58 protein-coding genes and 1 pseudogene are annotated in these 46,278 nt (G+C 69.4%); 18 read left to right on the plus strand and 41 right to left on the minus strand.

Annotation, left to right across the window (positions count from 1 at the left end):
* The 25 genes from ACOJSF_RS14310 to ACOJSF_RS14430 all read right to left on the minus strand — a co-directional run.
* The coding region (locus ACOJSF_RS14310; RefSeq protein WP_420142873.1) for a non-contractile tail sheath protein at window positions 1–396 on the minus strand (396 nt) is incomplete at its 3' end.
* Window positions 397–400: 4 nt separating this feature from the next.
* The gene (locus ACOJSF_RS14315; protein ID WP_420142874.1) at window positions 401–964 is read right to left on the minus strand and encodes a tail tape measure protein; all 564 of its coding nucleotides are present in this window, start codon (window positions 962–964) and stop codon (window positions 401–403) included.
* Window positions 957–1,154, minus strand: a complete 198-nt coding sequence (locus tag ACOJSF_RS14320; RefSeq protein WP_420142875.1) for a phage tail assembly chaperone — start codon at window positions 1,152–1,154, stop codon at window positions 957–959. Before ACOJSF_RS14320 ends, ACOJSF_RS14315 begins: the two co-directional genes overlap by 8 nt.
* Window positions 1,151–1,459 (minus strand): gene transfer agent family protein, encoded by a 309-nt coding sequence (locus tag ACOJSF_RS14325; RefSeq protein WP_420142876.1) that lies wholly within the window; start codon window positions 1,457–1,459, stop codon window positions 1,151–1,153. The genes ACOJSF_RS14320 and ACOJSF_RS14325 overlap by 4 nt, the downstream gene beginning before the upstream one ends.
* A complete protein-coding gene (locus ACOJSF_RS14330; protein ID WP_420142877.1) occupies window positions 1,456–1,863 on the minus strand; it encodes a phage major tail protein, TP901-1 family in 408 nt (135 codons plus the stop codon). The genes ACOJSF_RS14325 and ACOJSF_RS14330 overlap by 4 nt, the downstream gene beginning before the upstream one ends.
* A 27-nt stretch (window positions 1,864–1,890) precedes the next feature.
* Window positions 1,891–2,286, minus strand: a complete 396-nt coding sequence (locus tag ACOJSF_RS14335) for a DUF3168 domain-containing protein (protein ID WP_420142878.1) — start codon at window positions 2,284–2,286, stop codon at window positions 1,891–1,893.
* Complete coding sequence (locus ACOJSF_RS14340; RefSeq protein WP_420142879.1) at window positions 2,283–2,459, minus strand: hypothetical protein; 177 nt, start codon at window positions 2,457–2,459, stop codon at window positions 2,283–2,285. Before ACOJSF_RS14340 ends, ACOJSF_RS14335 begins: the two co-directional genes overlap by 4 nt.
* Entirely contained in the window at window positions 2,456–2,776 is a 321-nt protein-coding gene (locus ACOJSF_RS14345) for a head-tail adaptor protein (protein WP_420142880.1), read from the minus strand. The genes ACOJSF_RS14340 and ACOJSF_RS14345 overlap by 4 nt, the downstream gene beginning before the upstream one ends.
* Complete coding sequence (locus ACOJSF_RS14350) at window positions 2,773–3,372, minus strand: head-tail connector protein (protein ID WP_420142881.1); 600 nt, start codon at window positions 3,370–3,372, stop codon at window positions 2,773–2,775. The genes ACOJSF_RS14345 and ACOJSF_RS14350 overlap by 4 nt, the downstream gene beginning before the upstream one ends.
* Before the next feature lie 22 nt (window positions 3,373–3,394).
* Complete coding sequence (locus ACOJSF_RS14355; RefSeq protein WP_420142882.1) at window positions 3,395–3,532, minus strand: hypothetical protein; 138 nt, start codon at window positions 3,530–3,532, stop codon at window positions 3,395–3,397.
* 13 nt (window positions 3,533–3,545) lie between these two features.
* Window positions 3,546–4,250 (minus strand): hypothetical protein, encoded by a 705-nt coding sequence (locus ACOJSF_RS14360; protein ID WP_420142883.1) that lies wholly within the window; start codon window positions 4,248–4,250, stop codon window positions 3,546–3,548.
* 4 nt (window positions 4,251–4,254) lie between these two features.
* The gene (locus ACOJSF_RS14365; RefSeq protein ID WP_420142884.1) at window positions 4,255–4,386 is read right to left on the minus strand and encodes a hypothetical protein; all 132 of its coding nucleotides are present in this window, start codon (window positions 4,384–4,386) and stop codon (window positions 4,255–4,257) included.
* Between the two features lie 2 nt (window positions 4,387–4,388).
* A complete protein-coding gene (locus ACOJSF_RS14370; protein WP_420142885.1) occupies window positions 4,389–4,655 on the minus strand; it encodes a spike base protein, RCAP_Rcc01079 family in 267 nt (88 codons plus the stop codon).
* Between the two features lie 62 nt (window positions 4,656–4,717).
* Window positions 4,718–5,857: a phage major capsid protein gene (locus ACOJSF_RS14375; protein ID WP_420142886.1), complete on the minus strand. Its 1,140-nt coding sequence runs from the start codon at window positions 5,855–5,857 to the stop codon at window positions 4,718–4,720.
* Window positions 5,858–5,941: 84 nt separating this feature from the next.
* On the minus strand, window positions 5,942–6,496 hold the full coding sequence (locus ACOJSF_RS14380; protein WP_420142887.1) for a hypothetical protein: 555 nt from the start codon (window positions 6,494–6,496) through the stop codon (window positions 5,942–5,944).
* Window positions 6,497–6,500: 4 nt separating this feature from the next.
* Window positions 6,501–6,914, minus strand: coding sequence for an HK97 family phage prohead protease (locus tag ACOJSF_RS14385; protein WP_420142888.1), 414 nt, complete (start codon window positions 6,912–6,914; stop codon window positions 6,501–6,503).
* Window positions 6,911–7,228: a DUF6127 family protein gene (locus ACOJSF_RS14390; RefSeq protein ID WP_420142926.1), complete on the minus strand. Its 318-nt coding sequence runs from the start codon at window positions 7,226–7,228 to the stop codon at window positions 6,911–6,913. Before ACOJSF_RS14390 ends, ACOJSF_RS14385 begins: the two co-directional genes overlap by 4 nt.
* Complete coding sequence (locus tag ACOJSF_RS14395; protein WP_420142889.1) at window positions 7,228–8,337, minus strand: phage portal protein; 1,110 nt, start codon at window positions 8,335–8,337, stop codon at window positions 7,228–7,230. The genes ACOJSF_RS14390 and ACOJSF_RS14395 overlap by 1 nt, the downstream gene beginning before the upstream one ends.
* A 98-nt stretch (window positions 8,338–8,435) precedes the next feature.
* Entirely contained in the window at window positions 8,436–9,707 is a 1,272-nt protein-coding gene (locus ACOJSF_RS14400; RefSeq protein ID WP_420142927.1) for a DNA-packaging protein, read from the minus strand.
* A gap of 254 nt (window positions 9,708–9,961) precedes the next feature.
* Window positions 9,962–10,327, minus strand: a complete 366-nt coding sequence (locus ACOJSF_RS14405) for a hypothetical protein (RefSeq protein WP_420142890.1) — start codon at window positions 10,325–10,327, stop codon at window positions 9,962–9,964.
* Window positions 10,320–10,535 (minus strand): hypothetical protein, encoded by a 216-nt coding sequence (locus tag ACOJSF_RS14410; protein ID WP_420142891.1) that lies wholly within the window; start codon window positions 10,533–10,535, stop codon window positions 10,320–10,322. The genes ACOJSF_RS14405 and ACOJSF_RS14410 overlap by 8 nt, the downstream gene beginning before the upstream one ends.
* Window positions 10,536–10,860: 325 nt before the next feature.
* Window positions 10,861–11,553 (minus strand): hypothetical protein, encoded by a 693-nt coding sequence (locus tag ACOJSF_RS14415; RefSeq protein ID WP_420142892.1) that lies wholly within the window; start codon window positions 11,551–11,553, stop codon window positions 10,861–10,863.
* 165 nt (window positions 11,554–11,718) lie between these two features.
* Window positions 11,719–12,900 (minus strand): cystathionine beta-lyase, encoded by a 1,182-nt coding sequence (gene metC / locus ACOJSF_RS14420; RefSeq protein ID WP_420142893.1) that lies wholly within the window; start codon window positions 12,898–12,900, stop codon window positions 11,719–11,721.
* 10 nt (window positions 12,901–12,910) lie between these two features.
* On the minus strand, window positions 12,911–14,455 hold the full coding sequence (locus ACOJSF_RS14425; protein ID WP_420142928.1) for a cryptochrome/photolyase family protein: 1,545 nt from the start codon (window positions 14,453–14,455) through the stop codon (window positions 12,911–12,913).
* 54 nt (window positions 14,456–14,509) lie between these two features.
* Window positions 14,510–14,812, minus strand: a complete 303-nt coding sequence (locus ACOJSF_RS14430; protein ID WP_420142894.1) for a hypothetical protein — start codon at window positions 14,810–14,812, stop codon at window positions 14,510–14,512.
* A gap of 84 nt (window positions 14,813–14,896) precedes the next feature.
* Between ACOJSF_RS14430 and queF the strand changes: the two genes are divergently transcribed.
* The 5 genes from queF to ACOJSF_RS14455 all read left to right on the plus strand — a co-directional run bounded on the left by queF (window position 14,897) and on the right by ACOJSF_RS14455 (window position 17,988).
* On the plus strand, window positions 14,897–15,343 hold the full coding sequence (gene queF, locus ACOJSF_RS14435) for a preQ(1) synthase (protein ID WP_420142929.1): 447 nt from the start codon (window positions 14,897–14,899) through the stop codon (window positions 15,341–15,343).
* A 24-nt stretch (window positions 15,344–15,367) separates the two neighbouring features.
* A complete protein-coding gene (locus tag ACOJSF_RS14440; RefSeq protein WP_420142895.1) occupies window positions 15,368–15,727 on the plus strand; it encodes a hypothetical protein in 360 nt (119 codons plus the stop codon).
* Between the two features lie 52 nt (window positions 15,728–15,779).
* Window positions 15,780–16,325 carry a (2Fe-2S)-binding protein gene (locus ACOJSF_RS14445; RefSeq protein ID WP_420142896.1) on the plus strand — a complete coding sequence of 182 codons (546 nt, stop codon included), beginning with the start codon at window positions 15,780–15,782 and terminating at the stop codon, window positions 16,323–16,325.
* Window positions 16,326–16,424: 99 nt separating this feature from the next.
* On the plus strand, window positions 16,425–17,360 hold the full coding sequence (locus ACOJSF_RS14450; protein ID WP_420142897.1) for an RcnB family protein: 936 nt from the start codon (window positions 16,425–16,427) through the stop codon (window positions 17,358–17,360).
* A 154-nt stretch (window positions 17,361–17,514) separates the two neighbouring features.
* Window positions 17,515–17,988: an RcnB family protein gene (locus tag ACOJSF_RS14455; RefSeq protein ID WP_420142930.1), complete on the plus strand. Its 474-nt coding sequence runs from the start codon at window positions 17,515–17,517 to the stop codon at window positions 17,986–17,988.
* Between the two features lie 94 nt (window positions 17,989–18,082).
* Here the strand turns inward: ACOJSF_RS14455 and ACOJSF_RS14460 are convergent, their stop codons facing one another.
* Entirely contained in the window at window positions 18,083–18,751 is a 669-nt protein-coding gene (locus ACOJSF_RS14460; RefSeq protein WP_420142898.1) for a hypothetical protein, read from the minus strand.
* Between the two features lie 36 nt (window positions 18,752–18,787).
* The gene (locus tag ACOJSF_RS14465; protein WP_420142899.1) at window positions 18,788–20,356 is read right to left on the minus strand and encodes a lysine--tRNA ligase; all 1,569 of its coding nucleotides are present in this window, start codon (window positions 20,354–20,356) and stop codon (window positions 18,788–18,790) included.
* An 88-nt stretch (window positions 20,357–20,444) separates the two neighbouring features.
* Here ACOJSF_RS14465 and ACOJSF_RS14470 point away from each other — a divergent pair, with 88 nt between their 5' ends.
* From ACOJSF_RS14470 to ACOJSF_RS14485, 4 genes and pseudogenes are all read left to right on the plus strand, one after another.
* Window positions 20,445–21,011, plus strand: a complete 567-nt coding sequence (locus tag ACOJSF_RS14470; RefSeq protein ID WP_420142900.1) for a hypothetical protein — start codon at window positions 20,445–20,447, stop codon at window positions 21,009–21,011.
* A gap of 21 nt (window positions 21,012–21,032) precedes the next feature.
* Window positions 21,033–23,756 (plus strand): annotated as a pseudogene (locus ACOJSF_RS14475) (ATP-dependent DNA helicase).
* A 2-nt stretch (window positions 23,757–23,758) separates the two neighbouring features.
* The gene (locus ACOJSF_RS14480) at window positions 23,759–24,298 is read left to right on the plus strand and encodes a SixA phosphatase family protein (RefSeq protein ID WP_420142901.1); all 540 of its coding nucleotides are present in this window, start codon (window positions 23,759–23,761) and stop codon (window positions 24,296–24,298) included.
* A gap of 11 nt (window positions 24,299–24,309) precedes the next feature.
* On the plus strand, window positions 24,310–24,816 hold the full coding sequence (locus tag ACOJSF_RS14485) for a GNAT family N-acetyltransferase (protein ID WP_420142902.1): 507 nt from the start codon (window positions 24,310–24,312) through the stop codon (window positions 24,814–24,816).
* A 33-nt stretch (window positions 24,817–24,849) separates the two neighbouring features.
* On the opposite strand, the gene ACOJSF_RS14490 is transcribed toward ACOJSF_RS14485, so the two are convergent.
* From ACOJSF_RS14490 to ACOJSF_RS14510, 5 genes are all read right to left on the minus strand, one after another.
* On the minus strand, window positions 24,850–25,257 hold the full coding sequence (locus ACOJSF_RS14490) for a hypothetical protein (protein ID WP_420142903.1): 408 nt from the start codon (window positions 25,255–25,257) through the stop codon (window positions 24,850–24,852).
* 103 nt (window positions 25,258–25,360) lie between these two features.
* On the minus strand, window positions 25,361–26,191 hold the full coding sequence (locus ACOJSF_RS14495) for an alpha/beta fold hydrolase (protein ID WP_420142904.1): 831 nt from the start codon (window positions 26,189–26,191) through the stop codon (window positions 25,361–25,363).
* A 203-nt stretch (window positions 26,192–26,394) separates the two neighbouring features.
* A complete protein-coding gene (glnA, locus tag ACOJSF_RS14500) occupies window positions 26,395–27,807 on the minus strand; it encodes a type I glutamate--ammonia ligase (RefSeq protein WP_420142905.1) in 1,413 nt (470 codons plus the stop codon).
* Between the two features lie 77 nt (window positions 27,808–27,884).
* Entirely contained in the window at window positions 27,885–28,223 is a 339-nt protein-coding gene (locus ACOJSF_RS14505) for a P-II family nitrogen regulator (RefSeq protein WP_420142906.1), read from the minus strand.
* A gap of 188 nt (window positions 28,224–28,411) precedes the next feature.
* A complete protein-coding gene (locus ACOJSF_RS14510; RefSeq protein WP_420142907.1) occupies window positions 28,412–28,948 on the minus strand; it encodes an OmpA family protein in 537 nt (178 codons plus the stop codon).
* Between the two features lie 138 nt (window positions 28,949–29,086).
* Here ACOJSF_RS14510 and ACOJSF_RS14515 point away from each other — a divergent pair, with 138 nt between their 5' ends.
* Together ACOJSF_RS14515 and ACOJSF_RS14520 are read left to right on the plus strand one after the other, a co-directional pair.
* Complete coding sequence (locus tag ACOJSF_RS14515; protein WP_420142908.1) at window positions 29,087–30,973, plus strand: M3 family oligoendopeptidase; 1,887 nt, start codon at window positions 29,087–29,089, stop codon at window positions 30,971–30,973.
* Window positions 30,974–31,041: 68 nt separating this feature from the next.
* Window positions 31,042–31,581 (plus strand): type 1 glutamine amidotransferase domain-containing protein, encoded by a 540-nt coding sequence (locus tag ACOJSF_RS14520; RefSeq protein ID WP_420142909.1) that lies wholly within the window; start codon window positions 31,042–31,044, stop codon window positions 31,579–31,581.
* Window positions 31,582–31,587: 6 nt separating this feature from the next.
* Here the strand turns inward: ACOJSF_RS14520 and ACOJSF_RS14525 are convergent, their stop codons facing one another.
* From ACOJSF_RS14525 to ACOJSF_RS14540, 4 genes are all read right to left on the minus strand, one after another.
* Window positions 31,588–32,436, minus strand: coding sequence for a dienelactone hydrolase family protein (locus ACOJSF_RS14525; RefSeq protein WP_420142910.1), 849 nt, complete (start codon window positions 32,434–32,436; stop codon window positions 31,588–31,590).
* Between the two features lie 73 nt (window positions 32,437–32,509).
* The gene (map, locus tag ACOJSF_RS14530) at window positions 32,510–33,340 is read right to left on the minus strand and encodes a type I methionyl aminopeptidase (RefSeq protein WP_420142911.1); all 831 of its coding nucleotides are present in this window, start codon (window positions 33,338–33,340) and stop codon (window positions 32,510–32,512) included.
* 59 nt (window positions 33,341–33,399) lie between these two features.
* Complete coding sequence (locus ACOJSF_RS14535; protein WP_420142912.1) at window positions 33,400–34,191, minus strand: arginyltransferase; 792 nt, start codon at window positions 34,189–34,191, stop codon at window positions 33,400–33,402.
* Between the two features lie 121 nt (window positions 34,192–34,312).
* On the minus strand, window positions 34,313–35,554 hold the full coding sequence (locus tag ACOJSF_RS14540) for a threonine ammonia-lyase (protein ID WP_420142913.1): 1,242 nt from the start codon (window positions 35,552–35,554) through the stop codon (window positions 34,313–34,315).
* A gap of 83 nt (window positions 35,555–35,637) precedes the next feature.
* On the opposite strand from ACOJSF_RS14540, the gene ACOJSF_RS14545 reads away from it, so the two are divergent.
* Complete coding sequence (locus ACOJSF_RS14545) at window positions 35,638–36,504, plus strand: NAD(P)-dependent oxidoreductase (RefSeq protein WP_420142914.1); 867 nt, start codon at window positions 35,638–35,640, stop codon at window positions 36,502–36,504.
* Window positions 36,501–38,210 carry an amidohydrolase gene (locus ACOJSF_RS14550; RefSeq protein ID WP_420142915.1) on the plus strand — a complete coding sequence of 570 codons (1,710 nt, stop codon included), beginning with the start codon at window positions 36,501–36,503 and terminating at the stop codon, window positions 38,208–38,210. Before ACOJSF_RS14545 ends, ACOJSF_RS14550 begins: the two co-directional genes overlap by 4 nt.
* Window positions 38,211–38,213: 3 nt before the next feature.
* On the opposite strand, the gene ACOJSF_RS14555 is transcribed toward ACOJSF_RS14550, so the two are convergent.
* Window positions 38,214–38,813: a redoxin domain-containing protein gene (locus ACOJSF_RS14555; RefSeq protein ID WP_420142916.1), complete on the minus strand. Its 600-nt coding sequence runs from the start codon at window positions 38,811–38,813 to the stop codon at window positions 38,214–38,216.
* 178 nt (window positions 38,814–38,991) lie between these two features.
* On the opposite strand from ACOJSF_RS14555, the gene ACOJSF_RS14560 reads away from it, so the two are divergent.
* Window positions 38,992–39,741, plus strand: a complete 750-nt coding sequence (locus ACOJSF_RS14560; protein WP_420142917.1) for an SDR family NAD(P)-dependent oxidoreductase — start codon at window positions 38,992–38,994, stop codon at window positions 39,739–39,741.
* Window positions 39,742–39,745: 4 nt separating this feature from the next.
* Here ACOJSF_RS14560 and ACOJSF_RS14565 read toward each other — a convergent pair whose 3' ends face one another.
* Together ACOJSF_RS14565 and ACOJSF_RS14570 are read right to left on the minus strand one after the other, a co-directional pair.
* Window positions 39,746–41,770 (minus strand): protein-disulfide reductase DsbD family protein, encoded by a 2,025-nt coding sequence (locus tag ACOJSF_RS14565; RefSeq protein WP_420142918.1) that lies wholly within the window; start codon window positions 41,768–41,770, stop codon window positions 39,746–39,748.
* Window positions 41,767–42,723 (minus strand): ArsR/SmtB family transcription factor, encoded by a 957-nt coding sequence (locus tag ACOJSF_RS14570; protein ID WP_420142919.1) that lies wholly within the window; start codon window positions 42,721–42,723, stop codon window positions 41,767–41,769. Before ACOJSF_RS14570 ends, ACOJSF_RS14565 begins: the two co-directional genes overlap by 4 nt.
* Before the next feature lie 81 nt (window positions 42,724–42,804).
* On the opposite strand from ACOJSF_RS14570, the gene ACOJSF_RS14575 reads away from it, so the two are divergent.
* The 4 genes from ACOJSF_RS14575 to ACOJSF_RS14590 all read left to right on the plus strand — a co-directional run bounded on the left by ACOJSF_RS14575 (window position 42,805) and on the right by ACOJSF_RS14590 (window position 44,951).
* Window positions 42,805–43,794 carry an MlaA family lipoprotein gene (locus ACOJSF_RS14575; protein WP_420142920.1) on the plus strand — a complete coding sequence of 330 codons (990 nt, stop codon included), beginning with the start codon at window positions 42,805–42,807 and terminating at the stop codon, window positions 43,792–43,794.
* A complete protein-coding gene (locus tag ACOJSF_RS14580) occupies window positions 43,791–44,075 on the plus strand; it encodes a hypothetical protein (RefSeq protein ID WP_420142921.1) in 285 nt (94 codons plus the stop codon). The genes ACOJSF_RS14575 and ACOJSF_RS14580 overlap by 4 nt, the downstream gene beginning before the upstream one ends.
* Window positions 44,076–44,133: 58 nt before the next feature.
* Window positions 44,134–44,571, plus strand: coding sequence for a GreA/GreB family elongation factor (locus tag ACOJSF_RS14585; protein ID WP_420142922.1), 438 nt, complete (start codon window positions 44,134–44,136; stop codon window positions 44,569–44,571).
* A gap of 68 nt (window positions 44,572–44,639) precedes the next feature.
* Window positions 44,640–44,951 (plus strand): hypothetical protein, encoded by a 312-nt coding sequence (locus ACOJSF_RS14590; protein ID WP_420142923.1) that lies wholly within the window; start codon window positions 44,640–44,642, stop codon window positions 44,949–44,951.
* 35 nt (window positions 44,952–44,986) lie between these two features.
* Here ACOJSF_RS14590 and ACOJSF_RS14595 read toward each other — a convergent pair whose 3' ends face one another.
* Together ACOJSF_RS14595 and ACOJSF_RS14600 are read right to left on the minus strand one after the other, a co-directional pair.
* The gene (locus ACOJSF_RS14595) at window positions 44,987–45,538 is read right to left on the minus strand and encodes a DNA-3-methyladenine glycosylase I (protein WP_420142924.1); all 552 of its coding nucleotides are present in this window, start codon (window positions 45,536–45,538) and stop codon (window positions 44,987–44,989) included.
* Between the two features lie 136 nt (window positions 45,539–45,674).
* Window positions 45,675–46,278 (minus strand): TCP-1/cpn60 chaperonin family protein (locus ACOJSF_RS14600; protein ID WP_420142925.1); only part of this gene is annotated, 604 nt, incomplete at its 5' end.

Below are 46,278 nucleotides of genomic sequence, written 5' to 3' on the forward strand. Positions count from 1 at the left end.
GGGCGCGCCCTCGGAATTGTACAACAGCGGTACTTCCCCGGCGCGCGGCGCGCCGCCCGCAGCGCGTCCCTCGTTCGTCAGCGTCGGCCCGTCGACCGCATCGAGCGGCTTGATCCCGCTCGATCGCCAGCGGAAGCGCAGGCGGCATCCCCGGAAATCGCGATCCGTCTCATAAGCGAGCAGCGGATGGTCGTGCCGGTCCTCCGCCTCCCAGATCAGGCCCGCCAGGTCGTCGCGCCGGTAGAATGTCGCGTCGGCCGTCAGCGTGCCCGCGTCCCCCGTCGTCGCGGCCGCCATCATCGGACGCGGAAAGTCGACCGTCCAGAAGCGCGGGTCGAACCTCTTGATAAAGCTTTCGGTCGGGCGCGTGCCAGCCGGCGCCAGTCTCCACCCCATCGCCTCAGCCCTCCGCCGCCTGCAGCGCGCGCGCCACAGCTTGCGCCACCTGCCGGCCCGATCGGGCAAGCGCGCGCGGGGCCTCGCCCTGCGTTGCGTTGACCGTGATCGACACTCGAACATCGCGTGCGGCTCCGCGCTCCGCCGCCGGCAGCACCGCGCCGCTGCTGGTCGGCACGAACACTTCCGGGCCGCGCTCGCCCACGACATAGGCGGCGCCCGGCGTGACCGGGCCGCCGGTCGCGCGTCCGGGCAGGCCCAGCACCGCCGTCAGCAGCGTGCCGGCGAGCCCCGTCAACCCGCCGCCGCCCGTCGCGCCGATCCCGCTGCGCAGCGCCGCGCTGGCAATCTCGTTCAGGCCGCGCAGCGCCACCGCGCGCAGATCGTCGAACTCCAGCTTGCCGCCACGCACGGCGCGCGCCAGCGCGGTCTCGATCGATCGCCCGGCGCGGTCCGCCCCGCTCCCCAATCCGTCGGTCAGCGTCGCGCGCATTTCCGCCACGTCGCGCGCGAAGCCGCCTGTGCCGGCGCGCACGCCGATCACCAGGCTGTCGATTTCCTCATCCATCCGGAAACATCTCCTTCAGCCGCGCGATCGCGTCGGCTGGCGGCGGCGCGGGCCGCTCGCCCGCCAGCGCCGCGATCACCGCATGCAATTCGCTCGGCGTCGCCGCCCAGAACTCGGCTGGCCGCCAGCCGAGCAGCGCGCCCGCCACCCCCGCCAGCCGCGCCGCCGACGCCGCGATCCGCGCGCTCATCGCCCTTTCAGGATCTCGCCGATCAGCGTGCGCAGCGCCGGGGCGGTCGCCGCCAGCCCGCTCTCGACGATCGCCTCGCCCAGCCGGACGCGCGTCAGCGCCTCGGGCCTTTCGTGGGCGCAGTGCCAGAACAGCGCCGCCACCTCGGCCAGCCGCAGCGACCCCGCCGCCGCGCGCTCGACCAGCGCGAACAGCGGCCCCAGTTCCTCCTCCGCCGCAACCAGCGCCGCGAAGCTCGGGCGGAGCACCAGCACCGCACCGTCGATCGCGAGGGCCGCCTCGCCGCGCGCCGGATTGGCGCTCACAGGCTCGTCACCGCGCCCGAGCTTTCCAGCGCGAGCGTGTAGCTACGTTCCCCGTTGAAATCGCCGGCATAATCGAGCCGCGTGAGCAGGAAGCGCCCGCGCATCCGCTCGCCCCCCTCGAACGACAATTCATAATCGTCGAGCGTGCCGGCCAGCGCATTGCCCTTCAGCCGCGCTTCGGCCGCCGATCCGGTGAAGACCCCCGCGCCCGCCACCGACACGCTGCGCGTGCCCGCGCCGGACAGCAGTTCGCGCCATCCGCCCGAACCCTTGTTGGTGATCGCGACACTTTCGCCGTTGATCGAAAGCTGCGTGGTGCGCAGACCCGCCACGGTCGCGTAGGTCGGCGTCGCCGCCCCGTCGCCGACCTTGAGCAGGAACGCGCTGCCTCTTTCCGCCGCCATGTCCGTCTCCTTCATGAACTGCGCGCGTCACGCTTCCAGCGTGCGCGCGCGATATTCGACCATGCCCGTCCACGGCCCGCCCGCCGGGCGCAGCACGCGGCTGCGGATCAGCATCAGGCTCGCGATGCGGTGATGCGGCAGGTTCGCCGGCAGCGCCTCGATCGCCGCCTCGACCGCGCCGACCAGCCCGTGGAGCCGCGCCGCGCGGCCCGCTTCGTCCCAGATCGCGATCGTCAGCCGGTGCTCGCGCCCGCGCCCGGTCTTGTGGCTCCAGTCGGTCGTGAACCCGTCGCCGATCGTGAGGTAGGGATAGGCAGCACGCACCGGTGGCCCGTCGAATACCCCGCTCGCGATCTCGCTCACCCCCTCCGCCCCGGCCAGCGCCGCCACCAGCGCGGCCTGCATTTCCGCAGCCGCGCTCATCGCATCCTCCGCGCCGCATCCGCGACCAGATGGTGTAGCCGGGGATCCGCCGCCCATCGCCGCAGCAGGCCCGGCCCCGTCAGGCGGATGCCCTCGGGCAGGCGCTCGATCGTCACGTCGGGCGGCGCCTCGCTTGCCGCCGCCGTCAGCGCATCGACCGCGCGCCCGATCATCGCACCTCCTCCCCGATCGCGACGACGCGGTCGGGCAGCGCCGGGTCGGCGATCACCCGCGTCACGTCGACCGAGTGGGTCAGCCGCTCGATCCGGTCGCCCACGCGCACGTCGCACGGGCGCAGGCTCACCCGCCACAGCGGCCGCGCGTCCAGAGCCTGTCCGACATGTGCGTCGCCATGGCCGACCGGGCGCGCGCTCGCCCACACCACGTCGATCACCGTCCAATCGTCGCCCAGTGCGCCGAGCGCATCGCGGCTCTCGCTCCGCCGCTGGAGCACCACCCGCTCGCGCAGGATTCCCGCAAAGCCGCTCATGCCAGCCGCATCCTGCGCCACGGGCGCCACAGCGCGGCGACTGCCGCCGGCGGCGCGCCCTCGTCGGCCGCGTCGCGATGCGCATAGAGATGGCTTGCCAGCCGGATCACGCCCTGCTGGATCGGTTCGGGCAGGGCCTCCCACGCCTCCGCCAGGCCCGCGACGTAGCGCACCTGCGCCCGTCCACCCGTGATCGGCGCGGTCAGGCGCACCCAGCCGTCACCGCCGGCATCGATGCCGAACGCATGGCTGTCGACCGGCAACGGCTCTGCGTCGGCGTCCGGTGTCTCGATCGCGGTGATCGCCCTCACCGGCGTCCGCGCCAGCCGCCGCCACGCGGGCGATGCGGGCAGCAGCTCCACGACGTCACGCGCGATCAGCATCTGGCCGGTAAAGGCCTCGCCATGGCCGATCGCCGCCGCCACCAATGTCGCCAGCGTCGCGTCGTCGGCGTCGCCATCGATGCGCAGATAGGCTTTGGCCGTGGCGACGGCGGGGACGGGCGGGACGATCGCGTCGGCGCGCGTCAGCCCCGCCCCGCACGCAGGCGGAACGGCCGGCGCCGCGCATGCGACGCCTGCGGAAAGGATCATCATTGTCCTCCGTTGATGGGGGGTGTCAGGCGGCGGCGAAGAAGGCCGCGGCCGCCGCGTCGAGCGTGGCCGGCGTCCAGCCGGCGGGCACGCGCAGCACCGCATCGCCCAGGGTCAGCAGCACACTGCCGTCACGCTCGTACAGGATGGCGGGTTCGTCCATGGCGCGTCTCTCCTCAGGCGATGGTGACGGACAGCAGGGGGACACGCCCGGCCGGCGACCAGGCGCCGAACGCGTTGGGCAACCCGGCGGAAAATGGCACCGCCGCATTGGCCGTCACGCCCCCGATCACATTGTTGATCGATCCGTATGGCCCGGTCGCGCCGACCAGCCAGGTCAGCCCGCGCTCGGTCGCCGCATTGGCCTGCAGTGCGACGGGCGCATTCGCGTGGATCGCGAGCCAGTAGATTCCGGGGGCCAGCGCTACCGGCTCGGTCAGCGCCACCTCGATCGACGCGGCCGATCCCGTGCTCGGCGCGCTCGCGCCCTCGGCGACCTTGACGCCCGGGCCGCGATCGTCGGCATACAGGCCGACCCGCGCGCTCCCGCTCGCGCCCATCGTGACGCGCAGCCCGATCGACGCGATCGCGCAGGCCTGCGTGATCGGGATCGGCACCGCATACAGCGTGTCCGCCGCCACCGTCATTGGCGCAGGCGTAATCGTGAAGGGCGGGCAATAGCTCAACCCGGACACATAGCCGGGGTGGGTCAGCGCGACCGCGCCGCCGATCGCCTCGTGCATCGCGGGCTGGCTGAGCGCGTAGGTCAGGATCTGCGCCGGGGTCAGGTGGACGGTGGCGCCCCCCTGGACGGCGGGCACCGCTTCGCCGCCCGCCAGCGCCGAAGCGGGGGCGAGCGCCGAAATCTTCGTATCGGGCATGATGTTACTCCAGCAGCAGCGCGCCGCCCGCTTCGTTCTGCAGGCGGCCGCCATCCTCGCGCAGCAGTCGCGCGGCCGGTCCCGCCCCGCCGCCGTCCGGGCGGCGTGACAGGATCGCGATCAGGATTCCGATCATCGTCAATAGAGCGCGAGCAGGTCGGCGGCGGTGGTCCCGCTCGCCCGCACATACTGCGCGCGGAACGGCAGGATCGTGCCCGACGGCACGTTGCGCCAGGCTTCGTCCGCGCCGCCGCGCGCGCCCCGCATCACGATCGTGCCGCCCGTGCCGACGAACAATCCCTTGGGAATGTCGGGCAGCGGGGCGGTGTCGTGCGGCGTGATCGCAACCGCGCGCGTCGCGGGCGCGAACGGCGCGTCCGCGACATTGGAAAAGGGATCGGCCATGTCTGTCTCCCGGAAATGGGGCCGGCGGCGATCGCGCCGCCGGCCGGGTCGGGCGCGCGCCGTCAGGCGGCGGCGAACTTCATCAGCTTGATCGCTTCCGAATTGATCACCGCGCCGCCCACGCGCTTGACCGCGTAGAAGTGGACGAACGGCTTATGGCTGAACGGATCGCGCAGGATCGCGGTCTCGGCCCGCTCGGCGATCAGGTACCCCGCCTTGAAGTTGCCGAACGCGATCGCCAGCGCGTTGGCGGCGATGTCGGGCATGTCCTCGCTCTCGACCACCGGATAGCCGAGCAACGTGTCCGCCCGCCCCTCGGCCAGCCCCGGCTGCCACAGGAACGCGCCGTCGGCGGTCTTGAACTTGCGGATCGCCGACAAGGTGGCCGAATTCATCACGAACGCCGCCCCCTGCCGGTACGGCGCGCGCAGCGACTGGGCCAGGTCGACCAGCCGGTCCTGCGGGTTCGCCGCCGCGAAGCCGCCCGCCGCCCCGCTCGCCACATATTGCAGCGTTCCGAACGCGCGCGTCGCGTCACTGTCGGTGCTGGTCGGATAGGTCAGGAAGCCCTTGGGCTTGCTCGTCCCGTTGCCCGCGACGAACGCCTGTCCTTCGGCCCGCGCGAATTCGGTCGCGATCTCGCCCGCCAGCCAGCCTTCGACGTCGAACCCCGCATCGTCCAGCATCGCCTGGCTCGCCGCCGGATTGGCGTAGAGCTCGCCCATCGGCGGCGCGACCTCGCGGAACACCGGCGTCGCGGTCTCGGTCCGCGCGTCGGTCTCGGCGACCCAGCCCGACGGCGTGCCGCCGGTCGTGACGAGCTTGCGATAGCCCGCGCTCCCGACCGTCACCACGTTGGCGATCGCCCGGATCGGGGAAATCGCGGTCAGCGTGCGATCGATCGCCTCGTCGATCTCGCGCGGCACGGCATAGCCGCCCTCGCCCCCGCTCGCGCCGCTCATGCTCTTCAGCTCGACGCCGCCCTCGATCCCCTTGCGCAGATAGGTGTCGACGAATGCCTTGGCCCCGCTCTCGCCGCCGGCGCTCGCCCCGCTCAGCGCCGGCCGCGCGCCCGCCACCGCGGCCGCGTCCATCCGCGCCTTCAGCTGCGCCATCTCCGCGCGCAGCTCGCCCACCGCCTCGCCGGCCGCGACCGCGTCGAACGACGCCTCCAGCGGATCGACCGATTTCGTCTCGTACATCCCATTCTCCTCGGACAAAAAGAAAGGGCGCCCCGCTCATGTGCGGGACGCCCTGGAAAACTCGCTGCGACAACGACGTCGGTCTCAGATCTCGTCGTCTAGATAATTACCCTTAGCTCGGTAGATTACCCTGGCCGACAGCACCTTATCGACCAACACCTCGCTCCTAGAGCCTCCCCCATGACCATAGCTTCCGGGAACAGCGGTTCTTCGACCGACGAAGTCGATCAGAACCATCCGACTGCGTGGGGGCGTTTCCGGCTCTCGCGCCTTGCCCCATCCAAGCCACTCGCCAAACGGCCAGAGCTTTGCGTCACGTTCGTGCCGTAAGGCTGCGATCACTTGATCGGGATGGTCCACGTCCTCGAAGAAGCGCGACCCCTCGAACTCGTCGAGCCATACTCCCCGCATCCGCTTTGCCGGAAGCATTTTATAGCATTGGTCGAAGGGGATCCCCTCGATGACGGTTTTACCGTTCGCCGTGCGCTCCTTCGCGCAGGAATGGATACCGAGGACTTCCAGCGGAAGGATTCTGGCGTACCCGTCGATCGGGTTAACGTAGGCCGCGATCGGCGGCGCGTGGCGATCGCACCCCGCGAGAATTATCGCCACAAGAAGAACCGCGCGTCGCATCGCCATCGTCTTAATCTATCTGCGCCATGGGCTCCACCGCATGCACCCGCGCCGCCGGCTGCATCGGCAGGGTGACGAGGCTCACCTCGACCAGGTCGAGATCGGTCAGTTCGCGTTGCGCGCCCTCGCGCTTGCCCCGCACGCGGTAGCCGAAGCTCAGGCCCCCGACCGCGCCGTCCTTCAGCAGCGCCGCCGCCTCGCGCCCCGCCGCCGATCCCTCGCTCACCCGCCCGATCACGCGGAGGCCACGCGCATCCTCGGCCAGTCGCTCGATCCGCCCGATCGGCGTCCCCGGCCGGTGCTGCCACAGCAGGGGCACGCCCGCCGGCCCGGCCGCGACCGCGCGCGCGAACGCGCCCCGGCGCACCACGTCGCCGCCGCGATCGACCCGGTCGAACAGCGCCGCATAGCCCGCGAACCTCATGCCCCGCGCACCATCGCGACGAGCCCCAATTTTACCGCCAGCCCCATCAGCAGGAGCGCGAGGCTGATCCGCACCAGCCAGTTGACCACCTCGTTGCGCGCGGAGCGCTTGGCGTCGCGCCATGCGCCCAGCAGCTGGCGCAGCTCGCCCAGGTCGCCGCGCGCGCCCTCGTCGCTTAAGCCCAGCCGGCCGAGCGCGCGTTCCGCCCCCGCCTCGCTCGCCTCCTCGGCCAGCGCGCGCAAAGTCACCAGGCTCGCGCCCTCGCTCTCCGCCTGCGCGACCAGCCGCGCCAGCATCGCCTCCGTGTCGAGCATCATCCTCCCTTTCCGAAGCCGAGCATCGCGCGCTTCTCGTCGATGCTCAGGAAGTCCGCCGCCGTGACCTGCGCCCACAAGGCGGCGCGGTCGGCCGCCAGCGCGGGCACCGCGTCGAGATCGATCGCGAGGGTCAGCCCCGGCCACCATGCGCCAAGCGCCGCCGCCAGCCCGCTCACGATCTTGCCCGCCAGCGGCACGATCGTCAGGCGATACAGCGCGCGGTTCGCCTCCGAGTAATTGGCATAGGTATTGTCGCCCGGCAGGCCGAGCAGCATCGGCGGCACACCGAAGGCGAGCGCGATCTCGCGCGCCGCCGCCGCCTTCAGCCCGACGAAATCCATGTCGGCGGGCGTCAGGCTCATCGCCTGCCACTTCAGCCCGCCTTCGAGCAGCATCGGCCGCCCGGCATTGGCCGCGCCCGAAAATTCCGCGTCCATCTGCCCGCGCAGCCGATCGAACTGCTCGGCCGACAGCGCCGCGCCTTCGCCCGCCTCATAGACCAGCGCCCCCGACGGCCGCGCCGCATTGTCGAGCAAGGCCTTGTTCCAGCGCGCCGCCGCATTGTGGACCGCGACCGCGCCCGCCGCCGCGCCCAGCGCGCCCACGCCATAATGGTCGTCGGCCGGGTTCAGCGCGCGGATGTGCGCCAGCGCCGGCCGCCCCGCGCCGTCGTGCGCGGGCAGTCGCATCGCCGCCTCGCCCGCGCGGTAGAGATAGGCGGCGGGCCAGCCGCGCGCGTCGGGCTCGATCGTCACCCGCTCGGGCCGCAGCGCGAACAGTTCGGCCGGCACCCCGTCGGCATCGCCCGCAATCTGCACGAACGCGTTGCCGTGGAGCAGGAGCTGTGCCGCGATCGTTTCGATCAAGTCCGGCTGGCGCAGCAAAACCGCCGCCGCGTCGTGCGCATCGTCCTGCGCATAGACCGGCAATGCGCCCGCCCCCTCCGCCACGATCCGGACCGCGCGCTGCGCGATCGGGTTGGCGAGATAGGCGTCGCGCAGCTGGCCGTCATAGGATCGCGGCCAGTCGCCGCGCACCGCCCCGCCCGCCGGACGCACCAGGGCCGGCCGCGCTGGTACGGCCGGCCGCTTCCCGAACAATCGCATAATCTCTCCTCGAATTTGGTGTCCGGCCAGGCGTACACCGCCCGCGCCACCCCCCGTTCGGGCTGAGCCTGTCGAAGCCCCGACCTCGTCTCCGCACGTCAGATTCGCCGAATCGCGGGCTCGACCCTCTTCTTGTCCAGCATCAGCGCGGTCAGCGCCCACACCAACGCATCCGCCCGGTCGGGCGATCGTCCCGGCCCCTCATAGCCGCCGCCGATCATCAGCCCGGCCAGCTCGTCCTCCAGCGCTGGGAACGCGCCCACATGGAACACCCGCTTGCACTGGTAGAGCATCATCACCGGCTCGGCGCGTGCCACCTTGCCCTGGCTGGCATGGACCAACGTCACCGGCAGCGTATCGTCCGCCGCGCGCAGCACGCTTTCGACCATCGCCCCGCCATTGTTCGCCTCGGCCACGATCCGGTCGGCGCGCCAGCGGTGCGCGGCCGCCGCGACCGCCGCCGCCCATCCTTCGGGCGAAGCGCCCTGCACGCTCGCATCGTCGATCACATGACCACAACCTGCCGGGTCGAGCGCGACCGTGACGATCCCGCACGCATCGCTTCCCGCGCCCGCGCCGGCCGGCGGGTCGACCCCGATCACCACGCGCCGCATCTCGGTCGGCCCGGCGTTACGCCGCTGCCGCTCGATCAGGTCGCGGCTCCACAAGGCGCCCTCGATCTCCTCCAGCAGCTCGCCGTCCAGTTCCTGCCGGCCGAGCTGCGTGCCCGCGTAGGTTTCCGTCATCCGTGCGATGAAATCGGGCGACAGGTGCGCGCGATTCTCGCGCATCCTTCCGCGCGTCACCACGCTGTCGTTGGCCGCGATCAGGCGGCGGACCAGGTTCACCGGGCGCGGCGTGGTGGTCGCCACCGTGCGCGGCCGCTCGCCCAGCCGCAGCCCCATCGCCAGATTGTCCCAGGTCGCGTCCGCCGCCGGCCATTTCCCGATCTCGTCGCACCAGGCGAGATGGTGCTGCGCCCCACGCAGCGCCTCGGGCTCGCTCGCCGCGAACAACTGGGCGCGCGCGCCGTTGGGCCAGGTCAGCCGGCGCAGCGACGGTTCGAACTTGGGCCGCGCGTCGGGCGGCGCGATCGTCGACAGGCCGCTATCGCCCTCGACCATCACCGCGCGCGCCTCGGCCAAGGTCGCCGCCACCAGCGCGATGCGCAGCGATCCGTCCGCCTCGGCTTGGCCGCGCACCCATTCCGCCCCCGCCCTCGTCTTGCCGAAGCCGCGCCCCGCCAGGATCAGCCACGTCCGCCAGTCGCCCCCGGGCGGCAGCTGTTCCGCGCGCGCCCATTGCGTCCAGTCGTGGGCAAAGGCGCGGAAAAAGGCCGCGTCATGCGCCCTGGTCCACGCCTCGCCCATCTGTCCCCAGTCGAGCGCCAGCCGCTCCACCGGCGACAGGCCGGCGGTGTGTTCGATCCTCTCCATCCGCCCCCGCATGTTTTCGTGTGATAGGCTCTGGCAGAATGCGGACTGGCGCCACGCCGCCCCATCCCAATCCGTTCGTGCTGAGCCTGTCGAAGCACCGCTTTTCACCTTGGCGACGCGGATGCCGAACGCATGGCGCCACCCCGACAGGCGCAATGCGAACGGAAGATCCGGCCGCCGATTTGAGGCTAGCCTTCGACTGCCGCCAGCTTGGCGACGACCCGCGCCGCGAGCGCATCGTTTGCGGCCGCCAGCCGCTGGTCGCCCTCGCCCTGCGCGACGCCGCTTGCCATTACCGCCGCGCGCCCGGCCATCAGGGCCGCATGGCCGCGCAGCAGGTCGGCGGCGGCACGCGCGGCGGCGCTTCGCGTCATCAGCTTATTGTCCACCGCCGTCTCCGCCGCGCCCGCCGCCGCCGCGAAGGCCAGCTCGGCCGCGCGCAGCCCGCCGGCAATCACCGCGCCGGAGGTCGGGGTCGGCAGGCCGCCCGGCGCACGGCATCCGCCCGCCAGCAACGCCGTCGCCGCGAGCATCGCGAATCCCCGCTTAGCCATCGCGGCCGATCCGCGTGGTGGCGCGCAACCGCCCGACGATCGCGACCATCGCGAGCACGGCGGACAGCAGTTGCACCGCTCCGTCCATCGCCTGTCCCGCCACCGCCGGATCGACCGCCACGCCCAGCGCCGCCAACAGGCTGACCAGCGCCGACAGCCCCGCCGACACCACCGTCAGCGACCGTATCGCAGGCTTGCTTCCGTCCATCCTCTGTCTCCCGCATGAAAAAGCCCGGCGGGATGGATGGTCCCGCCGGGCACGATTCTCCCCGGCATGGGGGAGGTGGCAGGCCACCGGCCTGACGAGGGGCGCCCGACCGGACGCCCCTTCTGGAATTGTCGGTATTGGCCCTGACCGACGCCTTTCCGAGCGACCGGCAGGCATCCGGAGGACCACGCGACGGCCCGGAGCCGGTCGATCCTCAGCTGACCGCGCCGACCGTTCGTGCTGAGCTTGTCGAAGCACGGTCTTCGCCGTGGCGACGCCCGTGCGAGCGAGGCCGATCATCGATCTGCCCCCCCTCGGCCGACCGCTATTCCTCCAGACCCATCCGCCGGCGCATGCCTTTGAAGCGCCTGTCCCAATGCGCGCGCCATTCGTCCGTCGACATGTCGTGCGCCGGCACGCCCGCATCGCGCACCGCGCCGCGATGCTGGGCGAGGAGGGCAAGCGCGGTCCGGTCCGAATATTCGGTCATCGTCCCCACCCGCTTGCCGCCATACCAGACCGACTTGCGCACCCCGTTGAGCGCGCGGTCGAGCATCATCGCCTCCAGTCGCTCGAACCCTTCGGCGAGCGCCGCCGCCCAGCGGCCGCGGAACCCCTCGTCGCACTGGCGATGGCGATAGACGTTGCTGTCCGACAGGCCCGATGCGCGTACCGCCGCCGCGACCTTGGCGGTCTGCGCCAGCGTCTCCAGGAAGATCCGCTCGCGCCGCGCGCTCCATGCGATCCGCTTGGGCTTGCGCTTGCGCGCCGCCTTCTTGGGCTTTGCGCTTTTCCTACCCTCCTTCGGCCCGGCTCCGGTCGCCATCCCCTCGCCGATCTCCGCGCCGACGACATCCTCGATCCCCGCTCCGGTTTCGCCCCCGCTTACCGCATCCGCCTCGGGCGCAATCCCGGTCCCCGCTTGAGCCTCCGCCCAAGCGCCGACGCTGCCCGCCGTCTCGCCATTCGCCTCGTCTCGGCGCACGGCCTTGGCCGACGCATCCGCCTCCTGTGTCATTCCGCCGCCTCGCTCGATCCGCCGAGGACACGAAAAAGGCCGGCGATCTCGCGATCGTCCGGCCCGGTGCCGATCCCGTCGGCTACACTTCCTCAGCGTTCCTGCCTTATGCACGAACAGCGGCGCGATGTCAAGCTTTGTTTTTGTTTTGATCTTATTATGTTCTCATTCCATCGCTGCCTCCAGCGCCTTTGCCAGATCGGCGATCAGGTCGTCCGTGTCCTCCAGCCCGATCTGCAGGCGGATCATCGGCCCCGGCGACGCCCACGGCACCGCCGTCCGCGCGCGTTCGGGGTCGATCGGCAGCGCGAGGCTCTCATAACCGCCCCACGAAAAGCCGATCCCGAAATGGGTCAGCGCGTCGACCAGCCGGACCCGCGCCGCATCGTCGCCGCGTATCGCGAAGGCGAACAGCCCGGCGCTCCCCGCAAAATCGCGCGCCCACAGTTCGTGGCCCGGACAGCCGGGCAGCGCAGGGTGCAGCACCATCGCCACCAGCGGCTGCGCCTCCAGCCAGCGCGCGATCGCGACCGAACTCTCGCCATGCTGCTTCAGCCGCACGCCCATCGTCCTGAGGCCGCGCGCCGCCAGAAAGGCGTCGTCGGGCGCGACATGCTGGCCCAGCGCCTGCCCCATCCGCCGGATGCGTTCGAACACGCCCGGCACCGCGGTCGCCGATCCCAGCATCACGTCCGAATGGCCGACGACATATTTGGTGCAGGCGAGGATCGACACGTCGCAGCCATGCGCGATCGCCGGGAACAGCAACGGCGTCGCCCAGGTATTGTCGATCAGCGTCGTCACGCCGCGCGCCTTCGCCGCCGCGCAGATCGCGGGCACGTCCTGCACCTCGAACGTCAGGCTGCCGGGGCTTTCGAGGAAAATGGCGCGCGTCCGTTCGGAGAACAGCGCGTCGATCGCGGCACCCCGCACGCCCGGATCGTAATAGCGGGTCGTGACGCCGATCCGCGCGAGCATCCCGTCGCAGAAGACGCGCGTCGGCTCGTATGCCGTATCGACCATCAGCAATTCGTCACCCGGCTCCAGGAGCGCGAGCAGGGCGGTGGTGATCGCCGCCACGCCGGACGGATGGAGCGTGGTGCCCGCCGCCCCCGGTTCCAGTTCGGTCAGCGCGTCGGCCAGCGCCCATTGGGTCGGCGTGCCGCGCCGGCCGTAATACAGCCCCGCGTCGGGCTGGCGGATCGCCGCGCGCAAGGCCGCGACATCGTCGAACAGGATGGTCGATGCGCGCCATACCGGCGGGTTGACGATGCCCTGCGTCCACGCCTTGCGCCGCCCCGCCTCGACCAGCCGGGTGCCCGGCCTTTTGCCCTCATGCTCGCTCATGGCATGGGGCCTAATATCCGCCGGCCTCCGCGTCGAGGTGCGCGAGGAAGCCGGCCGCCTGAGCGCGGATCGCCGCCTGCGTCGCGTCGTCGAACCGGTCCCAGTTTCGATACGGCCCGCGCATTCGCTGATTGCCCGCGAACCGCTCGCGATGCCGCGCGAGAAAATCCCAGTAGAGCGCGTTGAACGGGCAGGCATCGGGCCCGGTCCGCTGTTTCACGTCGTAGCGGCACTGCCCGCAATAATCCGACATCCGGTCGATATAGGCCCCTGACGAGATATACGGCTTCGACGCGATGATCCCGCCGTCGCCAAACTGGCTCATGCCGAGCGTGTTGGGCAGCTCGACCCACTCATAGGCGTCGAGGTAGATTTCCAGATACCAGCGATGCACCTCGGCCGGATCGGCGCCGATCAGCAGCGCGAAATTGCCCGTTACCATCAGCCGCTGGATGTGGTGCGCGTGCGCGGTCGCCAGCGTCTGCCCGATCGTCTCGCGCAGGCAGAACAGGTCGGTCTCCCCGCTCCAGTAGAAAGCGGGCAGCGCGCGCCGATGGTCGAGCGCGTTGCGCGCGACGTAATCCGGCCCCTCGCGCCAGTAGATGCCGCGCATATATTCGCGCCAGCCGAGGATCTGGCGGATATAGCCCTCGGCCGAATTGAGCGGCGCGCGCCCGGCGCGATACTCCGCCTCCGCGCGCCGGCACAGATCGAGCGGATCGAGCAGTCCCGAATTGAGGTAGGGCGACAGGATCGAGTGCCACAAATGGCGCTCGCCGGTCAGCATCGCATCCTCGTACGGCCCGAATTCGGGCAAAGCGTGCGCGAAGAAGGCGTCGGCTTGGCGTTCGGCGTCGGCGCGGGTCACCGCATAGACGAAGCCGTCGAGGCTGCCCGGATGATCGGCGAAGCGCGCCGCGACCAGCGCCAGCACCTCCTCCGTCACCACATCGGGCGTGAACGACAGCGGGCGCGGCATCAGCAGGTCGGCCTTGGCCGGCTTGCGATTCTCCGTATCGTAATTCCACCGCCCGCCTTCGGGCTCGCCCTCGGGTGTCATCAACAGCCCGGTCCTGACGCGCATCGAGCGGTAGAAATATTCCATCCGCAGCTCGCGGCGTCCCTCTGCCCAGGCGTCGAACTCGGCGTGACGGGCGAGGAACCGGTCGTCGGGGCAGATCTCGACCGGCAGCCCGAACAATGTCTCCCAGCTTTCGAGCATCGCCTGCACGCGCCACTCGCCTGCCTCGGTCGCGACGATCCGGTCGGGCGCATGCCGCGCGACCGCGCGCGCCACCTCCCCGGTGAAGCTGCCTTGATTGTCGGGATCGTCCAGCGGGACATAATCGACCCGCCACCCTTCGGCCCGCAGCGCTTCGGCATGATGCCGCATGGCCGACAGGATATAGGCGATCTTCGCCTTGTGGTGGCGGGCATAGCCCGTCTCTTCCGCCACCTCCATCATCAGGATGACCGTGGAACCCGGATCGGCCCCGGCCAGCGATGACAGGCCGAGCGAGAGTTGGTCGCCGAGGACAGGCGCGAGCGTAATCACGCCAGACACCTGATCCCGATTTGTTCCCGTGTCGAGTCCGCGCCGATCCGGGACTTAACCGCTTCTCTTTTGTCCGAGCAGCTTGCGGCGAAGGAAATAGCCCAGGGTGACAAAGAGCAGGCCGCCGCCACCCAACAAAGATGTGGTCAGCAAAACCTCGTCGGTGGTGGCCGGCAGGCCCGTATCGTTGTTTTCGATCGCAACGCCGTATCCGAAATGCGCGACGGACATGGCAAGGCCGAGCAACGCGATCAGCGAACCCGCGACCATCCATGTGCGCGCAATCCGCAACCCCACGGTCGGATTTCTGGAGAATATGTTGAAAACCCCGCGGGGTTTAACGGGCGGCGCGTTCATGCATGCCCTGTGCCCCGCCGCGGCGACGTCCGCAACCGCCCCTTGCCGGATGACGAACGCCGCCTGCTCGCCTACATGGCGGCCATGTCTATCACGCATCTCGGCCAGACGTCGCCGCTGCCCGCCTCGCCCGAGGCGGCGGTGCTCGATTACGTCCCCAACCCGCGCCCCGGCCGGCCCTATCTGGTCCGCTTCACCGCGCCCGAAGTCACCTCGCTCTGCCCGGTCACCGGCCAGCCCGATTTCGCGCATCTCGTGATCGATTACGCGCCCGCCGCGACGATTGTCGAATCGAAATCACTCAAGCTGTTCCTGGGATCGTTCCGCAACCATGCCGCGTTCCACGAGGATTGCACGGTCGGCATCGCCGAGCGTCTAGTGGCCGAAATGCAGCCGGTCTGGCTGCGGATCGGCGGCTATTGGTATCCGCGCGGCGGCATCCCGATCGATGTCTTCTGGCAGTCGGGCGCCCCGCCCGAGGGGCTGTGGCTGCCGGATCAGGGCGTTCCCGGCTATCGCGGACGCGGCTGACCTGATGGAGGGATGAAGGAGATCATGATGCGCGCTTGCCTGCCCCTGCTCGTTGCCGCGCTGGCATCCGGCCCGCTCGCCGCGATCACCATCGCCAATCCGGCGAGCGACCAGCTCGCCGCCTTGCCCGACATTCCACGCCGCGCCGCGTTGCGCGGCTCGATCCTCGATTCGGGCCTGCAATGCACCCGGGTCGAGGCCGCCGCGCGCCAGGGACCGTGGGGCAACCTGATGATGTGGCGCGCCAAGTGCGACCTGAAGGATCCGCGCTTCGATTATGGCGTCTTCATCGGCCCCGACGGATCGGTCCAGGCGCGCCGCTGCGGCGACATGAAGGTGCTGGGCCTCCCCCCCTGCCGCCCCCTCGTCCGCCGCGCGCGCTGAGCGGGCGACGGCGCTTTCCAAGGCACGGCGTGGTTTCTAAGACGGGCGAAGCATGACCAGCTTCACCGTGAACGGCGAGCCCATCCATTACCGGATGGACCCGGAGACGCCCCTCCTGTGGGCGCTCCGTGACGCATCCAATCTGACGGGGACCAAATATGGCTGCGGCGCGGGCCAGTGCGGCGCGTGCACGGTCCATGTCGATGGCGTGCCGCGCCGCTCGTGCCAGGTGCCGATCGGCGCGATCGAGGGCGCGTTCGTGACCACGATCGAAGGCCTGTCGAACGACCGGGGCCATCCGCTCCAGCAGGCGTGGGTGGCCGAGGGCGTGCCGCAATGCGGCTATTGCCAGTCGGGAATGATCATGGCCGCCGCGGCATTGCTCGCCCGCACGCAGTCGCCGAGCGACGCGCAGATCGACGAGGCGATCACCAACCTCTGCCGCTGCGGCACCTATCCGCGCATCCGCCGCGCGATTCAGCGCGCGGCGGGCGCGATGCGAACCGGCGGCGCGCTGACCGCCGCCCCGCCGCCGCATATCGATCCCGAGGATGCCGCCGCCGCCGTCCCTGCTCTCTCCCCGCCGCCACGCCGCTAACTTTCTGGATGCTGACAAGCGAGTTCAGCGTTCGATCAGCGCCAGCGGACCACAAAGCGCCATGCCGGGGCGAGTCCGCACCCGGCGAGGAGACAAGACATGGAGAGGTTGCGTCGCAGTCTGCTGGCCACCGCCACCCTGATCGCCTGCATTCCGGCGGTCCTTCCCGCCCAGAATCCCGACGCGCGCCCGGAGCGGGGCCGTTCGACGCAGACGGAGGCCTATTCACGCGGCGGGCCTGACCGCTGGCAACGCGCGCAATCGCGGCCCACGCCGACGGCGGAGCGGCCCGAACGCCGCTGGCAGCCCGAAGCGGGCCGCGGAATGGCGCCACCCGACCGCCCGCGCGGGCCGGATGCACGTCCCGCATCGCCCGCCGCCGGCGCGCCCACGGCGCAAATGGCACCCGACTTTCGCCAGCCGCGCCCCGATCGCGGTGACGCCGCGCGCTGGAACCGGGACCGGTCCGACGACCGGCGGCGCTGGGACGGCGACGGGCGCCGCGATCAGACACGCCGCCCCGACCGGCCCGACGGCCGCCCCGGATGGGACAATGACCGCCGCGTCGACCGCCGCGATTGGCGCGGCGATGAGCAGCGCCGCTGGGCCGATGCGCGACGCGGGGACAATGACCGGCGTTGGCAGGATGGCCGCCGCTGGGACGGGGACCGTCGCTGGAACGGCGATCGGGATTGGGACCGGGGCCGCAATGGCTGGAACCGCCCGGGGTACCGCGCCGACTGGCGCAACGACCGCCGCTATGACTGGCGTTCGTGGCGCAACACGCACGGATCGATCTACCGCTTCCGCTACGCCGCGCCGCGCCAGTGGGGCTATGGCTATCGCCCCTTCTATCGGGGCGCGTTCCTCCAGCCGTTCTTCTACACGTCCAGCTACTGGCTGGCCGATCCGTGGGACTATCGCCTGCCGCCCGTCTCGGGCCCCTATCGGTGGGTCCGCTATTATGACGACGTGCTGCTGGTCGACATCAACACCGGCGAAGTGATCGACACGATCCAGGATTTCTTCTGGTAATCGCTGGCGCGGCGTTTCGGCCAAGAAACGCCGCGCCAATCCTTTCCGGTTGCTGACCAACAGATTCCAAATCGGTTCACCGAATCAGCAATAGATAAGTATTCGACGGAGCCGCCCCCCGGTGTCCGCCGACATGAGGTCCGAGGAGAAGATGATGCGTACAGCAATTCTCGCCACGCTGCTGGCCGCCGCCACTGTCATGCCGACCGTCGCCCAGGCCCAGACGTCCGAACTACGCCATGACCGCCGAGAGATCCGCGACGAGCGGCGCGATTACCAGCAAGCGCTTCGTCATGGGGATCGACGCGACGTTCGCGAGGCGCGGCGCGACTATCAGGACGCCCGCCGCGAATATCGCGACGACTGGCGCGATTATCGCCGCCGCAACCCCGCGCTCTACCGGGCCGGCCGCTATTATGGCCCGTCGGGCTATCGCTATCGCCCGGTTGCCGCCGGTTATCGCTTCCAGCCCGCTTATTACGGCCAGCGTTACTGGGTCGATCCCTATCGCTACCACCTGCCGCGTCCCGCCGCCGCCCAGCGCTGGGTGCGCTACGGCAACGACGTGGTGCTGGTGAACGTCCGCAGCGGCCTGGTCGTCCGCAGCTATTCGGGCTTCTTCTACTAAAGCTTCGGTTTGTCAGTAGCGTAGCGTACGGGGCCGGGCGGCGACGCCCGGCCCTTGGCGCGTGACTCTGCGGCAGCCGATGGGCCGGTCGTGCCTAGTCGATCCGGCCGAAGGGCATGAGCGTCCGCGCAAGCTGGGCGGCGGCACGCCCATCGCCGTTGCGAAGGGGGATCAGCACCGCCTCCGCATTGCGCCGTGCGATCCGGTCGATCGGGGTGGGCGCCGCGCCCGCGACCGCACGCTCGGCAAGCTGGCGCGCCTTGGCCACGTCCTTGGGGTCGTGCCGGATCGTGAGCAGGGCTGCGAAGCCATTGAAGAAGGCGCGGCTGCCGCCCAACGCGACCGACCGGTTGAGCGCCTCCAGCCCCGTTTCCTTGCGTGCCTTGAGCAGGGTCGACGCGAGAAAGCCCATGTCGACCGTGTCGAGATGCCAGGCCGCCAGCGCAAGCTGCCCTTCGGGGTCACGCGGGAAGGCGGCGGCGAATTGTTCGAACACGTGGCGCGCGGCGCGCGCGTCGCCTGGCGAACGGGCGAGCCTTGCGCGATAGCCGAGCGCCACCCCCCGCTGCAGCACCGCCTCGCGATCCCTGGGATCGGCGCGCAGTTCGGCCTCCGCCTGCGCCAGCGCCTGATCAACGAGCTTGCGCGCGACGCCCTTGTCGGTGGTGGCGAAGGCGGCCTGCGTCAGCAGCTCGCGCGGCGTCGCGGCACAGACGGGCGCCGCGACGAGCATCACGGCCGCGATCGGGGTAGGCATCCTCATGAAAGGATCAACCGATCGCGCCCGTGAAACGATCCATCACGCAGCCCTGGCAAGCGCTTCGGCGATCAGCGCGCGGCTGTTGGCGAGCCCGTAAAGCGCGATGAAGCTGCCCATGCGCGGTCCCTGTTCCGACCCAAGCAGCGTTTCGTACAGCACCTTGAACCAGTCGCGCAGCCGTTCCTGCCCGTAATGACGCTTGCCGACTTCGTAGACCTCGTTCTGCGCCGTCGCGGCCAGATCGTCGGGCCCGAGCGTGGCGAGCCGGGCGTCGAGATCGCCGAGCGCGACCGCCTCCTCCGCCGTCGGCGCGCGCCGCCGGAGCGTGGGCGCGATCACGTCGCGATGATAGGCAAGCGCGTGGCCGATCAGCGCGTCGAGCGCGGGATGCTCCACGCCCGGATGATAAGCGCGCAGATAGTCCCACACCACGCTGGGATCGGCATCGCCGATCACGCCGACGAGGTTGAGCAGCAGCCCGAACGTCACGGGCAACGGCGCGGCCGGCACGGCGCCATCATGGATGTGGTGGACGGGATTGCCGAGCTTCTGCGGCAGCCCCTGCCCCGGATAATCGGCGACCGATTTCCAGTAATCGTCCACCGCGCGCGGGATCACGCCGAGATGGAGCTGCTTGGCGCGCTTGGGCTCGCGATAGATGAAGTAAGCGAGGCTTTCGGGCGGGCCGTAGGTCAGCCATTGTTCGATCGACAGGCCGTTGCCCTTCGACTTGGAGATCTTCTCGCCGCGCTCGTCGAGGAACAGCTCGTAGACCAACGTCTCGGGCTTGCGCCCGCCGAGGATCTGGCAGATCCGCCCGCCAAGCTGCGCGCTGTCGATCAGGTCCTTGCCATGCATCTCGTAATCGACGCCGAGCGCGGCCCAGCGCATGCCCCAGTCGGGCTTCCACTGGAGCTTGGCGCGCCCGCCGAGTACTGACTGCTCGATCCGTTCGCCCTCGTCGACGAAGGCGACGATCCCCGCTTCCGCATCGACCACCTCGACCGGCACCTGCAGCACCACCCCGCTCTTGGGGCTGATCGGCAGCACGGGCGAATAGGTCGCGCGCCGTTCCGCACCCAAAGTGGGCAGCATGACGCCCATGATCGCTTCGTAATGGCGCAGCACGCCGCGCAGGGCTTCGTCGAAGCGGCCGCCCTGATAATATTCGGTCGAGGACGCGAACTCGTAGTCAAAGCCGAAGCGGTCGAGGAAGTCGCGCAGCATCGCGTTGTTGTGGTGCGCGAAGCTTTCATACTTGCCGAACGGATCGGGGATGCGGGTCAGCGGCTTGCCCAGATGTTCGGCCAGCATCTCCCGGTTGGGCACGTTGTCGGGCACCTTGCGCAGCCCGTCCATGTCGTCCGAGAAAGCGAGCAGGCGGGTCGGGATGTCCGACAGCGCGGCGAAGGCGCGGCGCACCATCGTCGTCCGCAAGACTTCCTGAAAGGTGCCGATATGCGGCAGGCCCGAAGGCCCGTAGCCGGTTTCGAACAGGATGTGCCCCTTGGCCGGCGTGCCGTCGGGATAGCGCGCGAGCAGCTTGCGTGCCTCCTCATACGGCCACGCCTTGGAGGCGAGCGCGGCCTCGCGAAGCTCGTTTGTCATTTGTTCCATAATCTAATAGCCTTGGCATCCAGCCCTTATGGAAGGCGCCGGCCGGTGCAAAGCGCTTTCCGAGAAGGAGAGGTGGACGATGGAGATCCTGCCCCCGGGCCACGCCTTGCCCGCGCTGCGCGTGATCCGGCCCGAGCGGATGGCGGAACGAACCGCCTACGAGGCGCGACCAGGCCTGCGCGCGCTGCCGTCGGGCACGCTTGCCGTGGGCACGTTCGCGGGGCTGCAGGTGTGGACGCTTACCATCCTGTTGTGGGCGATCTGGTGGCCGCATCCGATCAGCACGGGCGACTATCTCTTTTCGATCGGCGCGAGCGCGCTGCTCGGCGGGCTGGTGATCGGCGTCGTGCTGCTCCTGCTGCGTCGTTATCCCGGCTTCCTGCTGGCGGTGCTGCGCGCGCCGTTCGTGCGGCTGACCGTCACCGACCGCCGCATCCTGTGGAGCCTGCCCTGGTCGCGCCGCCCGTTGATGGAAATCGGGCTTGAGCGGGTGATGGGCGGCATTCTGGGGCAGGTCGATCCGCGCGGATACGGCAATGCGGCGGTGGTGCTGGTGCCGGGCGATCCCTCGGCCGACATTGACGGCAACATCCATTTCGATCGGCTGCCCGACGTGCAGACGTTCGTCGCCGCGCTTCGCGGCTGAAGCGGTGCCAGTTTACGCTTCGTGATAAACCCCGCGATCGATCTGCCCGCGCTGCACGCCACGCATGGCGGCATCTGGCTCGCGACGCCGGACGGCGACACGCGCGCGATCGGGCGCGGCGCCGCGACCGCGTTCGCGGCCGAGACGCCGACCATCCTGCTCAACGCTCCGCTGGTCGCGGCGCGGCTGGGCTTGAGCGAGCTGTCGGGACTCGACCTGCTTGAATTGTTCGCCTTCGTTCACCCGGCGCGCTTCGCCGTTCCCACCCCGGCTGGCCTGGCGCGCGCGCTGGGCCTTGCCCCCCCGGCCGACGATGCGGACGCCCCTGCATTTCTCCGATGCGCGGCCAACACCTTGCTCGCGACGCTCGCACAGGCCGACTGGCCCGAGCGCGAAGGCGCGTGGACCGCCGCGCAGGGCCTCGGCCGCTTACGCTGGCCGTGGGCGGCGCTGGCAGCGACGCGCATTCCCCGGCCGGCCGAAGCCGAGCGCTGGCTGTTCTCCAAATTGCCGCAGTGGGAGGAAAGCGCCCCGCGCCCCGACCCGCGCCCGCACCGGCTGGACGAGGAAGAAACGCTCGACCATCTCGCCGGCCTCGTCGGGCAGGGCGCCGAGCCGCGCGAGGGCCAGCGCGACTATGCCGCCGCCGCCGCCCGCGCATTCGATCCGCGCGAGGACGAAGGACGCCCGCACCTGCTGCTGGCCGAGGCCGGGACGGGCATCGGCAAGACGCTCGGCTATCTGGCGCCGGCCTCGCTCCATGCCGCGCGCGCCGGCGGCACCGTCTGGATCTCGACCTATACCAAGGCGCTTCAGCGTCAGCTCGCGGCGGAGACCGTGCGGCTTTTTCCCGACCCGGCGGAGCGGCGGCGCAAGGTCGTGGTGCGCAAGGGGCGCGAAAATTATCTCTGCCTGCTTAATCTGGAGGATGCCCTGCAGGGTGGGTTCCAGAATCGCGCGGCGGTGCTGGCGCAGCTTGTCGCGCGCTGGGCCGCCTATACGCGCGACGGCGACATGGTCGGCGGCGACCTGCCCGGCTGGCTCCCGACCTTGTTCCGCCGCGCCGGATCGACCGCGCTGACCGACCGGCGCGGCGAGTGCGTCTATGCCGGCTGCCCGCATTACCGGAAATGCTTCATCGAACGCGCGGCGCGCGCCTCCGACGAGGCGGACATCGTCATCGCCAACCACGCGCTGGTGATGATCGTCGCCGAGCGCCGCCGGCTGGAGGGACGCGCGCTCCAGCGGATCGTGTTCGACGAGGGGCATCACCTGTTCGATGCCGCCGATTCGACCTTTTCGACCGCGCTCACCGGACAGGAAGCGATCGAGCTGCGGCGCTGGATCATGGGCCCGGAGGCGAAGGCGCGCGGCCGGCGGCGGGGGCTGGCGGCACGTCTGCTCGACGTCGCCTCCTATGACGAGGAAGGCGCGCGCGCGATCGAACAGGCGGTGGCAGCGGCGCGCGAACTGCCGGGCGACGGCTGGCTCGGCCGGCTGGCGGAAGGGCTGCCGCTCGGCCCGGTCGAGACGCTGCTCGCGGCGGCGCGCGCGACCACCTACGCCCGCGCGAGTGCCGCCGATGCTGGCTAGGCGATCGAGACGCCGGCGGCCGAGCTCGACCCGGCGCTGATCGAGGCGGCGGCACCGGCCGCCGAGGCGCTGGAGGCGCTGGTCCGCCCGATGGCACGGCTGCGCGCGCGCCTGCAGGCGGTGCTGGAGGACGCGACCGACTGGCTCGACAGCGCGGCGCGCGCGCGGGTCGATGGCGCGATTTACGGGCTGGGCCATCGCGCGGCGATGCTCGGCGGGTGGATCGCGCTGCTGACCCGGATCGGCGGCCCGGTCGATCCCGACTTCGTCGACTGGCTGGTGGTCGACCGGGTCGAGGGGCGCGAATATGATATCGGCCTCCACCGTCATTGGCTCGACCCGACCCGCCCGCTCGCGGAAACGGTGCTGAAGCCCGCGCACGGCCTGCTCGTCACTTCCGCCACCCTGCGGGGCGGCGAGACGTGGGACGCCGCCGACGCGCGCAGCGGAGCATTGCATCTCGATCGTCAGCCGATGCGCTTCGCGGTCGACTCGCCGTTCGATTATGCGGGCCAGGCCGAGGTGTTGATCGTCACCGACATCAAGCGCGGCGACACGGCCGCGTTGGCCGGGGCCTATGCCCGGCTGATCGAGGCGGCGGGTGGCGGGGCGCTGGGCCTGTTCACCGCGATCCAGCGGCTGCGTGCGGTCCATGCCCGCATCGCCGACCGGTTGGCGCGCGAGGGGCTCCCGCTCTACGCGCAGCATGTCGACCCGATCGACACGGGCACGTTGATCGATATCTTCCGCGACGATCCGCATGCCAGCCTGCTCGGCACCGACGCGCTGCGCGACGGCGTCGACGTGCCCGGCGAGTCGCTCCGGCTGGTGGTGATGGAAGGCGTGCCATGGCCGCGCCCGACCACGCTTCACGCCGCGCGACGCGCCGTGGGCGGCGGAACCGCGCATGACGACCGGATCGTGCGCGCGCGGCTGGCGCAGGCATTCGGCCGGCTGATCCGCCGGGCCGACGATCGCGGCATGTTCGTGCTGCTGTCGGCCGCGACCCCGTCGCGCCTGCTCGATGCCTTCCCACGCGGCGTCCCCATCACGCGCGTCACGATGGAGTACGCGGTGAGCCGAGTCGCGACGCGGCTTTCCTCCACCGCGCCTTTCGGGCACTCTGTCGGCGGAGAGATTTTGCCGGGGTAAGGATGAAGAGGCTGACGCTGCTGCGCCACGCCAAGTCGGGGGAGGATCCCGAGGCCGCGCGCGATTTCGATCGCCAGCTCAACGCCAAGGGGCGGAGGGCCGCGCGCACCGTGGGCCGCCACATGCGCGACGAAGGGCTGCAATTCGACGCGGTCATCGCCTCCCCCGCCACGCGGGTTGCCGAAACGCTGGAGGAAGTGGCGGCGGGCTACGGCCGCAGCCTTGATCCGGTATGGGAGCGCCGCATTTACCTCGCCTCGCCTGATGAACTGCTCGACGTGGTGCGCGACGTGCCGGACGATGCCGACAGCCTGCTGCTCGCGGGCCATAATCCCGGACTCGAACAGCTGGTCCTGCTGCTCGTACCGCAGGACCAGGAGGGGGCGCGGGGCGAGGTCGCGCGCAAATATCCGACCGGCAGCCTCGCCGAGTTGCAATTCGATGTTGCGTCATGGGCGGACATCGCGCCGGGACACGGCGCGCTGACGCGGTTCGTGCGTCCGCGCGATCTCGATCCCGAGCTCGGGCCCGAATTTGCGTGAATGAACCGCAATTGCGTCGCGCCGGCCCGGCGGATGCGGGGCGGCTGTCGCTGCTCGGCGGCGCGACCTTCCTGCTCGCCTTCGCCCACGATCATCCCGGCGACGCGCTGGTCGACCATGTCGCGAAAGAGCATAGCGTGGAGCGTTATTCGGCGCTGCTCGCCGATCCGGATTGCGCCATCTGGCTGGTCGAGACGACGCTCGGTGCCCCGATCGCCTATGCGGTGATGACGCCGCCGGAGGTCGATTGCGCCCATGACGCGTCCGACCTGGAGCTCAAGCGCATCTACGTGCTCGACCCCTGGCGAGGGGGCGGGTGGGGCGAGACGTTGATCTCCGCCGTGCAGGAGGAGGCACGTCATCGGGGTGCGCGCCGGCTGCTCCTGTGCGTCTACACCAGCAACCTGTCGGCACAGCGTTTCTATGCCCGACAGGGGTTCGCCGATACGGGCTACGGCCAGCAATTCTACGTTGGCGCGATCGCGTTCGACGACCGGATCTGGGCGAAGGCCCTGTAAGGGGGCCCCGCCCGTCGTGATCCGACGTTTCGGCTAGCGGCAGCGTACGTCCTGGTTGCGATCGATCGCCCGGCCCGCCGCCGCGCCACCAGCCGCACCGAGCAGCACGCCCAGCACTTCCGACCGCCCGGAGGTGAGCGCCGCGCCGAGCGCGCCGCCCGCGATGCCACCCACGATCAGACCCGTGGTCCCGTCATTGCGGCGGCAATAATAACGCCCGTCCTGCCCGCGATAGACCCGGTCGTTCCGGCTCAGCCGGCGCTCGCGGTAACGTGCATCATCCCGGTAATAACGGTCGGCATAATAGTCGCCATAGGCCGGGTCGGGGTGGTTGTAGTCGTACATGCGGTAATTGGGCCGCCCGCCGGCCCCGCCACCATAGGTCGAACAGCCGCTGATGACCGTCGCAGCCGCCAGCAGGGCTATCGTTGTCTTGCGCATCCTCTCTCTCCCTGTTCGGGTCGTGAACGGGCAATGCGCGGACGATGATTTGGTTGCGGGGGTGCAACAAGGGCGCCGGGGTCGCCCGACGCCCTCGCGATGGTCAGTTCTGGATGAAGGCGAGCAGATCGGGGTTCACCACGTCGGGATGCGTGGTGCACATTCCGTGCGGCAGGCCGTCATAGCTCTTCAGCGTGCCGTTCCGCAGGAGCTTCACCGAAAGCGGCGCGGAGTCGGCATAGGGCACGATCTGGTCGTCGGTGCCGTGCATCACCAATACGGGCACGTCGATCGCCTTCAGATCGTCGGTGAAGTCGGTTTCGGAAAAGGCCTTGATGCAGTCGTAATGCGCCTTGGCGCCGCCCATCATCCCCTGGCGCCACCAATTCCAGATCACGCCCTGATCGACTTTCACCCCTTCGCGATTGTAGCCGTAAAAGGGCCCGGTCGGCACATCGACGAAGAATTGCGCACGATTGTCGGCGGTCGCCTTGCGGAAGCCGTCGAACACCTCGATCGGCAGCCCGCCCGGATTGGCGTCGCTCTTCACCATGATCGGCGGCACCGCCCCGATCAGCACGGCCTTGGCGACGCGGCCGGGCTTCGCGCGCGCGACATAGTGCGCCACTTCGCCGCCGCCGGTGGAATGGCCGATATGGACCGCGTCCTTCAGGTCGAGATGGTCGGCCAGCGCCGCGACATCGGCGGCATAGGTATCCATCTCGTTGCCGTCCCACGTCTGGGTCGACCGGCCATGTCCGCGGCGGTCATGCGCGATCACTCGATAGCCGTGGCCCAAGAAGAACAGCATCTGGTTGTCCCAGTCGTCCGCGCTGAGCGGCCAACCGTGATGAAAAACGATCGGCTGCGCATCGCGCGGGCCGAGGTCCTTGTAATAGATTTCGGTTCCGTCGCTGACCGTCACATAAGGCATGGCCGTGGTTCCTCACTCTCGCGGCGCGAGCCGTTGCGCCGCCAGAACATTGCGTCACGTCCGCGAGTCGCGGAAGCGGCAAAGATCGCAACCGATCGATGACGATTGTTGGCGGATCCTCATAGATACGAAAAAGGCATAGGCGCGAAAAAGGCGTCCGGATCGCTCCGGACGCCCCCTTTCCTCCTCGATCGTGTGGGCGATCAGGCCGAATAATACATGTCGAACTCGACCGGGCTCGGCGTCATCTCCCAGCGGGCGACCTCCGGCCACTTGAGCTCGAGATAGGATTCGATCTGGTCCTCGGTGAACACGCCGCCCTTGGTCAGGAAGGCATGATCCTCGGCCAGGCTGTTCAGCGCCTCGCGGAGCGAACCGCACACCGTCGGGATCTCCTTCAGCTCCTCCGGCGGCAGGTCGTAGAGGTTCTTGTCCATCGCCTCGCCCGGGTGAATCTTGTTCTCGATCCCGTCGAGGCCGGCCATCAGCAGCGCCGCATAGCAGAGATACGGATTGGCCATCGCGTCGGGGAAGCGGAACTCGACCCGCTTCGCCTTGGCGCCCGCGCCATAAGGGATGCGGCACGAGGCCGAACGGTTGCGCGCCGAATAGGCCAGCAACACCGGCGCCTCGTAGCCCGGCACCAGCCGCTTGTAGCTGTTGGTGGTCGGGTTGGTGAAGGCGTTGAGCGCCTTGGCATGCTTGATGACGCCGCCGATGAAATACAGGCAGATGTCGCTCAGGCCCGCATAGCCGTTGCCGGCGAACAGCGGATTGCCCTTGTCCCAGATCGAGATGTGGGTGTGCATGCCCGAGCCGTTATCCTTGGCGATCGGCTTCGGCATGAAGGTCACGGTCTTGCCGTAGGCCTGCGCCACCTGCCACACGACATACTTGTAGATCTGCATGCGGTCGGCGGTCTGGACGAGCGTGCCGAAGGTCAGGCCCAGCTCATGCTGCGCGGCGGCGACCTCGTGGTGGTGCTTGTCGCACGGCAGGCCCATTTCGAGCATGGTCGACACCATCTCGCCACGGATGTCGACCGCGCTGTCGACCGGCGCGACCGGGAAATAGCCGCCCTTAGCGCGCGGACGGTGGGCGAGGTTGCCCTCCTCATACGCCTTGCCGGTGTTGGTCGGCAGTTCGATATCATCGATCTTGTAGTAGGATTCGGCGTAGTTCGTGTCGAACTGCACGTTGTCGAACATGAAGAATTCGGCTTCCGGCCCGACATAGACGGTATCGCCGATGCCCAGCGTCTTGACGTAGTCCTCAGCGCGCTTCGCGGTCGAGCGCGGATCGCGGGCATAGAGTTCGCCGGTCGACGGCTCGACGATGTCGCACACCAGGATCAGCATCGGCGTCGCCGAGAACGGATCGATCCACACCGCGTCCAGATCCGGCTTCAGGATCATGTCGCTCTCGTTGATCGCCTTCCAGCCCTCGATCGAGCTGCCGTCGAACATGAAGCCGTCGTTGAGTTCGTCCTCCCCGACCACGCCGGCCACCATCGACAGATGCTGCCACTTGCCCTTCGGATCGGTGAAGCGGAGGTCGACCCACTCGATCTCCTTGTCCTTGATCATCTTCAGAACGTCGGACGCCTTGTTCGCCATCGTAGAAAGCCCTTCCCGCTAAAGCCCCTGAAGTTTCGCGGCCGTGGAGGCCGCCTGCGCATAACCGCGCGGATCATTTAGACCGCGTCGGAATCCCTTTCCCCCGTGCGGATGCGCACCGCCGTATCGATCGTGGTGACGAAGATCTTGCCGTCGCCGATCCGCCCCGTCTGTGCTGCGTTCTGGATCGCTTCAACCACGCGCTCCGCGAGGCTGTCGTCGACGACGACTTCCAGTTTCACCTTCGGCAGGAAATCGACCACATATTCCGCGCCGCGATACAGCTCGGTATGGCCTTTCTGACGGCCGAAGCCGCGCGCTTCGATGACCGTGATCCCGCTGACGCCGACATCGTGCAGCGCCTCCTTCACCTCATCGAGCTTGAACGGCTTGATAATGGCTTCGATCTTCTTCACCCGTGCCCTCCGCTCGCTCAGCCTTCAATAAGCGTGCCATGCAAGGCCACGCAAGCGACACACCCCTGTCCCGTCACAGATTGCGGGGCATTGCTCGCAAAAGCAGCATTCCGACGATATGCTGCCCGATCGGCGGGCAGATTTTCCGACGCTCGCCCTGCTTTCCGCGACTCGCCGGCCCGGGAATCCTATTTCGCGGTGACGATCAGTTCGATCCGGCGATTGCGCGCGCGGCCTTCGGGCGTCGCATTGTCGGCGATCGGCTCGGCCAGCCCGCGTCCGATCGTGGTGATCCGGCGCGGGGCGATCCCGCCCTGGCTCAGCAATTGCTTCATCCGCTCCGCGCGCGCGCGGGACAGGGCCAGGTTGCGCTCAGGCGCGCCGTCATTGTCGGTATGGCCGACGATCGTGACCCTCGCCTTCGGATAGGCGCGCAGGATCTGCTGCACGGCGTACATCGTCCGCACGGTGGCGGGGTTGGGGCGCGTCTGCCACGGCTGAAACTCGTTGCCCGGGAAACGGAACAGGCGCGGGGCCGGATCGGGGGACGCGAGAAACAGCGCGAGCTGCTCCTCGACCGAGCCCGGCTGCACCGCGATCGCACTGTCGGGAAGGAGAATCAGCTTGCCCGCCTGGGTCTGCGGCGCGGCCGCCTCGGCCTCGCTCGCGGTCACGGACGAATCGCAGCCGCCCTGCATCACCAGGAGCACCGCCAGGGCGGTCACCGCGATAATCCTGCTGCCAATCATGCGCCCACCTCGATGCATCTATACCGCCCGGTATCGAATATGGAAACCTCTTTCGCACATGCAACATGACATTACGACGATGCTGGCGCGCAGCGACCGGACAGGCGTAGACAGATGCGCCGCCCGCGCGCGGTGACGATCGAGGATATGATGACGACACTTTCCCGCCGCGATGCCCTGACCTCTGCCGCCGCACTGGCCGTGCTCGCGGCCGCTCCCCAAGGCGCACCCGCGCAGACGGCCTCCGCCGGCTGGGATTTGACCGATCTCTACCGCAGCGACGCCGACTGGGCCGCGGAACGCGCGGCTGTCGCCGGCCGTCTGTCGGCGCTTTCGGCGTTCAAGGGCAGACTGGGCACCGCGGAGGGTTTTGCCGGCGCACTTCGGCTCCATTCCGAACTCGGCCTGAAGGTCGCGCGCCTCTACACCTATGCCAGCCTCAAGGCGGACGAGGATCTGCGCGTGGCGGCGAACCAGGAACGGCGGCAGGTCGCGACCGACCTCTATACCGCTTATGGCGAGGCCGGGTCGTGGATCGATCCCGAGTTGCTGGCGGTGGGCAAGCCGACGATCGACCGCTTCTTCGCGGCCGACCCAAGCCTCTCCCGCTTCCGGTTCCAGGTCGACGACGTGCTGCGCCTGGCCGGACATACGCTGTCGCCCGAAGGCGAGGCTTTGCTGTCCGCCGCCGCCGCCCCGCTGGCCGGACCGCAGGATGTGCGCGACCAGCTGACCGCGTCGGACATTCCCCGTCCGACCGTGACGCTGTCCACGGGGCAGACCGCCACGCTCGACGATCAGGGCTACACGCTGCAGCGCGCGGCCCCCAACCGGACCGACCGCAAGCTGGTGTTCGATGCGTTCTGGGGGAGCTATGCCAAATTCGAAAATTCGCTCGGCGCGGCGCTTGCCGCGAAGGTCAAGGGCGACATCTTCGCCGCCAAGGCGCGCAAATATGGCAGCGCGCTGGAGGAGGCGCTGGCCGGCCCCAACCTGCCCGAAGCCGTCTATCGCACGCTGATCGCGGAGACGAATGCGGGCCTGCCCGTGCTGCACCGTTATTTCGATCTGCGGCGGCGGATGCTGAAGCTGCCCGACATCGCTTATTACGACATCTACCCTCCGCTCGTGTCGCTCGACCGGAAATTCCCGCTGGCCGAGATGCGGACGTTGACGATGGAGGCGGTGCGCCCGCTCGGCCCCGATTATGTCCGCCTGTTCGGGGAGGCGAGCGCGAAGAAATGGATGGACCCGCTGCCCCGCCCCGGCAAGCAGTCCGGCGCCTACATGCAACCCGGCGCCTATGAGGTGCACCCCTATCTGCTGCTCAACCTGAGCGATCAGTATGACGGGCTCACCACCTATGCCCACGAATGGGGGCATGCGATGCACTCGCTGCTCGCCAATGCCGCGCAGCCGTTCGAACTCGCCAATTACCCGACCTTCACCGCCGAGATTGCGTCGACCGGCCACGAAATCTTCCTCGCCCGCCTGATGCTGGCCAAGGCGCGATCGCGCGAAGAGAAGCTCTTCTACCTCGGCCAGCTGATGGAAACCTTCCGCGGCACTTTCTTCCGCCAGGCGATGTTCGCCGAATTCCAGCTCGCCATCACCGATCTCGCACAGAAGGGCGAGGGGCTGTCGGGCGCGCGGATGAGCGCGATCAACCTCGACCTGCTCAAACGCTATCATGGGCCGAATTTCACGATCGATCCGGCCTATGGAATTGAATGGGCCTATATCCAGCATTATTATTTCGGCTTCTACGTCTTCCAATATGCCACATCGATCACGGCGGCGAACTTCCTGGTCGATCGGGTGCTCAAGGGCGGGGCGAGCGAACGCGACGCCTATCTCGCGGTGCTGAAGGCCGGCGGATCCGACCATGGCTATGCCATCCTGAAGAAGGCCGGGCTCGATATGGCGACGCCCGCGCCCTACCGCACCCTGGTCGCCACCTTCGCGGACATCCTCGATCAGGCGGAGAAACTGCTCGGCTGAACCCGGCATCCGGAACGGGCGGAGGCCGTGCGGGGTTCTCCCGGCTTCCCCCGTTTCAGGAGTTTTCCATGACCAAGGCGCTCATCATCGCCACCGACGGGTTCGAGCAGTCGGAACTGTTCGAGCCGCGCCAGGCCCTGCTCGACGCCGGCGTCGAGGTCACGCTCGCCAGCCCCAAGCGCGATCCCATCCAGGGCATGGAGCATGACGAGAAAGGCGACACGATCACGCCCGACGCGCTGCTGGGCGAGGTGAAGGCCGAGGATTACGACACGCTGGTGATCCCAGGCGGCGTCGGCAACCCCGACAAGCTGCGCATGGAACAGGATGCGATCCGGCTGGTGCGCGACTTCGTCGCCGCCGGGAAGCCCGTCGCCGCCATCTGCCACGGCCCGTGGCTGCTGGCCGAGGCCGAGGTGATCGACGGGCGCACGGTCACGTCGTGGCCGTCGATCCGCGCCGACCTGCGCCACGCAGGGGCGCTCGTGGTCGACCGCGAGGTGATCGAGGACGGCAACCTCATCACCAGCCGCAAGCCCGACGACATCCCCGCCTTCAACCGGGCGTTGCTGGCCAAGTTGGGGCTCGACGCGCGCGCGACGGCCTGATCCCTGTCAGGCGACCCCGTGGGCGCGGAAATGCGCGAGCATCAGCGCCCATCCGTCCTTCGCGGCGGCGGCATCGTAGGACGCACGATAGTCGGCATGGAAGCCATGCTCGGCCTCCGGATAGAGGCGGAGCGACGATCCGGACTTGCCGGCCTTGGCAAGCGCCTCGGTCATCGCGGTCACGTCGCTGGCCGGAATGCCCTGGTCCTTGCCGGCATAGAGGCCGAGCACGGGCGCGCGCAGCGCGGCGGCACGCGGGATGACCGTGCCCAGCCGCCCGTACCAGGCGACACCCGCCTTGATGTCGGGATTGTCGATCGCCGCGCGCCACACCACCGTACCGCCCCAGCAGAAGCCGGTGATGCCGATCGCGCCCGGCTTGGCGAACGCCTGGCCCTTCAGCCACGCCGTCACCGCGCGGACGTCGCCATCGACCTGCGTGTCGCCCGCCTGCGCCACGATCGGGCGGATCTGCGCGAAATCGCTCAGCGCGGGCAGATTGACGCCCGACCGATAGAAGAAATCGGGCGCGATCGCGACGTAGCCGAGCGCCGCAAGGCGGCGGCAGACATCCTTGATATAGTCATGGACCCCGAAAATCTCGTTCACGACGATGATCGCCGCATGCGCGCCCTTGCCCGCCGGACGTGCGACATAAGCCGGAAGCGGCTTGTCCGCTCCGTTCGGGATCAGTGCTTCCTCGATCGTCAGCCCGTCGGCCGGGGTCCGAATCGGCTTAGCGTCCTGCGCCAGCGCGGCGACGGCATAGCCCGCGAAGAACATCGAGACGGCGGCGCGGCGGCCGACATGAAGGTCGTGCGGCGCGGTGCCGTCGGGACGGGTCAGAGTCGGCATTGCGGGCACCCTCCAGCGCTCATGGCGCGGGAAGGCTAACCTACATGGCGACCCGCATCAACGCAGGGCGCCGTCAGATGGGCTGATGCGGCAGGTCGAGGCCCTTCAGGCTTTTCGTGAAGATCTCGCACCCGTCCTCGGTGATCCCGATCGAATGTTCGAACTGCGCCGACAGCGAACGATCGCGCGTCACCGCCGTCCAGCCGTCGTCGAGCACCTTCACGTCGGGCCGTCCGATATTGATCATAGGCTCGATCGTGAAGAACATGCCCGGCTTGAGCTCGGGCCCGGTCCCGGGCCGGCCGACATGCACCACCTCGGGCGCGTCGTGGAACAGCAGGCCGACGCCGTGCCCGCAAAAGTCGCGCACCACGCCATAACGATACTTTTCTGCATGCGTCTGGATCGCATGGCCGATGTCGCCCAGCCGCGCGCCGGGCTTCGCGGCGGCGATGCCCAGCATCAGGCATTCGTACGTCACCTCGACGAGCTTGCGCGCCTTGAGCGAGACATCGCCCGCCAGATAGGTACGGTTCGAGTCGCCATGCCATCCGTCGAGCAGCGGCGTCACGTCGACATTGACGATGTCGCCGTCCTTGATCGTCTTCGGCCCAGGAATCCCGTGGCAGACGACATGGTTCACGCTGATGCAGCTGCTGTGCGTATAGCCGCGATAATTGAGCGTGGCGGGAACCGCGCCGCCCGCCAGCGTCATGTCGTAGACGATACGGTCGATCTCCTCCGTCGTCACGCCGGGGCGGATATGGGCACCCAGCGCGTCGAGGATTTCCGCCGCCAGCCGCCCGGCGCGGCGCATCCCCTCGAACCCCTCGGGGCCGTAGAGCTTGATCGCGCCCGTGCGCGCGACGGGCTCGCCCGCCGTCACCGTCTGATATTGAACCATGCGCCGGATATAGCGCCGGCGCGGCTAAATTTCCACTCGCCGCCCGGCGGGCGCGAAACCTAGAGCCTTGGGAACTTCAGCCCGCCATGGGCCGGCGGCGCGCTCGGCTCCAGCTCCGCCTCCTCGAACCGGCGCCAGCCATTGGGGCCTAGCCGCTCGATCGGCCGGTAGCGCACCTTGTACTGCATCCGCGCCGAGCCCTTCACCCAATAGCCGAGATAGACGTAGGGCAGGCCCACCGACCGTGCCCGCTGGATATGGTCGAGGATGATGAGCGTGCCGAGCCCGGGGCGATGTTCCAGATCGGGCTCGAAGAAGCTGTAGACCATCGACAGCCCGTCGGACTGCTGATCCGTGAGGCACGCCCCGACCAGCCGGCCCGGACGTCCATCGACCGACGGTTCGCGATATTCGACCATGAAGGTCGTGACCGGCGTCTGTTCGACCATGTCCGCGAAATCGAGCTCGTCCATCTCCGCCATGCCGCCGCCGGGGTGGCGCGCCGCGAGGTAGCGGCGGAGCAGCGCGAACTGTTCTTCGGTGGTCCATGGCGCGCACGCCTCGATCACCAGGTCCGAATGGCGGCGGAGCAGGCGCCGCTGGGTGGTGTTGGTCTTGAACTCGTCCGCCACCACGCGCACCGACACGCAGGCGTGACAATCGATGCAGCTCGGACGGTAGGCGACGCTCTGGCTGCGGCGAAATCCGATCCGTCCCAGCGCCTCATTGAGCTCGGACGCGTGAGTCCCGCTCAGTTCGGTGAACACCTTGCGCTCGGTCCGGCCCGGCAAATAGGGACACGGCGCCGGCGAGGTCACAAAAAAGCGCGGAAATTTGAATTGCGCACTCACTGTCGGACCAAGCCCCTCGCGCCCTGCATACCCCGCAAACGTTTATGCCTGCCGGAAAATGCGATGAAAAGGCGATTCACCACCTTTGATGGTTAAGGGCGCCCGCTTCCGCAACGGCCGGTCAGGCCAGCTCGACCGGGGTCACGTCATAGCCCTCGCCCCGGAGCGCGCCGATCAGGCGCTCGAGATGCGCCGCGTCGCGCGTCTCGCATTCGATGTCGGTGATCAACCCCTTGGCCGGCAAGGTCGAAAAGACGCGCTGGTGATAGACCTCGATGATGTTCACCTGCTCCTGATCGAACAGGCGCGCGACGTGATAGAGCGCGCCCGGCCGATCCTGCAACTTGATGCGCAGCCGTGCGAGCCGGCCCGAACGGGCAAGGTCGCGCAGCAGGACGTTCGCCAGCAGGCGCGGATCGATATTTCCGCCGCACAGGACGATGCCCACCGTCTTGCCCGCGAATCGCTCGGGATAGGCCAGCATCGCCGCCAGCCCCGCCGCGCCCGCCCCTTCGACCACCGTCTTTTCGATCTGCAGCAGCAGCGACACCGCCTGCTCCAGATGGCGTTCGGACACGAGCAGGATGTCGTCGACGATCCGTTCGATCATCTCGCCGGTGATCGATCCCGGCTCCTTGACCGCGATGCCTTCGGCCAGCGTATCGCCATGGCAGGGCAAGGCGGTGCCCTTGATGCGGTTGTACATCGACGGGTACAGCTCCGCCTCGACGCCGACCACCTCGATCCCCTTCGCCTTGGCGACCGTCGCGCAGCCGGAGATGAGGCCGCCGCCGCCGATCGGCACGATCAGCATGTCGATCGTCGGCGCATCCTCCAGCATCTCGATCGCGACCGTCCCCTGGCCGGCGATGACCTGCTCGTCGTTGAAGGGATGGACGATCGTCAATCCCTGCTCGGCCGCCTTCTCGCGGGCGAAGGCGAGCGATTCGTCGACATTCTCGCCCTGCAGGATCACGGTCGCGCCATGCCCCTCGGTCTGGCTGACCTTCACGTTGGGGGTGGACCGGGGCATCACGATCGTCACCGGAATGCCCAGCCGCGCGCCATGATAGGCGAGCCCCTGCGCATGGTTCCCGGCCGAAGCCGCGATCACGCCGCGCGTCCTGGCGCCTTCATCGAGCTGGAGCAATTTGTTGAGCGCGCCGCGCTCCTTGTAGGCGGCGGTGAACTGAAGATTCTCGAACTTCAGGTAGACGGTCGCGCCGGTGAGCTGGCCGAGCGTGAGGCTGACGAGCGTCGGCGTGCGGACGATCGCGGGGGCGATACGGTCATGCGCGGCATGCACGTCGTCGAGCGACACGGGAAGCGGTGTGTCCGTTTCGGACAGGGAAAGCGTGGCCATGGTCCCCGGCCCTAATCCCCCCGCCGCGCTTTTTGAACCCCGTGCGCTGGTACGTCGTCGCCAAGCGCCTTATGCGCGGCCGCATGGCAAAAGTCGCATTCATCGGCATGGGCGTGATGGGCGGGCCGATGGCGGGGCATCTCGCCGCCGCCGGGCACGCGGTCACCGTCTTCAACCGCTCCGAGGACAAGGCCGGCGCCTGGACCGCGCGCCACGGCGGAACGAGCGCGCCGACCCCGGCCGCCGCGGCCGAAGGCGCGGACGCGGTCTTCACCTGCGTCGGCGCGGACCATGATCTGGAGGAGGTGACGCTCGGCCGTGACGGCGCCTTCGGGGTAATGCGGGCGGGCACGCTGTTCGTCGATCACACAACCGTCTCGCCGCATATCGCGCGGCGGCTGGCGGACGAGGGGCGCGAGCGCGACCTGCTGGTGGTCGATGGGCCGGTGTCGGGTGGCCAGGCGGGCGCGGAGAATGGCACGCTGTCGATCATGTGCGGCGGCACGCGCGAGGCGGTCGAGCGCGCGCGCCCGCTGATGGAGGCCTATTCGTCGCGCATCGTCCATGTCGGCGAGGCGGGGGCCGGCCAGACGGCGAAGATGTGCAACCAGATCGCGATCGCCGGCGTCGTCCAGGGTGTCGCCGAGTCGCTGCGCTTCGCGCAGGCGGCCGGGCTCGACACCGCCAAGGTGTTCGACGCGATTTCGGCGGGCGCGGCGGGGAGCTGGCAGATGCAGAATCGCTGGGCGACGATGGCGCGCGACGAGTTCGACTTCGGCTTCGCGGTCGACTGGATGCGCAAGGATCTGGGGCTCGCGCTGGAGGAGGCGCGGCGCAACGGCGCGACCCTGCCGGTGACCGCGCTGGTCGACCAATTCTATGCCGAGGTGCAGCAGATGGGCGGAGGACGGCAGGACACGTCCTCGATTGTGCGCAGGCTCGGCCGATGATGCGCGGACCCGTGAAGATCGGCGCGCCGCTCGCGCTGCTCGCTTTCCTGCTCGCGGCCGCCCCGGCCGACGCGCGCAAGCGCCAGCCGCCGCCTCCCGAAATCCCCGTCACCGAGCAGGGGCTGGTCGACAACGTCAACGGCTATACGATCGATGCCCATGGCGCGCTGCTGCGCTTCAACGGCCTGCTGATCGACCGGAAGGGCCGCGTCGCCAAGCTGCTGAACGAAGGCGACGCACGCCCGCAGCGCCCCGATTTCCGCCTCGACGGGCAGGGCAGGACGATGCTGCCCGGGCTGTTCGACGCACACGGGCATGTGGCCGGGCTCGGCTCGCAGGCGCTCAGCCTCGACCTCAGCCGCACCGCCAGCCTCGCCGACGCGCAGGCCGCGCTCAAGGCCTATGCGGCCGAGAACCAGAACCGGGCGTGGGTCCGGGGTGGCGGCTGGAACCAGGAGCGCTGGGCGCTGGGACGATTCCCGACCGCCGCCGATCTCGATGCCGTCGTGAAGGACCGGCCGGTGCTGCTCGAACGGGTCGACGGCCATGCGCTGCTCGCGAATTCGGCGGCGATGGCGGCGGCGGGCGTGACCGCGAAGACGCCCGACCCCGCCGGCGGGCGGATCGAGCGGGATGCAAAGGGCAATCCCACGGGCCTGTTCGTCGACGCCGCGATGGCGCTGGTCGCGCGCGCCGCGCCCGCGCCGCTGCCGCGCGAGCGCGACGCCGCGATCGCCAAGGCGCAGGACATCCTGCTCGCCGACGGCATCACCGCCACCGCCGACATGGGGACCAGCGTCGAGGAATGGGAATCGATGCGCCGCCTGGGCGATACCGGGCGGCTGCGCATGCGGATCACCTCCTATGCCGGCGGGATCGACGCGCTGCTGACGGTCGCGGGATCGCAGCCGACGCCGTGGCTGTATGACGGGCGCCTGCGCATGATCGGCGTGAAGCTCTATGCTGATGGCGCGCTCGGCTCGCGCGGGGCGTGGCTGAAGCAGCCTTATGCCGACATGCCGTCGACCAGGGGCCTCCAGTTCCTCGACGATGCCAAGCTGCGCAACCTGATGAGCCGCGCGGCGATGGACGATTTCCAGGTCGCGATCCATGCGATCGGCGACGCGGCGAATGCGCAGGCGCTCGCCGCGATCGACGAGCTGGCGGAAACCTACAACGGCGACCGCCGCTGGCGCGTCGAACATGCGCAGATCGTCGATCCGGCCGATCTGGCCCGGTTCGCGCGCAACGGCACGATCGCGTCGATGCAGCCGACGCACGCCACGTCGGACCATGCCATGGCGGCCAAGCGTCTCGGCGCCGCACGATTGGCAGGCGCCTATGCGTGGAAGGCGATGCTCGACAATCGCGTACCTTTGGCATTCGGATCGGATTATCCGGTCGAGGATCCGAACCCCTTTGCGGGCCTCGCGGCGGCGGTGACGCGCGAGGATGCGGCCGGCGATCCCCCCGGCGGTTTTCTGCCCGAACAGCGGATCACGCTGACGCAGGCGCTCGCGGCCTTCACCACGGGCGCAGCCTATGCCGCGCGGATGGAGGATCGCGCCGGCAGCCTCGAGCCCGGGCATTTCGCCGACTTCATCCTGCTCGATCGCGATCCGTTCAAGATCGATGCGCGAACGCTGCGCGAGACGCGCGTGCTGGAAACCTGGATCGGCGGCGTCCGCGCCTGGGTCCGCAAATAGTCGCTAGCTGGCGTACTTGACCGAGCAACCGTAGGCGCGCGCCTGCCGGGTTGCGACCGGCCGCCCGGCCTTGAGATCGGTCAACGCCGCCAGCACCATATTCTTGGCCTTGGGCAGGTCGGCCACATCCGCGCTCGGAATGTCGTCGATGCCGCCGGCGTAAGCGAGCCTCCCGTCCGGCGCGATCACGAACATGTGCGGCGTGGTCCGCGCGCCGTAGAGCCGCCCGATCGCGCCATCGGGGTCGAGCAGATAGGCGCTCGTCACCGCCTTGGCCGAGCGGACGAAGCGGACCGCCTCCGGCCCCGACATGTGCCCCTGCTGTCCGGGCGCGCCCGAATTGACCGTCAGCCAGACCGCGCCGGCCGCGCGGGCGGCGGCCTGCGTCTTCTGCATATTGCCCTTGTAATGCTTCTGCACGAAGGGACAGCCTGGGTTGTTCCACTCGAGCACCACCGTCTTGCCGCGATAATCGGCGAGGCGGACGGTGCGGCCATCAGCAGCCTTAGCCGCGAAGTCAGGCGCAGGCCGACCGACCGCGGCTGCGGCGAAGAGGGCGGGCGCGGCACCGAGCGCCACGATCACGGCGATATAGGGCTTCATCACGAGTCTCCACCGGGCGGGCGATGGAATGTCTGCTCCGGACGGGCCGCGGTCAACCGCGGCTCGCGTCGCCAGGAAGAGACCTACAAAGTTTCTATAACGTGCGGTATAGATTTGCTCGATAGCGGCGCGGACAGGCGGCTCTACATCGGCGTCGATCCATTACGGGAGAAAAACGATGACCGACCTTACCAATCAAACCGCCCTCGTGACCGGCGCCTCGCGCGGCATCGGTCGCGCGACCGCGCTCAGCCTTGCCAAAGCGGGCGCGCGCACCATCATTCATTACAGCGCGAGCCGCGCCGCCGCCGAGAAGGTGGTCGAGGAAATCCGTGCCGCAGGCGGCCAGGCCGACCTGATCGGCGGCGATCTGGCCGCGCCCGACGGCGCGCACAAGCTGGCCGAAGCGGTGAAGGCGCTGGGCATCGAGCGCCTCGACATCCTCGTCGCCAATGCCGGTGTGGCCAACAGCGCGCCGATCGAGGAGCAGACGGTCGACGACTTCGACTTCCAGTTCGCGGTCAACGTCCGCGCGCCGTTCTTCCTGGTCCAGCAGCTGCTGCCGCTGCTGGGTGAGGGATCGCGCGTGATCCTGCTGTCGTCGGTCGTGGCGCGCGCCGCGTTCGAGGGGCTGTCGGCCTATTCGGCGACCAAAGGCGCGGTCGAGGTGCTGACCCGTACCTTCGCCAAGGAGCTTGGGCCGCGCGGAATTCGCGTCAATGCGATCGCGCCGGGGGCGATCGACACCGACATGGCGCAGGGCTTCCTCGGCAGCGAGGAGGGCCGCGACTATATCAAGGGCCTGCAGGCGCTGAAGCGGATCGGCCAGCCCGACGACATTGCCGATGCGGTGCTGTTCCTCGCGTCGGATCAATCGCGCTGGGTCGACGGGCGCTCGCTCGAGGTGAGCGGCGGCGCCAACCTCTGACCGCTTATCCGAGCCGCGCGAGCAGCCCCGGCGTCAGGACCTGGGGTAGTTCGCGCGGCTCGGCCCCGCCCGGCGGGTAATAAAGGTAGAAGGGCACGCCCGAGCGGCCATGCGCTTCGAGGAAGCGGCTGATGGCCGGATCGCCGCGCGTCCAGTCGCCCGACATCACCGCGACCTTCTTCGCCGCGAAGGCCTGCTTCACCTCCGCGCGCTCGATCGCGGCCTTCTCGTTGACCTTGCAGGTCAGGCACCAGTCGGCGGTGAAGTAGAGGAAGACCGGCCGCCCTTCCGCGCGGAGGGCGGCAAGCCGAGCCCCGTCGAACCGCTCCGCCCCTGCCGTCTGCGGCGTCGCCTCCACCGCCATCGGCGCAACACTGGTGACGATCAGCAAAGCGGCAGCAAGCGTGCCGCCGAGCGCCGGCAGCCAAGCGCCGGACGCGAGCCGGTGCTGGCGCCGCCCCGCCCACCACAATCCGAACGCGAGGAGCAGCGCGGCGGCGAGGCCGAGCGTCATTCCGTCCACCCCCGCCTGCCGCCCGAGGATCCAGGCAAGACCCAGCGCGGTGATCAGCATCGGCACCGCCAGGATGCGTCGAAACACGTCCATCCACGCGCCCGGCCGGGGCAACAGCCTGCGGAGCGCCGGCACGAAGCCGAGCAGCAGAAATGGCAACGCCAGCCCCAACCCTAATCCGATGAAGACGGCCATCGCCCCCGCCGCCGGCAGCAACAGCGCCGCGCCCAGCGCCACCCCCATGAACGGGCCGGTGCATGGAGTCGCGATGAACGCCGCGAGCGCACCCGTCCAGAATGCGCCCGCCGCGCCGCCCGACGCGGCGAGTCCCCCGCCGGCCGAAAGCGCGGGCAGGTCGAACAGTCCCGCGCGATTGAATCCGATCGCGAGCACCAGCAGCATCAGCAGCGCGAGCACGCGCGTATCCTGAAGCTGGAACGCCCCGCCGGCAAGCCCGCCCGCCGCGCGCAGCCCGAGCAACGCCCCGCCGAGCAGCGCGCAGACGAGCACGACCCCGCCCGTATAGGCCAGCGCCTCGATCCGGGCCGAGCGCGCGCTTTCGCCCGAGCGCGCGAGGCTCAGCGCCTTCAGGCTGAGGATCGGAAACACGCAAGGCATGATGTTGAGCAGCAGCCCGCCCAGCACTGCGCCACCGAGCGCCAGCAGGAAGCCGCCCGCATCCGCGCGGCCTTCCCGCGCCGCCGGCGGCGTGAGCGCCGCGACCTTGCCCGGCACCGCGTCGAGCGCGACGCCCGCGCTTTTCCCGATCCGCAACACGCCTTCGATCTTGGCGGGCGCCGGGCCGTCACGCGCGGCGGTCTCCACGACGAGGCGATCGCCCTCACGCGTCACCGCTTGGCTGGCGGCATAGTCGACCACGCCGTCGGTCAGCGGGAAGAAATAGGGGTCCGCCACCGCCGCCCCGGCGGGCAGCGGCACCTCCAGCCGGAAGCGGCCGTTCGCGGTCTCGAACCGCGCGGGCGCGCCAAGCGGCCTGGGCAAAGCGGCGCGCCAGCGATCGAAGCGCGTCCTGTCCTGTGGCGCGACCGCGCCATCGCCCACCGTCAGGCGCAGCGCCAGCGTCGCCGTTTCGGGCACGCACACCTGCGGGTTGCAGGCGAGCCAGTCGAATTTGGCGCGAAGCGGCAGCGGCGTGCCGGGGGCCAGCCCCGCCGGCACGTCGACCGTCACGAGCAGGGCGTAATCATGCTCGTAGACATAGTTCATCAGCCCGGCGAGCAGCAGCGTTTCGGGCACCGGATAAAGCAGCGGCCCGAAGGCCAGCCCGCGCGGCGCGTCCCACGCGATTCGTGCCTCCAGCCCCGCGTCGCCCGGATTCTGCCAGTAGCCGTGCCATGTGGCTTCGGGCTTCATCGCGATCGCCAGCGTAACGCGCGATCCCGCCGCCGGGCTTGTCGTCTCAGCCAGAAGCGTGGGCGTGATATGGGTCGGCGCGGCATGCGCCGTCCCGGCCAGCAGGAGCAGCGCGAGGAGGTGAAGGATGCGGCGGATCATGCCGCCGCCCTCAGCCGCCGGTCGTCCGCGCGGCGCAGGCCCAGCCAGATCTTCACCGTCAATTCTCCTCCCGCCAGCGTCTCGGTCGCCGCCGGATCGAGCCCGGCGGCCACGAACCAGCCCGCCATCTGCTCATCGTCGAAGCCGAGCCGGGCGTGCCCCTCGCGCTCACGCAGTTCCTCGCGCTCGTGCGCGGCGAAATCGACGATCAGCAGCCGCCCACCGGGCGCGATCAGCCGCGCCGCCTCGCGTACCGCCGCCGCCGGCGCCTCAGCATAATGGAGCACGAGATGGAGCACGACCGTATCCGCGCTCTCGCCGTCGAGCGGCAGTGCGTACATGTCGCCCTGGCGCAGGTCGGCGCCCGCGATCCCCGCCGCCGCCATCCGGGCGCGGGCGAAACGCAGCATTTCGGGCGAGCGATCGATCCCGATCGCGCTGTCAGCATCGCTGCCGAGCAGTTCGAGCATGCGCCCGGTGCCCGTGCCGATGTCGACCAGCCGCCCGATCGGATGGTTCGCGAGCAGATGCGCGATCGCCGCCTCGACCTGCTCCTCGGCCACATGGAGCGAGCGGATCGCGTCCCAATCCGCCGCATGCGCGTTGAAATATGCCTCGGCCGCCGCCGCGCGATCGGCGCGAACCGCCTCCAGCCGCGCAGCATCGGCCAGCTCCCACTTTTCAGCCGCCGAATCGCGCCAGCCGTCGATCGCCGTGAACAGCGCCGGGCTGGCCGATGGCCCCAGCCGCAGGAAGACCCAGCTTCCCTCGCGCCGGCGACCGCACAGGCCGACATCGGTCAGGATGCGGACGTGGCGCGACACGCGCGGCTGGCTCTGCCCCAGCACCTGCGCCAGTTCGCCCACCGACAATTCCATCCGCCGCAGGAGCGCGACGATGCGCAGCCGCGTCGGATCGGCGAGCGCGCGAAACAGGGCAAGCGGTGAGACCATCGTGCCACCGTCGTGCGGCGACGCCGCAAGGTCAAGCAGGGTGCTTGCCGCGAAGGGCGCGCTATGGCACGGCCCGGCATCATGACAGCCCCCCGTCTCGGCCTGGCCGCGCTCCCCCTCCTCGCTCTGGTCGGCTGTGCCACGGTGCCGGGTCAGGATCGCCTTGCGCAGCGCGATCCGCTCGAAGGTTTTAACCGCGCGATGTGGGGGTTCAATCAGGGCGCCGACAAGGTCGTCATCAAGCCGGTGACGAGCGTCTACCGCGCGGTCGCGCCGCGTCCGGTGCGGCAGGGCGTCAGCAACTTCTTCTCCAATCTGACCGAGCCCTGGTCGCTGATCAACAACCTGCTGCAGGGCAAGCCGAAGCGCGCGGCGACGAACCTGCGCCGCTTCCTCATCAACACGACGATCGGCATCGGCGGCGTGATGGACCAGGCGAGCAAGATGGGCGTGCAACCCGCGCCCGAGGATCTGGGCCAGACGCTGGCGACGTGGGGCGTCAATGCCGGCCCCTACCTCGTCCTGCCGCTGCTCGGCCCGTCGACCTTGCGCGACGGCGTCGGCACCGCCGCCGCCGGATTCGCCGATCCGGTTTCCTACGGGGTCAATCAGGCGGACGTGAACGTCTGGTACAAGCGCGGTTATTGGGCCGCGCGTACCGTCAGCATCCGGTCCGACCTGATCGACAGCGGCGCGGACGCCTTCCTCAAGTCGAGCCTCGATCCCTATGCCACGGCGCGCTCGGCCTATCTGCAGAGCCGGCGCGCGCAGATCCTCGATCAGGGTCAGGGCGCGGATGCGGGGCAGTCCGGCGCGATGCTGCCGGGTGCCGCCACCGCCGTCACCCCGATGGGCGAGCCCGCGACCGCGCCGGGCGATGCCAATGCGGCCGGCATGAGCGCGGCACCGCTTCCCGGCGACGACGCCCCCGCCAGCGCCGCGCCGATGCCGGGCGGCGACGATGCGCCCGCGACCACGCCGACGCCCGATTCGCAGACCCCGCTTCCGGAAAGCGGAGCCCCGATGCCGGGCGACGACACGCCCCAGCTGCCGGCTGACCCGCAGCCGTGAAAGCGACGCTGACGGTGGGACTGCTGCTCACGCTCGCCGCCTGCGGGCGGAGCGGTGTGGCCGACGTCACGCTGGATGCCGACGCAGCCCAGCGCGAGGCGACCGCCGCCAAGACCCTCGCCGATCTCGCGGCGGCCGACGCGGCGGCGCGAGGGCCGGCCCCGGTCTATGCCGCGCCGTCGCGCCGTCCCGAACCGGCGCGCGTGCCGGAGGTGGAGAGCGCAGCGGACGCCATGCTTCCTATCGATCCCGCGCCGGCGGCGACCGCGAACGGCGAATAGCGGAACAAGGACGCCGCGTCGGACGCTTCTTGCGTCTATCCCACAGGAGTTTGATGCGATGAGCGTGGCGTTTCGCCGCGAAAGCGACGACGAGCATCTGGAGCCGAAGTTCGAGCTGCCCATCCCGCCCGGGCCTAATCTGGTGACCGCGCGCGGCCTGGCGCTGATCGAGGAAAAGGTCGCCGCGCTCGAAGCGCTGCCCGAGCCCGGCGAACCGCAGAAGCGCGACCTGCGCTACTGGCGCCAGCGCCTCGCCACCGCCCAGCTGACCCCGGCCCCCGAAGGCGATGAAGCGGGCTTCGGCAGCCGGGTCGCGTTCCGGCTCAACGGCGCCGAGCGCGAGATCCAGATCGTCGGCGAGGACGAGGCCGATCCGCATGCCGGCCTGCTCGCGCTATCGGCGCCGCTCGCCCAGGCGCTGATCGGCGCGGGTGAGGGCGACCGGCTGGCGTTCGGCGGCCGGCCCGAGGCGATCGAGGTGCTGCGCGTCGGCTGACGGCACCTTTGCGCCCGAACGGCGTTGCCTCCGCCGAAACGATGTCACGACCCAGGAGGATGCACCTTATGACCCTACGTTTCGCCGTGCCGATGATCGCCGCCGCCGCGCTGACCCTCGGCGCCTGCTCGCAGAGCACCGAGAACCATACCGAAGCGGCCGCCGAGTCGGCGGGTAACGACATCGCGACCGCCACGGACAATGCCGCCGCCGACATCGACGCTGGCGCGGACCGCGCGGGCGCGGCGGTCGACAACGGTCTCGACCGTGCGGGTGCGGCAATGGAGCGGGCGGGCGACGCCACCGCCAATGCGACCGCCAACGGCCTCAACGCGGCCGGCAATGCGGCGGACCGCACGGCAGCCGACCTGCGCCGCTGATCCCAGCGGGAGGGATCGCTCCGGCGCGGTCCCTCCTAGACCTGACCCCGGCGGAAGCAGTGCGGGGCATGGTCGTTGACCATCCCGACCGCCTGCATGAACGCATAGGCGATGGTCGGGCCGACGAACTTGAACCCCTTGCGCTTGAGCGCCTTCGACATCGCGTCGGACACAGGCGTGCTGGCGGGAATGTCGATCCCGTCATTGATCCGCGTGGTTCCGCCCGCGAGCCCCCACAGCCAGCCGGCGAAATCCTCGCCCGCCTCACCCATCGCCAGAAAAGCGCGGGCATTGCCGATCGTCGCTTCGATCTTGGCACGGGCACGGATGATGCGGTCGTCCTGCATCAGCGCATCGACCTTCGCCGCGTCATAGCGGGCGACGATCTGCGGATCGAACCCGTCGAAGGCGGCGCGGAAGCCATCGCGGCGGTGGAGGATCGTGCGCCACGACAGGCCGGCCTGAAATCCCTCCAGCACCAGCATCTCCCATAGGAGGCGCGGATCGTGGACAGGCACACCCCATTCGGTGTCGTGATAGGCCTGCATCAGCGGATCGCCCTCGGCCCATGCGCAGCGCGTGGTCATTCGGTCTGCTCCCCGGTTGGACGATCATCGTGACCCCACCGCAGCGGACGAACCGGGAGAGGGCAGGGTCGCATATAACGTGAAAGGGCCGGGGATCGCTCCCCGGCCCTTCCTGTGTGCGTCGTTCGAGAAGGACTTAAAAGTCCATGCCGCCCATGCCGCCCATGCCGCCGCCGGGCATGCCGCCCGCCGGTGCCTTGTCGTCGGCCGGCAGCTCGCTCACCGCCGCTTCGGTGGTGATGAGCAGGCCCGCGACGGACGCGGCGTTCTGGAGCGCGGTGCGCACGACCTTGGTCGGGTCGATCACGCCGGCCTGGACCAGGTTCTCGTACGTGTCGGTCTGGGCGTTGAAGCCCTGCGTCGGATCGTTGCCCTCGAGCAGCTTGCCCGAGACCACCGCGCCGTCATGGCCGGCATTGGTCGCGATCTGGCGGACCAGCGCAGTCAGCGACTTGCGGACGATGTCGATGCCGCGCGTCTGGTCGTCATTGGCGCCGGTGACACCTTCGAGGACCTTCGACGCGTACAGCAGCGCGGTGCCGCCGCCCGGAACGATGCCTTCCTCGACCGCGGCGCGGGTCGCGTGCAGCGCGTCGTCGACGCGGTCCTTGCGCTCCTTCACTTCGACTTCCGAAGCACCGCCGACCTTGATGACAGCAACGCCGCCAGCAAGCTTGGCGAGACGCTCCTGCAGCTTTTCGCGGTCGTAGTCCGACGTGGTGACTTCGATCTGCGAACGG

Origin of the sequence: Sphingomonas sp., from assembly GCF_048594985.1 — a bacterium.
Taxonomy (GTDB): Bacteria; Pseudomonadota; Alphaproteobacteria; order Sphingomonadales; family Sphingomonadaceae; genus Sphingomonas_I.

What these genes read in the sequence shown, in the direction of transcription:
- ACOJSF_RS14315 (WP_420142874.1), bottom strand. Translation starts at nt 964, where the DNA reads ATGGATGAGGAAATCGACAGCCTGGTGATCGGCGTGCGCGCCGGCACA.
- ACOJSF_RS14320 (WP_420142875.1), bottom strand. Translation starts at nt 1,154, where the DNA reads ATGAGCGCGCGGATCGCGGCGTCGGCGGCGCGGCTGGCGGGGGTGGCG.
- ACOJSF_RS14330 (WP_420142877.1), bottom strand. Translation starts at nt 1,863, where the DNA reads ATGGCGGCGGAAAGAGGCAGCGCGTTCCTGCTCAAGGTCGGCGACGGG.
- ACOJSF_RS14335 (WP_420142878.1), bottom strand. Translation starts at nt 2,286, where the DNA reads ATGAGCGCGGCTGCGGAAATGCAGGCCGCGCTGGTGGCGGCGCTGGCC.
- ACOJSF_RS14340 (WP_420142879.1), bottom strand. Translation starts at nt 2,459, where the DNA reads ATGATCGGGCGCGCGGTCGATGCGCTGACGGCGGCGGCAAGCGAGGCG.
- ACOJSF_RS14345 (WP_420142880.1), bottom strand. Translation starts at nt 2,776, where the DNA reads ATGAGCGGCTTTGCGGGAATCCTGCGCGAGCGGGTGGTGCTCCAGCGG.
- ACOJSF_RS14350 (WP_420142881.1), bottom strand. Translation starts at nt 3,372, where the DNA reads ATGATGATCCTTTCCGCAGGCGTCGCATGCGCGGCGCCGGCCGTTCCG.
- ACOJSF_RS14355 (WP_420142882.1), bottom strand. Translation starts at nt 3,532, where the DNA reads ATGGACGAACCCGCCATCCTGTACGAGCGTGACGGCAGTGTGCTGCTG.
- ACOJSF_RS14360 (WP_420142883.1), bottom strand. Translation starts at nt 4,250, where the DNA reads ATGCCCGATACGAAGATTTCGGCGCTCGCCCCCGCTTCGGCGCTGGCG.
- ACOJSF_RS14365 (WP_420142884.1), bottom strand. Translation starts at nt 4,386, where the DNA reads ATGATCGGAATCCTGATCGCGATCCTGTCACGCCGCCCGGACGGCGGC.
- ACOJSF_RS14370 (WP_420142885.1), bottom strand. Translation starts at nt 4,655, where the DNA reads ATGGCCGATCCCTTTTCCAATGTCGCGGACGCGCCGTTCGCGCCCGCG.
- ACOJSF_RS14375 (WP_420142886.1), bottom strand. Translation starts at nt 5,857, where the DNA reads ATGTACGAGACGAAATCGGTCGATCCGCTGGAGGCGTCGTTCGACGCG.
- ACOJSF_RS14380 (WP_420142887.1), bottom strand. Translation starts at nt 6,496, where the DNA reads ATGGCGATGCGACGCGCGGTTCTTCTTGTGGCGATAATTCTCGCGGGG.
- ACOJSF_RS14385 (WP_420142888.1), bottom strand. Translation starts at nt 6,914, where the DNA reads ATGAGGTTCGCGGGCTATGCGGCGCTGTTCGACCGGGTCGATCGCGGC.
- ACOJSF_RS14390 (WP_420142926.1), bottom strand. Translation starts at nt 7,228, where the DNA reads ATGCTCGACACGGAGGCGATGCTGGCGCGGCTGGTCGCGCAGGCGGAG.
- ACOJSF_RS14395 (WP_420142889.1), bottom strand. Translation starts at nt 8,337, where the DNA reads ATGCGATTGTTCGGGAAGCGGCCGGCCGTACCAGCGCGGCCGGCCCTG.
- ACOJSF_RS14400 (WP_420142927.1), bottom strand. Translation starts at nt 9,707, where the DNA reads ATGGGCGAGGCGTGGACCAGGGCGCATGACGCGGCCTTTTTCCGCGCC.
- ACOJSF_RS14405 (WP_420142890.1), bottom strand. Translation starts at nt 10,327, where the DNA reads ATGGCTAAGCGGGGATTCGCGATGCTCGCGGCGACGGCGTTGCTGGCG.
- ACOJSF_RS14410 (WP_420142891.1), bottom strand. Translation starts at nt 10,535, where the DNA reads ATGGACGGAAGCAAGCCTGCGATACGGTCGCTGACGGTGGTGTCGGCG.
- ACOJSF_RS14415 (WP_420142892.1), bottom strand. Translation starts at nt 11,553, where the DNA reads ATGACACAGGAGGCGGATGCGTCGGCCAAGGCCGTGCGCCGAGACGAG.
- metC (WP_420142893.1), bottom strand. Translation starts at nt 12,900, where the DNA reads ATGAGCGAGCATGAGGGCAAAAGGCCGGGCACCCGGCTGGTCGAGGCG.
- ACOJSF_RS14430 (WP_420142894.1), bottom strand. Translation starts at nt 14,812, where the DNA reads ATGAACGCGCCGCCCGTTAAACCCCGCGGGGTTTTCAACATATTCTCC.
- queF (WP_420142929.1), top strand. Translation starts at nt 14,897, where the DNA reads ATGTCTATCACGCATCTCGGCCAGACGTCGCCGCTGCCCGCCTCGCCC.
- ACOJSF_RS14440 (WP_420142895.1), top strand. Translation starts at nt 15,368, where the DNA reads ATGATGCGCGCTTGCCTGCCCCTGCTCGTTGCCGCGCTGGCATCCGGC.
- ACOJSF_RS14445 (WP_420142896.1), top strand. Translation starts at nt 15,780, where the DNA reads ATGACCAGCTTCACCGTGAACGGCGAGCCCATCCATTACCGGATGGAC.
- ACOJSF_RS14450 (WP_420142897.1), top strand. Translation starts at nt 16,425, where the DNA reads ATGGAGAGGTTGCGTCGCAGTCTGCTGGCCACCGCCACCCTGATCGCC.
- ACOJSF_RS14455 (WP_420142930.1), top strand. Translation starts at nt 17,515, where the DNA reads ATGCGTACAGCAATTCTCGCCACGCTGCTGGCCGCCGCCACTGTCATG.
- ACOJSF_RS14460 (WP_420142898.1), bottom strand. Translation starts at nt 18,751, where the DNA reads ATGAGGATGCCTACCCCGATCGCGGCCGTGATGCTCGTCGCGGCGCCC.
- ACOJSF_RS14465 (WP_420142899.1), bottom strand. Translation starts at nt 20,356, where the DNA reads ATGACAAACGAGCTTCGCGAGGCCGCGCTCGCCTCCAAGGCGTGGCCG.
- ACOJSF_RS14470 (WP_420142900.1), top strand. Translation starts at nt 20,445, where the DNA reads ATGGAGATCCTGCCCCCGGGCCACGCCTTGCCCGCGCTGCGCGTGATC.
- ACOJSF_RS14480 (WP_420142901.1), top strand. Translation starts at nt 23,759, where the DNA reads ATGAAGAGGCTGACGCTGCTGCGCCACGCCAAGTCGGGGGAGGATCCC.
- ACOJSF_RS14490 (WP_420142903.1), bottom strand. Translation starts at nt 25,257, where the DNA reads ATGCGCAAGACAACGATAGCCCTGCTGGCGGCTGCGACGGTCATCAGC.
- ACOJSF_RS14495 (WP_420142904.1), bottom strand. Translation starts at nt 26,191, where the DNA reads ATGCCTTATGTGACGGTCAGCGACGGAACCGAAATCTATTACAAGGAC.
- glnA (WP_420142905.1), bottom strand. Translation starts at nt 27,807, where the DNA reads ATGGCGAACAAGGCGTCCGACGTTCTGAAGATGATCAAGGACAAGGAG.
- ACOJSF_RS14515 (WP_420142908.1), top strand. Translation starts at nt 29,087, where the DNA reads ATGCGCCGCCCGCGCGCGGTGACGATCGAGGATATGATGACGACACTT.
- ACOJSF_RS14520 (WP_420142909.1), top strand. Translation starts at nt 31,042, where the DNA reads ATGACCAAGGCGCTCATCATCGCCACCGACGGGTTCGAGCAGTCGGAA.
- ACOJSF_RS14525 (WP_420142910.1), bottom strand. Translation starts at nt 32,436, where the DNA reads ATGCCGACTCTGACCCGTCCCGACGGCACCGCGCCGCACGACCTTCAT.
- map (WP_420142911.1), bottom strand. Translation starts at nt 33,340, where the DNA reads ATGGTTCAATATCAGACGGTGACGGCGGGCGAGCCCGTCGCGCGCACG.
- ACOJSF_RS14540 (WP_420142913.1), bottom strand. Translation starts at nt 35,554, where the DNA reads ATGGCCACGCTTTCCCTGTCCGAAACGGACACACCGCTTCCCGTGTCG.
- ACOJSF_RS14545 (WP_420142914.1), top strand. Translation starts at nt 35,638, where the DNA reads ATGGCAAAAGTCGCATTCATCGGCATGGGCGTGATGGGCGGGCCGATG.
- ACOJSF_RS14550 (WP_420142915.1), top strand. Translation starts at nt 36,501, where the DNA reads ATGATGCGCGGACCCGTGAAGATCGGCGCGCCGCTCGCGCTGCTCGCT.
- ACOJSF_RS14555 (WP_420142916.1), bottom strand. Translation starts at nt 38,813, where the DNA reads ATGAAGCCCTATATCGCCGTGATCGTGGCGCTCGGTGCCGCGCCCGCC.
- ACOJSF_RS14560 (WP_420142917.1), top strand. Translation starts at nt 38,992, where the DNA reads ATGACCGACCTTACCAATCAAACCGCCCTCGTGACCGGCGCCTCGCGC.
- ACOJSF_RS14565 (WP_420142918.1), bottom strand. Translation starts at nt 41,770, where the DNA reads ATGATCCGCCGCATCCTTCACCTCCTCGCGCTGCTCCTGCTGGCCGGG.
- ACOJSF_RS14570 (WP_420142919.1), bottom strand. Translation starts at nt 42,723, where the DNA reads ATGGTCTCACCGCTTGCCCTGTTTCGCGCGCTCGCCGATCCGACGCGG.
- ACOJSF_RS14575 (WP_420142920.1), top strand. Translation starts at nt 42,805, where the DNA reads ATGACAGCCCCCCGTCTCGGCCTGGCCGCGCTCCCCCTCCTCGCTCTG.
- ACOJSF_RS14585 (WP_420142922.1), top strand. Translation starts at nt 44,134, where the DNA reads ATGAGCGTGGCGTTTCGCCGCGAAAGCGACGACGAGCATCTGGAGCCG.
- ACOJSF_RS14590 (WP_420142923.1), top strand. Translation starts at nt 44,640, where the DNA reads ATGACCCTACGTTTCGCCGTGCCGATGATCGCCGCCGCCGCGCTGACC.
- ACOJSF_RS14595 (WP_420142924.1), bottom strand. Translation starts at nt 45,538, where the DNA reads ATGACCACGCGCTGCGCATGGGCCGAGGGCGATCCGCTGATGCAGGCC.